Source organism: Bacillus sp. F56 (assembly GCF_001748205.1).
Taxonomy (GTDB): domain Bacteria; phylum Bacillota; class Bacilli; order Bacillales; family Bacillaceae; genus Bacillus; species Bacillus stercoris.
The window spans coordinates 456,173-513,843 of record NZ_BDFC01000006.1 but is presented as its reverse complement, the minus strand read 5'-3'; the positions used below and the strand labels follow the sequence as shown (position 1 = coordinate 513,843).

At 40.3% G+C, this 57,671-nt stretch carries 56 protein-coding genes and 6 pseudogenes (1 of these 62 cut by a window edge); 43 read left to right on the top strand and 19 right to left on the bottom strand.

Annotation, left to right across the window (positions count from 1 at the left end; all coding sequences use genetic code 11):
- The first annotated feature begins 179 nt into the window (after positions 1 to 179).
- The 11 genes from spoVS to BFW96_RS22150 all read left to right on the top strand — a co-directional run bounded on the left by spoVS (position 180) and on the right by BFW96_RS22150 (position 12,198).
- A complete protein-coding gene (gene spoVS / locus BFW96_RS11020; protein WP_003154135.1) occupies positions 180 to 440 on the top strand; it encodes a stage V sporulation protein SpoVS in 261 nt (86 codons plus the stop codon).
- A gap of 265 nt (positions 441 to 705) precedes the next feature.
- Entirely contained in the window at positions 706 to 1,749 is a 1,044-nt protein-coding gene (gene tdh / locus BFW96_RS11015; RefSeq protein ID WP_069839431.1) for an L-threonine 3-dehydrogenase, read from the top strand.
- A 13-nt stretch (positions 1,750 to 1,762) separates the two neighbouring features.
- Positions 1,763 to 2,941, top strand: coding sequence for a glycine C-acetyltransferase (locus BFW96_RS11010; RefSeq protein ID WP_069149616.1), 1,179 nt, complete (start codon positions 1,763 to 1,765; stop codon positions 2,939 to 2,941).
- A 144-nt stretch (positions 2,942 to 3,085) separates the two neighbouring features.
- Positions 3,086 to 4,615: a tRNA (N6-isopentenyl adenosine(37)-C2)-methylthiotransferase MiaB gene (miaB, locus tag BFW96_RS11005; RefSeq protein ID WP_069839430.1), complete on the top strand. Its 1,530-nt coding sequence runs from the start codon at positions 3,086 to 3,088 to the stop codon at positions 4,613 to 4,615.
- Between the two features lies 1 nt (position 4,616).
- Positions 4,617 to 5,048, top strand: a complete 432-nt coding sequence (gene ricA / locus BFW96_RS11000) for a regulatory iron-sulfur-containing complex subunit RicA (protein WP_014664027.1) — start codon at positions 4,617 to 4,619, stop codon at positions 5,046 to 5,048.
- 261 nt (positions 5,049 to 5,309) lie between these two features.
- Complete coding sequence (cotE, locus tag BFW96_RS10995) at positions 5,310 to 5,855, top strand: outer spore coat protein CotE (RefSeq protein ID WP_003221022.1); 546 nt, start codon at positions 5,310 to 5,312, stop codon at positions 5,853 to 5,855.
- Positions 5,856 to 5,987: 132 nt separating this feature from the next.
- Complete coding sequence (mutS, locus tag BFW96_RS10990) at positions 5,988 to 8,564, top strand: DNA mismatch repair protein MutS (protein WP_069839429.1); 2,577 nt, start codon at positions 5,988 to 5,990, stop codon at positions 8,562 to 8,564.
- Between the two features lie 15 nt (positions 8,565 to 8,579).
- Positions 8,580 to 10,463, top strand: a complete 1,884-nt coding sequence (mutL, locus tag BFW96_RS10985) for a DNA mismatch repair endonuclease MutL (protein WP_069839428.1) — start codon at positions 8,580 to 8,582, stop codon at positions 10,461 to 10,463.
- Between the two features lie 413 nt (positions 10,464 to 10,876).
- Entirely contained in the window at positions 10,877 to 11,188 is a 312-nt protein-coding gene (locus tag BFW96_RS10980) for a hypothetical protein (RefSeq protein WP_083252864.1), read from the top strand.
- Between the two features lie 517 nt (positions 11,189 to 11,705).
- The gene (locus tag BFW96_RS21880; RefSeq protein ID WP_069839427.1) at positions 11,706 to 11,903 is read left to right on the top strand and encodes a BA5345 family protein; all 198 of its coding nucleotides are present in this window, start codon (positions 11,706 to 11,708) and stop codon (positions 11,901 to 11,903) included.
- 118 nt (positions 11,904 to 12,021) lie between these two features.
- The gene (locus BFW96_RS22150) at positions 12,022 to 12,198 is read left to right on the top strand and encodes a hypothetical protein (protein ID WP_483294922.1); all 177 of its coding nucleotides are present in this window, start codon (positions 12,022 to 12,024) and stop codon (positions 12,196 to 12,198) included.
- 321 nt (positions 12,199 to 12,519) lie between these two features.
- Here BFW96_RS22150 and BFW96_RS10970 read toward each other — a convergent pair whose 3' ends face one another.
- From BFW96_RS10970 to BFW96_RS10955, 3 genes are all read right to left on the bottom strand, one after another.
- Positions 12,520 to 12,645 (bottom strand): YjcZ family sporulation protein, encoded by a 126-nt coding sequence (locus BFW96_RS10970; protein ID WP_014664033.1) that lies wholly within the window; start codon positions 12,643 to 12,645, stop codon positions 12,520 to 12,522.
- Between the two features lie 581 nt (positions 12,646 to 13,226).
- On the bottom strand, positions 13,227 to 13,682 hold the full coding sequence (locus tag BFW96_RS10965; RefSeq protein WP_083252863.1) for a regulatory YrvL family protein: 456 nt from the start codon (positions 13,680 to 13,682) through the stop codon (positions 13,227 to 13,229).
- A gap of 154 nt (positions 13,683 to 13,836) precedes the next feature.
- Entirely contained in the window at positions 13,837 to 14,394 is a 558-nt protein-coding gene (locus BFW96_RS10955) for a hypothetical protein (RefSeq protein WP_069839425.1), read from the bottom strand.
- A 120-nt stretch (positions 14,395 to 14,514) separates the two neighbouring features.
- Between BFW96_RS10955 and BFW96_RS10950 the strand changes: the two genes are divergently transcribed.
- Entirely contained in the window at positions 14,515 to 15,129 is a 615-nt protein-coding gene (locus BFW96_RS10950) for a TetR/AcrR family transcriptional regulator (protein ID WP_069839424.1), read from the top strand.
- A gap of 137 nt (positions 15,130 to 15,266) precedes the next feature.
- Here the strand turns inward: BFW96_RS10950 and ymzB are convergent, their stop codons facing one another.
- From ymzB to aprX, 3 genes are all read right to left on the bottom strand, one after another.
- A complete protein-coding gene (gene ymzB / locus BFW96_RS10945; RefSeq protein ID WP_014664051.1) occupies positions 15,267 to 15,623 on the bottom strand; it encodes a protein YmzB in 357 nt (118 codons plus the stop codon).
- A gap of 78 nt (positions 15,624 to 15,701) precedes the next feature.
- Positions 15,702 to 16,526, bottom strand: coding sequence for an MBL fold metallo-hydrolase (locus BFW96_RS10940; RefSeq protein WP_083252862.1), 825 nt, complete (start codon positions 16,524 to 16,526; stop codon positions 15,702 to 15,704).
- 110 nt (positions 16,527 to 16,636) lie between these two features.
- Positions 16,637 to 17,965, bottom strand: a complete 1,329-nt coding sequence (gene aprX, locus BFW96_RS10935) for a serine protease AprX (RefSeq protein WP_069839422.1) — start codon at positions 17,963 to 17,965, stop codon at positions 16,637 to 16,639.
- A 222-nt stretch (positions 17,966 to 18,187) separates the two neighbouring features.
- On the opposite strand from aprX, the gene BFW96_RS10930 reads away from it, so the two are divergent.
- The 3 genes from BFW96_RS10930 (at position 18,188) to BFW96_RS10920 (ending at position 19,930) form a co-directional block, all read left to right on the top strand.
- The gene (locus BFW96_RS10930) at positions 18,188 to 18,421 is read left to right on the top strand and encodes a hypothetical protein (RefSeq protein WP_014664054.1); all 234 of its coding nucleotides are present in this window, start codon (positions 18,188 to 18,190) and stop codon (positions 18,419 to 18,421) included.
- Between the two features lie 279 nt (positions 18,422 to 18,700).
- Positions 18,701 to 19,408 carry a poly-gamma-glutamate hydrolase family protein gene (locus BFW96_RS10925; RefSeq protein WP_014664055.1) on the top strand — a complete coding sequence of 236 codons (708 nt, stop codon included), beginning with the start codon at positions 18,701 to 18,703 and terminating at the stop codon, positions 19,406 to 19,408.
- A 69-nt stretch (positions 19,409 to 19,477) separates the two neighbouring features.
- Positions 19,478 to 19,930 carry an OsmC family protein gene (locus BFW96_RS10920; RefSeq protein WP_069839421.1) on the top strand — a complete coding sequence of 151 codons (453 nt, stop codon included), beginning with the start codon at positions 19,478 to 19,480 and terminating at the stop codon, positions 19,928 to 19,930.
- A gap of 13 nt (positions 19,931 to 19,943) precedes the next feature.
- On the opposite strand, the gene ebrB is transcribed toward BFW96_RS10920, so the two are convergent.
- The 3 genes from ebrB to BFW96_RS10905 all read right to left on the bottom strand — a co-directional run bounded on the left by ebrB (position 19,944) and on the right by BFW96_RS10905 (position 21,045).
- Positions 19,944 to 20,297: a multidrug efflux SMR transporter subunit EbrB gene (gene ebrB / locus BFW96_RS10915; protein WP_069149626.1), complete on the bottom strand. Its 354-nt coding sequence runs from the start codon at positions 20,295 to 20,297 to the stop codon at positions 19,944 to 19,946.
- A 13-nt stretch (positions 20,298 to 20,310) separates the two neighbouring features.
- Positions 20,311 to 20,628: a multidrug efflux SMR transporter subunit EbrA gene (ebrA, locus tag BFW96_RS10910; protein ID WP_083252861.1), complete on the bottom strand. Its 318-nt coding sequence runs from the start codon at positions 20,626 to 20,628 to the stop codon at positions 20,311 to 20,313.
- Positions 20,629 to 20,763: 135 nt separating this feature from the next.
- Positions 20,764 to 21,045: a hypothetical protein gene (locus BFW96_RS10905; RefSeq protein WP_014664059.1), complete on the bottom strand. Its 282-nt coding sequence runs from the start codon at positions 21,043 to 21,045 to the stop codon at positions 20,764 to 20,766.
- A gap of 89 nt (positions 21,046 to 21,134) precedes the next feature.
- Between BFW96_RS10905 and BFW96_RS10900 the strand changes: the two genes are divergently transcribed.
- The 9 genes from BFW96_RS10900 to BFW96_RS10860 all read left to right on the top strand — a co-directional run bounded on the left by BFW96_RS10900 (position 21,135) and on the right by BFW96_RS10860 (position 28,012).
- The gene (locus BFW96_RS10900) at positions 21,135 to 21,548 is read left to right on the top strand and encodes a YmaF family protein (RefSeq protein ID WP_083252860.1); all 414 of its coding nucleotides are present in this window, start codon (positions 21,135 to 21,137) and stop codon (positions 21,546 to 21,548) included.
- Between the two features lie 99 nt (positions 21,549 to 21,647).
- Entirely contained in the window at positions 21,648 to 22,592 is a 945-nt protein-coding gene (gene miaA / locus BFW96_RS10895; protein WP_069839419.1) for a tRNA (adenosine(37)-N6)-dimethylallyltransferase MiaA, read from the top strand.
- 39 nt (positions 22,593 to 22,631) lie between these two features.
- Complete coding sequence (gene hfq / locus BFW96_RS10890; protein ID WP_003221097.1) at positions 22,632 to 22,853, top strand: RNA chaperone Hfq; 222 nt, start codon at positions 22,632 to 22,634, stop codon at positions 22,851 to 22,853.
- 200 nt (positions 22,854 to 23,053) lie between these two features.
- On the top strand, positions 23,054 to 23,326 hold the full coding sequence (locus BFW96_RS10885; RefSeq protein WP_040083098.1) for a YmzC family protein: 273 nt from the start codon (positions 23,054 to 23,056) through the stop codon (positions 23,324 to 23,326).
- Positions 23,327 to 23,407: 81 nt separating this feature from the next.
- Positions 23,408 to 23,638, top strand: a complete 231-nt coding sequence (locus BFW96_RS10880) for a hypothetical protein (protein ID WP_003245262.1) — start codon at positions 23,408 to 23,410, stop codon at positions 23,636 to 23,638.
- A gap of 243 nt (positions 23,639 to 23,881) precedes the next feature.
- On the top strand, positions 23,882 to 24,274 hold the full coding sequence (nrdI, locus tag BFW96_RS10875) for a class Ib ribonucleoside-diphosphate reductase assembly flavoprotein NrdI (protein ID WP_040083097.1): 393 nt from the start codon (positions 23,882 to 23,884) through the stop codon (positions 24,272 to 24,274).
- Positions 24,234 to 26,336 carry a class 1b ribonucleoside-diphosphate reductase subunit alpha gene (gene nrdE / locus BFW96_RS10870; RefSeq protein ID WP_014664065.1) on the top strand — a complete coding sequence of 701 codons (2,103 nt, stop codon included), beginning with the start codon at positions 24,234 to 24,236 and terminating at the stop codon, positions 26,334 to 26,336. The genes nrdI and nrdE overlap by 41 nt, the downstream gene beginning before the upstream one ends.
- Before the next feature lie 17 nt (positions 26,337 to 26,353).
- Positions 26,354 to 27,343: a class 1b ribonucleoside-diphosphate reductase subunit beta gene (nrdF, locus tag BFW96_RS10865; RefSeq protein ID WP_014664066.1), complete on the top strand. Its 990-nt coding sequence runs from the start codon at positions 26,354 to 26,356 to the stop codon at positions 27,341 to 27,343.
- A 48-nt stretch (positions 27,344 to 27,391) separates the two neighbouring features.
- The gene (locus tag BFW96_RS10860; protein ID WP_069839418.1) at positions 27,392 to 28,012 is read left to right on the top strand and encodes a hypothetical protein; all 621 of its coding nucleotides are present in this window, start codon (positions 27,392 to 27,394) and stop codon (positions 28,010 to 28,012) included.
- Positions 28,013 to 28,075: 63 nt separating this feature from the next.
- Here the strand turns inward: BFW96_RS10860 and cwlC are convergent, their stop codons facing one another.
- Positions 28,076 to 28,843 carry a sporulation-specific N-acetylmuramoyl-L-alanine amidase gene (gene cwlC / locus BFW96_RS10855; protein WP_069839417.1) on the bottom strand — a complete coding sequence of 256 codons (768 nt, stop codon included), beginning with the start codon at positions 28,841 to 28,843 and terminating at the stop codon, positions 28,076 to 28,078.
- Positions 28,844 to 29,493: 650 nt separating this feature from the next.
- On the opposite strand from cwlC, the gene spoVK reads away from it, so the two are divergent.
- The 6 genes and pseudogenes from spoVK to BFW96_RS21080 all read left to right on the top strand — a co-directional run.
- Entirely contained in the window at positions 29,494 to 30,462 is a 969-nt protein-coding gene (spoVK, locus tag BFW96_RS10850) for a stage V sporulation protein K (protein WP_069839416.1), read from the top strand.
- Between the two features lie 132 nt (positions 30,463 to 30,594).
- Positions 30,595 to 31,857: a GTPase HflX gene (gene hflX, locus BFW96_RS10840; RefSeq protein ID WP_069839414.1), complete on the top strand. Its 1,263-nt coding sequence runs from the start codon at positions 30,595 to 30,597 to the stop codon at positions 31,855 to 31,857.
- A 17-nt stretch (positions 31,858 to 31,874) separates the two neighbouring features.
- Entirely contained in the window at positions 31,875 to 33,140 is a 1,266-nt protein-coding gene (locus BFW96_RS10835; protein WP_014664074.1) for a methionine gamma-lyase family protein, read from the top strand.
- A gap of 110 nt (positions 33,141 to 33,250) precedes the next feature.
- Positions 33,251 to 33,658, top strand: coding sequence for a transcriptional repressor GlnR (gene glnR, locus BFW96_RS10830; RefSeq protein WP_014664075.1), 408 nt, complete (start codon positions 33,251 to 33,253; stop codon positions 33,656 to 33,658).
- Between the two features lie 58 nt (positions 33,659 to 33,716).
- Positions 33,717 to 35,051 (top strand): type I glutamate--ammonia ligase, encoded by a 1,335-nt coding sequence (gene glnA / locus BFW96_RS10825; protein WP_014664076.1) that lies wholly within the window; start codon positions 33,717 to 33,719, stop codon positions 35,049 to 35,051.
- 84 nt (positions 35,052 to 35,135) lie between these two features.
- Positions 35,136 to 35,281 (top strand): annotated as a pseudogene (locus BFW96_RS21080) (peptidoglycan-binding domain-containing protein); the annotation flags it as partial.
- Positions 35,282 to 35,319: 38 nt separating this feature from the next.
- On the opposite strand, the gene BFW96_RS10820 reads toward BFW96_RS21080, so the two are convergent.
- From BFW96_RS10820 to BFW96_RS10810, 3 genes are read right to left on the bottom strand one after another with little or no spacing between them, the layout of a single operon-like run.
- Positions 35,320 to 35,619 (bottom strand): contact-dependent growth inhibition system immunity protein, encoded by a 300-nt coding sequence (locus BFW96_RS10820; RefSeq protein ID WP_069839413.1) that lies wholly within the window; start codon positions 35,617 to 35,619, stop codon positions 35,320 to 35,322.
- 3 nt (positions 35,620 to 35,622) lie between these two features.
- Positions 35,623 to 35,913 (bottom strand): contact-dependent growth inhibition system immunity protein, encoded by a 291-nt coding sequence (locus tag BFW96_RS10815; protein ID WP_069839412.1) that lies wholly within the window; start codon positions 35,911 to 35,913, stop codon positions 35,623 to 35,625.
- Between the two features lie 18 nt (positions 35,914 to 35,931).
- Complete coding sequence (locus BFW96_RS10810) at positions 35,932 to 37,791, bottom strand: ribonuclease YeeF family protein (protein WP_069839411.1); 1,860 nt, start codon at positions 37,789 to 37,791, stop codon at positions 35,932 to 35,934.
- A gap of 898 nt (positions 37,792 to 38,689) precedes the next feature.
- Here BFW96_RS10810 and BFW96_RS21875 point away from each other — a divergent pair.
- Both BFW96_RS21875 and BFW96_RS10800 read left to right on the top strand, forming a co-directional pair.
- A pseudogene (locus BFW96_RS21875) lies at positions 38,690 to 38,892 on the top strand (phage holin family protein); the annotation flags it as partial.
- Between the two features lie 43 nt (positions 38,893 to 38,935).
- A pseudogene (locus tag BFW96_RS10800) lies at positions 38,936 to 39,652 on the top strand (LysM peptidoglycan-binding domain-containing protein).
- Positions 39,653 to 40,375: 723 nt separating this feature from the next.
- Here BFW96_RS10800 and BFW96_RS10795 read toward each other — a convergent pair.
- Together BFW96_RS10795 and BFW96_RS10790 are read right to left on the bottom strand one after the other, a co-directional pair.
- Positions 40,376 to 40,834 carry an SMI1/KNR4 family protein gene (locus BFW96_RS10795; RefSeq protein WP_069839410.1) on the bottom strand — a complete coding sequence of 153 codons (459 nt, stop codon included), beginning with the start codon at positions 40,832 to 40,834 and terminating at the stop codon, positions 40,376 to 40,378.
- 14 nt (positions 40,835 to 40,848) lie between these two features.
- Positions 40,849 to 41,073 (bottom strand): annotated as a pseudogene (locus tag BFW96_RS10790) (HNH/ENDO VII family nuclease); the annotation flags it as partial.
- A 43-nt stretch (positions 41,074 to 41,116) separates the two neighbouring features.
- On the opposite strand from BFW96_RS10790, the pseudogene BFW96_RS10785 reads away from it, so the two are divergent.
- Positions 41,117 to 41,700, top strand: a pseudogene (locus BFW96_RS10785) (DinB/UmuC family translesion DNA polymerase); the annotation flags it as partial.
- A 28-nt stretch (positions 41,701 to 41,728) separates the two neighbouring features.
- On the opposite strand, the gene BFW96_RS21655 reads toward BFW96_RS10785, so the two are convergent.
- Both BFW96_RS21655 and BFW96_RS10780 read right to left on the bottom strand, forming a co-directional pair.
- Entirely contained in the window at positions 41,729 to 41,872 is a 144-nt protein-coding gene (locus BFW96_RS21655; RefSeq protein ID WP_153801665.1) for a hypothetical protein, read from the bottom strand.
- On the bottom strand, positions 41,862 to 42,992 hold the full coding sequence (locus BFW96_RS10780; protein WP_069839408.1) for a response regulator aspartate phosphatase: 1,131 nt from the start codon (positions 42,990 to 42,992) through the stop codon (positions 41,862 to 41,864). The genes BFW96_RS21655 and BFW96_RS10780 overlap by 11 nt, the downstream gene beginning before the upstream one ends.
- Before the next feature lie 288 nt (positions 42,993 to 43,280).
- On the opposite strand from BFW96_RS10780, the gene BFW96_RS10775 reads away from it, so the two are divergent.
- The 6 genes from BFW96_RS10775 to xynB all read left to right on the top strand — a co-directional run bounded on the left by BFW96_RS10775 (position 43,281) and on the right by xynB (position 49,616).
- Complete coding sequence (locus BFW96_RS10775) at positions 43,281 to 43,793, top strand: GNAT family N-acetyltransferase (RefSeq protein WP_069839407.1); 513 nt, start codon at positions 43,281 to 43,283, stop codon at positions 43,791 to 43,793.
- Between the two features lie 285 nt (positions 43,794 to 44,078).
- Positions 44,079 to 44,720, top strand: coding sequence for a DUF3885 domain-containing protein (locus tag BFW96_RS10770; RefSeq protein ID WP_069839406.1), 642 nt, complete (start codon positions 44,079 to 44,081; stop codon positions 44,718 to 44,720).
- A 266-nt stretch (positions 44,721 to 44,986) separates the two neighbouring features.
- Positions 44,987 to 45,151 (top strand): hypothetical protein, encoded by a 165-nt coding sequence (locus BFW96_RS10765; protein WP_003231681.1) that lies wholly within the window; start codon positions 44,987 to 44,989, stop codon positions 45,149 to 45,151.
- A gap of 129 nt (positions 45,152 to 45,280) precedes the next feature.
- On the top strand, positions 45,281 to 45,751 hold the full coding sequence (locus BFW96_RS10760) for a hypothetical protein (protein WP_069839405.1): 471 nt from the start codon (positions 45,281 to 45,283) through the stop codon (positions 45,749 to 45,751).
- Between the two features lie 841 nt (positions 45,752 to 46,592).
- On the top strand, positions 46,593 to 47,984 hold the full coding sequence (locus tag BFW96_RS10755) for an MFS transporter (protein ID WP_014664087.1): 1,392 nt from the start codon (positions 46,593 to 46,595) through the stop codon (positions 47,982 to 47,984).
- Positions 47,985 to 48,014: 30 nt separating this feature from the next.
- Positions 48,015 to 49,616, top strand: a complete 1,602-nt coding sequence (xynB, locus tag BFW96_RS10750; protein ID WP_069839404.1) for a xylan 1,4-beta-xylosidase — start codon at positions 48,015 to 48,017, stop codon at positions 49,614 to 49,616.
- A 103-nt stretch (positions 49,617 to 49,719) separates the two neighbouring features.
- Here xynB and xylR read toward each other — a convergent pair whose 3' ends face one another.
- Positions 49,720 to 50,874 carry a transcriptional repressor XylR gene (gene xylR / locus BFW96_RS10745; protein ID WP_069839403.1) on the bottom strand — a complete coding sequence of 385 codons (1,155 nt, stop codon included), beginning with the start codon at positions 50,872 to 50,874 and terminating at the stop codon, positions 49,720 to 49,722.
- 241 nt (positions 50,875 to 51,115) lie between these two features.
- Here xylR and xylA point away from each other — a divergent pair, with 241 nt between their 5' ends.
- The 3 genes from xylA to BFW96_RS10730 all read left to right on the top strand — a co-directional run bounded on the left by xylA (position 51,116) and on the right by BFW96_RS10730 (position 55,042).
- Positions 51,116 to 52,453 carry a xylose isomerase gene (gene xylA, locus BFW96_RS10740; protein WP_069839402.1) on the top strand — a complete coding sequence of 446 codons (1,338 nt, stop codon included), beginning with the start codon at positions 51,116 to 51,118 and terminating at the stop codon, positions 52,451 to 52,453.
- A 145-nt stretch (positions 52,454 to 52,598) separates the two neighbouring features.
- Positions 52,599 to 54,101: a xylulokinase gene (gene xylB, locus BFW96_RS10735; protein WP_069839401.1), complete on the top strand. Its 1,503-nt coding sequence runs from the start codon at positions 52,599 to 52,601 to the stop codon at positions 54,099 to 54,101.
- A 242-nt stretch (positions 54,102 to 54,343) separates the two neighbouring features.
- Positions 54,344 to 55,042 (top strand): glycoside hydrolase family 11 protein, encoded by a 699-nt coding sequence (locus tag BFW96_RS10730; RefSeq protein ID WP_040083068.1) that lies wholly within the window; start codon positions 54,344 to 54,346, stop codon positions 55,040 to 55,042.
- A gap of 211 nt (positions 55,043 to 55,253) precedes the next feature.
- Here the strand turns inward: BFW96_RS10730 and BFW96_RS10725 are convergent, their stop codons facing one another.
- On the bottom strand, positions 55,254 to 55,865 hold the full coding sequence (locus BFW96_RS10725) for a thermonuclease family protein (protein WP_069839400.1): 612 nt from the start codon (positions 55,863 to 55,865) through the stop codon (positions 55,254 to 55,256).
- A 409-nt stretch (positions 55,866 to 56,274) separates the two neighbouring features.
- On the opposite strand from BFW96_RS10725, the pseudogene BFW96_RS10720 reads away from it, so the two are divergent.
- A pseudogene (locus BFW96_RS10720) lies at positions 56,275 to 57,671 on the top strand (sugar porter family MFS transporter) (it continues 18 nt past the right edge of the window).

Genomic DNA, 57,671 nt, shown 5'->3' with positions numbered 1-57,671 from the left:
TAAAAATATTAAAAAGAAAAGCAGGAATATAGCAACTCCTTAGTGAATATAGTAAAAATGGAAGGTAGCCCGCTATTTTTGAAAAGCATTGTGGGGATGGCTTTTTGGATAGCAACATCTAATAATGATTGTTCTAATGAACACTCACTTATCCATTGTAAAACTAAGGGGGAGCAGAAATGGAAATCTTAAAAGTTTCAGCAAAATCGAGTCCAAATTCAGTGGCAGGTGCGCTTGCAGGCGTGTTGAGAGAGCGAGGAGCCGCCGAGATTCAAGCGATCGGAGCTGGTGCATTAAACCAGGCTGTAAAAGCTGTGGCGATTGCCAGGGGATTTGTGGCGCCTAGCGGCGTAGATTTGATTTGTATTCCGGCTTTTACAGATATTCAAATCGATGGGGAAGAAAGAACAGCGATTAAATTAATCGTGGAACCTCGCTAAAAACAAATAAAGTATTCTCAACCTGTTTGCGTAATGCAAACAGGTTGTTTTTCATTTATTGTGATATTTTCTCCCGATAGTATTTTTGGCATATAATGGGCGGATATGCAAAATCAGAAATGAGCTAAAACGTTTCAAAAAAAAAATTCCGCCCATTTTTCAAGACAGATACTTTTGTCCTTCTGGAAAAGACAGTGCTGTTTACGCTTATTCCATATCATGGTACAATCCGAATGTAACAAGAATTTTTCAAGGAGGATTGTACATGCAGAGTGGAAAGATGAAAGCTCTAATGAAAAAGGACGGGGCGTTCGGTGCTGTGCTGACTGAAGTTCCTATTCCTGAGATTGATAAACATGAAGTCCTCATAAAAGTGAAAGCTGCTTCCATATGCGGCACGGATGTGCACATTTATAATTGGGATCAATGGGCACGTCAGAGAATCAAAACACCCTATGTTTTCGGCCATGAGTTCAGCGGAATTGTTGAAGCTGTGGGAGAGAATGTCAGCGGTGTAAAAGTAGGAGAGTATGTGTCGGCGGAAACACACATTGTCTGCGGTGAATGTGTCCCTTGTGTAACAGGAAAATCTCATGTTTGTACCAATACTGCGATTATCGGAGTGGACACGGCAGGCTGTTTTGCGGAATATGTAAAAGTTCCCGCTGATAACATCTGGAGAAATCCTGCTGATATGGACCCGTCGATTGCTTCTATTCAAGAGCCTTTAGGAAATGCAGTTCATACCGTACTCGAGAGCCAGCCTGCAGGAGGAACGACAGCAGTGATTGGATGCGGGCCGATTGGTCTTATGGCTGTTGCGGTTGCAAAAGCAGCAGGAGCTTCTCAGGTGATAGCAATCGATAAGAATGAATACAGGCTGAGGCTTGCCAAACAAATGGGAGCGACTTGTACTGTTTCTATTGAAAAAGAAGATCCGCTCAAAATTGTAAGCGCTTTAACCAGTGGAGAAGGCGCAGATCTTGTTTGTGAGATGTCCGGCCATCCCTCAGCGATTGCCCAAGGTCTTGCGATGGCTGCGAATGGCGGAAGGTTTCATATTCTGAGCTTGCCGGAACATCCGGTGACAATTGATTTAACAAATAAAGTGGTATTTAAAGGGCTTACGATCCAAGGAATCACAGGAAGAAAAATGTTTTCAACCTGGCGCCAGGTGTCTCAACTGATCAGTTCAAACGTGCTAGATCTATCACCTGTTATTACCCATCAGTTTCCGTTAGAGGAGTTTGAAAAAGGGTTCGAACTGATGAGAAGCGGCCAGTGCGGAAAAGTAATTTTAATTCCATAAAAGGGGGATAAACATGACGAAGGAATTTGAGTTTTTAAAAGCAGAGCTTGATAGAATGAAAGAAAACCATACATGGCAAGACATAAAACAGCTTGAATCTATGCAAGGCCCATCTGTCACAGTCAATCATCAAAAAGTCATTCAGCTTTCTTCTAATAATTACCTCGGATTTACTTCACATCCTAGACTCATCAACGCCGCACAGGAGGCCGTACAGCAGTATGGAGCCGGCACCGGATCAGTGAGAACGATTGCCGGCACATTTACCATGCATCAAGAACTTGAGAAAAAGCTGGCAGCCTTTAAAAAAACGGAGGCAGCACTTGTATTCCAATCAGGCTTCACAACGAACCAAGGCGTACTTTCAAGTATTCTTACAAAAGAGGATATTGTCATCTCAGATGAGCTGAACCATGCCTCTATTATTGACGGAATTCGACTGACAAAGGCGGATAAAAAGGTGTATCAGCACGTCGATATGAGTGATTTAGAGCGGGTGCTGAGAAAGTCAATGAATTATCGGATGCGTCTGATTGTGACAGACGGCGTGTTTTCTATGGATGGCAACATAGCTCCTTTGCCTGATATTGTAGAGCTTGCTGAGAAATATGACGCATTTGTGATGGTGGATGACGCCCATGCATCCGGAGTGCTTGGCGAAAACGGCAGGGGAACGGTAAATCACTTCGGTCTTGATGGCAGAGTTCATATTCAGGTCGGAACACTAAGCAAGGCAATCGGAGTGCTTGGCGGCTATGCTGCAGGTTCAAAGGTGCTGATCGATTATTTGCGCCATAAAGGCCGTCCGTTTTTATTCAGTACATCCCATCCGCCTGCTGTCACTGCCGCTTGTATGGAAGCGATCGATGTCTTGCTGGAAGAGCCGGAGCATATGGAGCGCTTGTGGGAGAATACCGCTTATTTTAAAGCAATGCTTGTAAAAATGGGCCTGACTCTCACGAAGAGTGAAACGCCGATTCTTCCTATTTTAATAGGTGATGAAGGTGTGGCAAAGCAATTTTCTGATCAGCTCCTTTCTCGAGGCGTTTTTGCCCAAAGCATCGTTTTCCCGACTGTAGCAAAGGGTAAAGCCAGAATTCGCACGATTATAACAGCTGAGCATACCAAAGATGAACTGGATCAGGCGCTTGATGTCATCGAAAAGACGGCAAAGGAGCTCCAGCTATTGTAGGAGGAAGAGTTTGCTCTTCCTCTTTTGATTCCTTATTGATTATTATTCTCAATGAGTGTACAATGATAGGTTGCCAGTTGTGCAGAGCTTCAATAACCTTTATACTGAAGGGTGGAAGTTTGGTTTGAAAGGAGAAAATATGATATGAATGAAAAACAAAAATTAGAGAGCGGACAAGTAAATCCATCGGACAAAAAATCCGAGAAGGATTACAGCAAGTACTTTGAAGCTGTTTACATTCCGCCTTCCTTAAAAGACGCGAAAAAACGAGGCAAGGAAGCCGTTACTTATCATAATGACTTTAAAATTTCTGAACAATTTAAAGGCTTGGGAGACGGAAGAAAGTTTTATATCCGTACGTACGGCTGCCAAATGAATGAACACGATACAGAGGTTATGGCAGGGATCTTTATGGCGCTCGGTTACGAAGCGACAAACTCTGTTGACGATGCCAATGTCATTTTGTTAAACACATGCGCGATCCGTGAAAATGCCGAAAACAAGGTGTTTGGTGAGCTTGGGCACTTAAAAGCACTGAAAAAAAACAACCCCGATCTGATTTTAGGCGTGTGCGGCTGTATGTCTCAAGAGGAATCAGTCGTGAACCGGATTTTGAAAAAACATCCGTTTGTCGATATGATTTTCGGAACCCATAACATTCATCGCCTGCCGGAGCTTTTGTCAGAAGCATACCTTTCAAAAGAAATGGTCATAGAAGTTTGGTCCAAGGAAGGGGACGTTATTGAAAACCTTCCGAAAGTCCGGAACGGAAAAATTAAGGGCTGGGTCAATATTATGTACGGCTGTGACAAATTCTGTACGTATTGCATTGTGCCTTACACACGCGGAAAAGAAAGAAGCCGCCGCCCTGAGGAAATCATTCAGGAAGTGAGAAGGCTTGCGAGTGAAGGCTATAAGGAAATTACACTGTTAGGCCAAAACGTAAACGCGTATGGAAAAGACTTTGAAGATATGACGTACGGACTTGGTGATTTGATGGATGAACTGAGAAAAATCGATATCCCGAGAATCCGCTTTACAACAAGTCATCCGCGCGACTTTGACGATCGCCTCATTGAAGTGCTGGCGAAAGGCGGAAATCTGCTTGATCACATTCATCTTCCGGTTCAATCAGGAAGCTCAGAAGTTCTGAAGCTGATGGCCCGCAAATATGACAGAGAGCGTTACATGGAGCTGGTTCGAAAAATTAAAGAAGCAATGCCGAACGCTTCTTTGACAACGGACATTATCGTCGGATTTCCGAACGAAACGGACGAGCAGTTTGAAGAAACGCTTTCTCTATATCGTGAGGTGGAGTTTGACAGCGCCTATACGTTCATTTACTCTCCGCGTGAGGGCACTCCGGCTGCTAAGATGAAAGATAATGTACCGATGCGTGTGAAAAAAGAGCGTCTGCAGCGTCTAAACGCACTGGTGAATGAAATTTCTGCTAAAAAAATGAAGGAATACGAAGGCAAGGTTGTCGAAGTATTAGTTGAGGGTGAAAGCAAAAATAACCCTGATATTCTTGCCGGCTATACTGAAAAAAGCAAGCTTGTCAATTTCAAAGGGCCGAAGGAAGCCATAGGCAAAATCGTCCGCGTGAAAATCCAGCAAGCGAAAACATGGTCGCTTGATGGAGAAATGGTAGGAGAAGCAATCGAGGTGAAATAAGATGACGCTCTACTCAAAAAAAGACATTGTGCAGCAGGCACGGAACCTTGCAAAAATGATCTCTGAAACAGAAGAGGTTGATTTTTTCAAACGAGCTGAAGCGCAAATCAATGAGAATGACAAAGTGTCTGCAATCGTTAATCAGATTAAAGCCTTGCAAAAGCAGGCTGTCAATCTGAAGCATTATGAAAAGCATGAAGCGCTCAAACAAGTAGAAGCAAAAATTGACGCGCTGCAAGAAGAGCTTGAAGGGATTCCTGTTATCCAAGAATTCAGAGACTCGCAGATGGAGGTAAATGACCTACTGCAGCTCGTTGCACACACCATTTCCAACCAAGTCACAAATGAAATCATCACGTCAACCGGAGGCGACCTGCTGAAAGGGGAAACCGGTTCAAAGGTGAAGCATTCAAATAATAGCTGTTCTCTCTAAACACGGTGCCTTTACAGGCCCGTGTTTTTTTATCATTTATTTGGTTATAAATGAACTAAATTATCTATGTACTAAATGTTCAATTGGTTTTTCTGTGCTCAGCCGCGAGTAAACTTTATCGTACTTATAAGTAAAGTTTCTAGGCACACCTGCATACAATGGAACAGAAACTTTGTATTTTTATATTTTATTTATAAAAATGCACACTAGACAAATGCCCAGCATAAGATAACACGAAGAAGAACAAGGAGGCATGCCGGAATGTCTGAATACAGGGAAATTATCACGAAGGCAGTAGTAGCGAAAGGCCGAAAATTCACCCAATGCACCAACACTATCTCCCCTGAGAAAAAACCTAGCAGCATTTTGGGTGGTTGGATTATTAACCACAAGTACGACGCTGAAAAAATTGGAAAAACGGTAGAAATTGAAGGGTATTATGATATAAACGTATGGTACTCATACGCGGACAACACAAAGACAGAGGTTGTCACAGAACGGGTAAAATACGTAGATGTCATTAAACTCAGATACAGAGACAATAATTACTTAGATGATGAGCATGAAGTAATTGCCAAAGTGCTTCAGCAGCCAAACTGCCTTGAAGTGACTATTTCGCCAAATGGAAATAAAATCGTTGTGCAGGCAGAAAGAGAATTTTTGGCGGAAGTGGTAGGAGAAACAAAGGTAGTTGTTGAGGTCAATCCTGATTGGGAAGAGGAAGACGAGGAAGATTGGGAAGATGAGCTTGATGAAGAGCTTGAAGACATCAACCCGGAATTTTTAGTGGGAGATCCTGAAGAATAAAAAAGGGACTAGGGGAGACAGTACCCCCAAGTCTCTTTTTTATATTGATATATCATTCTTTTATCACTTTTTGTTTATGTTATAATGAAGGTTGGAAAATAGATACGTTGATACATAGTGAGGGATTAAACAATGGCCGGATATACGCCTATGATACAGCAATATTTAAAAATTAAGGCAGAGCACCAGGATGCCTTTTTATTTTTTCGACTGGGTGATTTTTACGAAATGTTTTTTGAGGACGCTAAAAAAGCGTCACAAGAGCTGGAAATTACGTTAACGAGCAGAGACGGCGGTGGGGCAGAAAAAATACCGATGTGCGGTGTGCCGTATCATTCTGCTTCCGCGTATATTGAACAGCTTATTAAAAAAGGATACAAAGTGGCGATCTGTGAACAGACGGAAGATCCGAAGGCCGCAAAGGGTGTTGTAAAAAGAGAAGTGGTTCAGCTTATTACGCCCGGAACTGTAATGGACGGCAAAGGCATCCATGAATCGGAAAATAACTTTATCGCATCTGTTTCAGCCTGCTCGAATGGATACGGGCTTGCGCTTTCCGATTTAACAACGGGAGAAAATTTGGCTGTTTTGATTGAACGGCTTGAAGACGTCATATCAGAAATTTATTCCGTCGGCGCACGTGAAATCGTGGTTTCAGGAAGCCTGGGTGCCGATACAGTCGCACAGCTGAAAGAGCGGTGCGGTGCAACGATTTCAATTGAAGACGGAGAAATAGACGAACACGTCACGATCATTGAGCACTTAAATAATGAAGATGTAACAAAAACGTTTATGCGCTTATATGCGTATCTGAAAAGAACCCAAAAGCGCAGCCTTGATCATCTTCAGCCTGTGCAGGTGTACGAGCTTGAGGAAGCGATGAAAATTGACTTGTACTCAAAGCGTAATCTGGAGCTGACTGAAACGATCCGTTCGAAAAATAAAAAAGGCTCCCTTTTGTGGCTGCTGGATGAAACAAAAACGGCAATGGGAGGCCGGCTTCTTAAACAGTGGATTGACCGGCCGCTTATCAGAGTCAATCAAATCGAAGAGCGTCAAGAAATGGTGGAAACATTGATGTCCCATTTCTTTGAACGGGAAGATCTGCGTGAACGGTTAAAAGAAGTATATGACTTAGAACGCCTTGCCGGCCGCGTGGCATTCGGAAATGTCAATGCCCGGGATTTGATTCAGCTGAAGGAATCGTTAAAGCAAGTGCCTGGCATCAAACAGCTGGTTGCTTCACTTGCTCATGACAAGGCCAAGGAACGTGCAGAGCGTATTGACCCTTGCGGAGATGTACTTAAACTGCTGGAAGAAGCGCTGTACGAAAACCCTCCTTTATCGTTAAAAGAAGGGAACCTGATAAAAGACGGTTACAATCAAAAGCTTGATGAATACCGTGATGCAAGCAGAAACGGAAAAGACTGGATTGCCCGCCTGGAACAGCAGGAGCGGGAATACACAGGCATTCGCTCTTTAAAGGTCGGCTTTAATAAAGTTTTCGGTTATTACATTGAAGTGACAAGAGCGAATTTGCATTTGCTTGAGGAAGGGCGTTATGAGCGGAAGCAGACGTTAACGAATGCAGAGCGCTACATTACACCAGAATTAAAAGAAAAAGAAGCGCTCATTTTAGAAGCGGAAAATAACATCTGTGAGCTGGAGTACGAGCTGTTTACCGAGCTGCGCGAGAAAGTGAAGCAGTATATTCCGCGGCTTCAGCAGCTTGCAAAACAGATGAGCGAGCTGGACGCACTGCAATGCTTTGCGACAATCAGTGAAAATCGTCACTACACGAAGCCGGAGTTCTCTAAAGATGAAGTCGAAGTGATTGAAGGCAGACACCCGGTTGTTGAAAAAGTCATGGACAGCCAGGAATATGTCCCGAACAACTGTATGATGGGCGATAACAGACAAATGCTTCTCATTACAGGTCCAAACATGTCAGGGAAAAGCACGTATATGAGACAAATCGCGCTCATTTCCATTATGGCGCAAATCGGCTGCTTTGTACCCGCGAAAAAAGCGGTGCTTCCGATTTTTGATCAAATTTTTACGCGAATCGGCGCTGCAGATGATTTGATTTCCGGACAAAGTACATTTATGGTAGAAATGCTTGAAGCGAAAAATGCGATTGTCAATGCGACGAAAAACAGCCTCATTCTGTTTGATGAAATTGGGCGGGGAACGTCCACTTATGACGGCATGGCGCTGGCACAGGCGATTATTGAATATGTTCACGATCATATCGGCGCCAAGACGCTGTTCAGCACACACTATCACGAGCTGACCGTTCTGGAGGACAAGTTGCCTCAGCTGAAAAACGTTCATGTTCGCGCTGAAGAATATAACGGAACGGTTGTCTTTCTTCATCAAATTAAAGAAGGTGCTGCTGATAAAAGCTATGGTATCCATGTAGCTCAGCTTGCTGAGCTGCCTGAAGATCTCATTGCGCGCGCTCAAGATATTTTAAAAGAGCTGGAGCAGTCAGGAAACAAACCAGAGGTGCCCGTGCAGAAACCCCAGGTGAAAGAAGAACCGGCACAGCTGTCCTTTTTTGACGCAGCGGAAAAGCCGGCTGAAACACCAAAGCTTTCAAAAAAAGAAAAGCAGGTGCTCGATGCCTTCAAATCACTTAATATACTTGATATGACACCGCTTGAAGCAATGAATGAAATGTACAAGCTGCAAAAGAAATTACATTAAAACGGGGTGATGAATGTGGCAAAAGTCATCCAGCTGTCAGATGAGCTTTCAAATAAAATAGCGGCGGGCGAGGTTGTGGAACGGCCCGCCTCAGTCGTCAAGGAATTGGTGGAAAATGCGATCGACGCTGACAGCACAGTCATTGAAATCGATATTGAGGAAGCAGGACTTGCATCCATTCGGGTTTTGGATAACGGCGAAGGAATGGAGAATGAAGATTGCAAGCGTGCTTTCCGCCGCCATGCAACAAGTAAAATAAAAGATGAAAATGATTTATTCAGGGTAAGAACGCTTGGTTTTAGGGGAGAAGCCCTGCCGAGTATCGCGTCAGTCTCTCATCTGGAGATTACGACAAGCACTGGTGAAGGAGCTGGGACGAAGCTCGTCCTTCAAGGAGGAAACATCATTTCCGAATCGCGGTCCTCAAGCAGGAAGGGAACTGAAATTGTCGTTTCGAACTTGTTTTTTAACACACCGGCCCGTTTGAAATATATGAAAACCGTTCATACAGAGCTTGGAAACATTACAGACGTGGTTAACCGTATTGCTCTGGCACATCCAGAGGTATCGATCCGTCTGCGCCATCATGGGAAAAACCTGCTTCAAACGAATGGAAACGGAGATGTACGCCATGTCCTGGCAGCGATTTATGGCACTGCTGTCGCCAAAAAAATGCTTCCGCTGCATGTAAGCTCTTTGGATTTTGAAGTGAAGGGATATATCGCTCTCCCAGAAATTACACGGGCGTCGAGAAACTATATGTCGTCTGTGGTCAATGGCCGTTACATTAAAAATTTCCCGCTCGTCAAAGCGGTTCATGAAGGATATCATACGCTTTTGCCGATCGGACGCCATCCCATTACCTTTATAGAAATTACGATGGACCCGATTTTAGTCGATGTCAACGTACATCCATCGAAGCTTGAGGTCCGGCTCAGCAAGGAAACAGAGCTTCATGACTTAATACGTGACGGAATTAAAGATGTATTTAAACAGCAGCAGCTGATTCCGAGTGCCCAGCTCCCGAAAAAATCAGCGCCTGCCATCAAAAATGAGCAGCAGTTTATAACCTTTGATGAAAAACCTGCGGAAAAAAAAGTTCCGGAAAAATCGACTGCGCCATCTTATTCACCAATGAAACTCAGCTCAGTCGTGAAAGAGCCGGTGGATGCGGAGGAAGAATTGCCTCCTCTCCAATTTGATGCTCCACCTATCGTTGATCAGGAACAAACCCTTGAGGTGTCCGATGTCTCAGAAGAACAGACTGAAACATATGAGCAGGAATGCCATGAGGAACAGCCGCAGGCAACGTCTGAGCGGGTTCCGATTATGTACCCGATCGGCCAGATGCACGGGACTTATATATTGGCACAAAATGAAAATGGCCTGTATATTATCGACCAGCACGCCGCCCAAGAACGTATTAAATACGAGTACTTCCGTGAAAAGGTGGGGGAGGTTGAGCCTGAGGTCCAGGATATGATTGTACCACTGACGTTCCACTACTCCACAAACGAGGCTTTGATTATCGAACAGCACAAACAAGAGCTCGAAAGTGTTGGTGTCTTTTTAGAGTCATTCGGCTCTAACAGTTACATCGTCCGCTGCCACCCGGCCTGGTTTCCAAAGGGAGAAGAAGCCGAGCTGATAGAAGAAATCATTCAGCAGGTGCTCGACTCCAAAAATATTGATATTAAAAAACTCCGTGAGGAAGCCGCGATTATGATGAGCTGCAAAGGCTCCATCAAAGCAAATCGCCACCTCAGAAACGACGAAATCAAAGCGCTTCTGGACGACCTCCGAAGCACATCAGACCCATTTACATGCCCGCACGGCCGCCCGATCATCATACACCATTCCACTTATGAGATGGAAAAGATGTTCAAACGCGTGATGTAGCGGGGGGGTGGTGAAGGGGAAAAGACCTTTTGCCCGTATTTTGTCCATACATTTTTCAAGCATTGAGATATTCTTCGGAATTGATCAATGCTTTTTTTATTGTGTTTTTTCAGTGATATGAATTTAAACATTTGAAGTCATCTTGACTGTAGAAAATAAAGACTTACGTCAGCATAGGGAAGTCATTACATGGATTATGACGGAAGAGGAGCGTTTGGAGTATATAAAAAACATCCAATCATCCCATTTATCCAGATGTATAATATTGGTAAATGAGACGAAAGTAACGAATGGTGCTATTGATTAAAGTATTAGGCTTTGAAGGAGCGGGAAGATTGAAAAGTAAATGAATGGTTTTACCCATTTAAACAACCTTATATCACGTGTATATTGGATTGTAGGGGAGGGATATCATGGTCAAGATCATATTGGCATTTGTTTATCTATTTGGCTTCGTTGTGTTGAGCAATTGGGCTTTCGACGGAATATTTTCCGAGAGCTATTTCTCGCCAATCGGTTTCCTTTGGTCTATTTTATTTACATTTTTCATAGGGGTTTATACCGGCTTGCCTTTAATCTACAAAAAGTTTTCTCAATCAAGCCGTTTGATTTTGAAAAGTAAAAAGCCGATTTATTTCACTATCGGTACAGCCGTTATTCTCTTTGGGCTTTATTTTCTTAAAAACGAAATCGTCCCTATTTTATGCTATGTGGCTATTTTTTAACTCTGGCATCAGGTATAGCCCTGACCATCTTATTACAGCCCAAAACCAACAACTGTAAAACAGTATAACCAACAAGAACTAATGAAAGCCCGTCTCATAAGGTGGGCTTTATATAATCAATATTTGCTTTTTTTCTCCATCTCCAATTTATTTCGTTGTCATCCTCGTAAATACCTGGCAATGAAATTCCTACTCTTTTTTGCTTGTCATCAACAATAAACCAATTATCTTCGTCTATTAATTAATTCATCGTCTAACTTTTCAATTGCAGAGGGATCATCTTCGTCCATCACGGCCCTAAAGAAGTTTTTGAATTTTTCCATCTTCTCATTAGGAATGATTTCCCTAATAAATTGAGGAGCGGCACTGCTAATGAGCGGGGGCGCTTTAAATTTTTGCTACTAATAGAACTATGTACTAAATTTTCAATCGTGAAAGTAATTTCGTGATTAAGGAAAGTAAGTTACGCCTTCTTTATCCTTTCCTTTTACTGATAATTAGGTGGAGGAGAGATGACATGAATTTTGAAACTAAATATCTGATCAGATGGGGTATACCAGGATGGGTTTTTTTACTGATGAGTTTATGGCTATTTGTTATATTTTCTAAAGGCGTACCCGTTAATGATCCAGTGAAAAGTATTAGCTTTATTTTTAGTGCAGCGGTAATTGGCTATCTCATCTATCAAATTTATTTTGTTATGATTGGTTGTTAGGTTTCTCGGAGAGGGAGTATATAAATGGTAAAGAACTGTCTCTTAGACCAGGGGAAAGTGGTATTATTTCAACAAACGAAGTGCGTATAGAAAATACAAGGCTAAACAATACTACAAGTTGGAATTCAAATGGCAAAATGAATTATTGAAAATTACTGACGAAAACAAACGTAACTATATTGCGACGCGGTTTTCACATTTATTATCGACAACTCATAGTTTAGGAGCTCTATGCTCGTTATTTATATCTTTATTAGTAAATTTGCTTTCAACTAAATTACCCAATTACTTATGAGAGTACATTGCTTCATACTGGAAAATTGCATTTACATTATTTTATTACCTTCTATCGCCAACCAAAAGTATTACTCGCGTAATGTTAATGAAGGTGTTTTTTTATATTCTCTGTAAACTGCTTCCGGTAAATCTTAAGATAGACTATTGGCGGTGTTAACGGCTTTAGTGCGGTGGCAGTTTAGAGTGAATATTTTCCTCGTTTAGAAACTTTGTCGGCATGTTTCGGCAATCACATGGCAAAACGCCATAAAAACTTCTTATGGCGTCTGCCGTACAGGGAGGTGAGTCAAAAAGACTTTGGATACTCTTAGATCTTAGATTAGTAAAGGAATGAAGCACCAACAATGATCAACAAGATGAACAACACTACGATCAATACGAAGCTGCTTCCGCCTGAATATCCGCCGCCAGAGTATCCACCAGAATATCCACCGTAGAATCCCATGATGTCACCTCCTTTAGTCGAGATAGAATAAGGTATGCGAAACAATAACTTTCGACATAGTTTTAAGTCTAAAAAAGAAGAAATGAATATTTTGTCTAAAGGTGGACCAGTGGATTTCAGCAGACTATTAACAGTTGTACCTCACATTCATCCGCAGCAGTTGCGATTGAACCAACCTTATTAAAATACATCTCTACATCAATCCCTGATGAAGTTTTGCGATATCAATGCTTTTTATGTATCCATTGGAGTGTCATATTAGGAAACGGTTGTAAACGTGTGATCCATCATACTTCGCGGATATATCCATCTACATAACAAAATTTACATTTACAGGTAATTTAAAATAATGTATATTTTGGGTGAGGGGGGTGGAAACACATGGCATGTGGTCCGAAGATCATTATCTTTTTGGATGAACTTGATGATCCGAATGTAAGAATCATTCTAGAATGCAGAATTTAAAATACTACATTGTGTTTGCTCCCTGTTCGTGTGAACAGGGAGTTTTTTTCGTTTATATAACTGGTGATGTCCAAATATAAGGTGTTATGAATTCTCCATATCTGCCATCGGCATTTTTAAGCGGCTTCTCTATTTGGCTGGTTATCAAAAGCAAGTTCAATGAAAGCCATCAAAGCTGATATCACAACAAGCAAGACATCTGGAATATAAATAGACTGCATAAAGTAATCTGCAAAACAGATCGTTATAAGATTGCTGATAAAATACAGTATAAAAGCAAAAAGTGCAGTCTTTTTCAAAGAAAGTGATTTTTCCAAAATGATAGAGATTATCTTTGTGAGTGGGTCTATGATTACGCCTACAGCAAAGCAGGCTAAAATAAATAAAGCTAATGTTTGATTGGAAGCGTATGTGATGCCAAGTATGGAGAATAATCCTTTCATCCCGAAGAAAAAGCCGCCGAAGATGACTGCAAGTGCAATAGCCACAATAAAAATGACAGATACAATTCCGATTAATTTTGATTTCAGGTTAAAATCCTTAGAGTGCTTGTTCTGTTCTTTTTGGCACAAGGATGACACTCCCTTCACCTGCTTACTCATACAAACCTTTATCCTTAAATGAACCCAAAATATCTATAAGTCTGTTTCTGACGAAAGTAGTATAACATATTTTAACAAAACCAAAAAAGGCCCTTTCCGCTGGGGAAAGGCCTTTTTCACCATGTTAATTTCTGAGATTCGCCGAAGTTTTCTCTTTTTTTGGCCAAATAAAATAGCTGGCTGTAATGAGAAAGTCAATGCCTATAATGACAGTCCACAGTTTAAGAATGCCGCTCAATGCCTCGGTTCGGGCAGAGTCTTTGATAAAATAAATCATCCCTGCCAATAGTCCCGCACCAATTAAGTAGGCCAGCACATGTCTTAGCCAGCCTTTCGCACCGTGCTTGGCATGATCCATTCCAAAACGTTTCAGAGGTTTTGCGCCTTTTTTTGTCACATAATATTGAAATTTCTCATCTGCCCATTGAATCATTTGTTTCCCATAAGCGATCGATATACCGATGTAAACAGCTGCAATTCCATGTGCTGCGGTCGCTGAGGCTCCGCGGTAAAGGTCCACACCAGTTGCCGCTAATAAGATCAAATCGATAACTGGAGTTAAGGCAAGGAATAGCAGTCCTAATGTATGTCGTTTGAATAGGTAGCGTACAGCAAGCCCCAAAACAATGACAACCCAAAACGCAATTTCACAGAAAACAATCATCCATGCGATACCGTTCAATCCATTCCCCTCTTTTCAATACAGTTGTATTATTTAAATAATATGTTACCACCTTTGTTTTTGTAACACAACTGTATTATAAAAATTGCTCTCTCATTTTTTTCTTGTTACAATAAAGCTATGCCAAAACAAATTGACCATGAGAAAAGAAGAAAACAAATTGCAGAAGCGACGTGGCGCGTTATTTTAGAACGGGGGATGGAGGGAGCATCAGCCAGGAACATTGCAAAGGAAGCAGGATTGTCATTAGGTGCGCTGCGCCATTATTTCACTACACAGGATGAACTGCTTGCTTTTGCAATGAAACTTGTTCAAGAAAAGGTGACGGCTCGAATTAAGGACATTGCCATGAAGGATTTACTCCCTAAGGAAAAAGTGTTGCACATTTTGCTTGAAATTGTCCCAACGAATGAAGAAACGATAAGAGAGATGGAGGTTTGGTTTGCTTTTACTGCTTATGCCAGACATAAAAAGGATATGTTTGATGCGAATCATGACGGGATTTTCAGCGGCATGCGGAATCTGATTGCCTATTTAGATGAATCCGGTTTACTGAAGCAGAATGCTGATAAAAACATTGAAGCTGAGAGGCTTTATGCGCTTGTTGACGGCTTGGCTTTACATGCGATGCTTGACCCTGTACGAGTGAATAAAGACAGAATCAAGCGGGTCATTATGCAACATGTAGAGTCAATTTGCGTGGAAGATACACGTGAGAAAGAAGAGAAGGAATAATGATAATGCTGTGCAAAAACGGTTCAATAAAGTGCCATCTATTTATCCTAAGCGTTACTGGATAGCTTGATGTAAAGCAGCGCCTTTGAGCGAATGCTCTAAGGCGCTAAGCTGCATTATTTCGATGAAAGTGAGAATCAGCTGTGCTGGATATCAATTGTATATACTGCACGATCTGTTACGACCTTCAATCCTTCGTTTTCTTGATGAATATGAATATCACCTAATAAAGGAATCTCATAGGCATTTTGCGGAAGCGGCACGTTTCCGTCCTCAGTGAAGGTTGTTCCTTCACCTTCTAAAACGAGCTCTTCTTTCGCTACATAGTCATCAGGGTGACTCGTGCTTCGTATAGCCACTTTTTGAAGGTGGAGAACAATCTGATCCAAGTCTGATATCTCTTCATCATGGGTCAATTCACCTTTTCTAATATCAAGTGTCTGGCCGACTTTTGATTCCAGCCATTGGGAAAGCTGTGTATTCGTGTGTGCCATCAATATTCCTCCTTTTGATCTACACGATACTATTCCCAATTGCTGCATCTTTTACACGGAAAAGAGCCGCCTCACCCCTTATGTATGAAACAATTCGCAGTTCAAAGCCTTGATATAATGTATGGCAGAACGCTGGACAGCTTCGCCGGCATTTTCTTTGACCACTTTAGAAAAAGCATTGTAAAGCCGGTTGAATTGAAGCGGTTTCACTTTGGCTGCTATTTCTTCAACTTTGGATGCGGGAAGGGGAATGAGATTTGGGTAGCTGTACATAAAGCTGACCCAGTTTTGATCCGCCGTAACCGTAATGATATCTCCAGTCAATAGACATCCTTTCCCTTTATTGCCGTTGCTCCAATGAAGAACAGCACCGCCTTTAAAATGTCCGCCCAGTCGGTAAAGGTCCAGCCCCGGCTTCATGCTGAGCGTTTCCCCTGACCAGAAGTGAATGTGATTGCTTGGTCTTGTCACCCATTTTTTGTCATCTTCATGGATATAGATCGGGGCCTGAAATGCTTCAGCCCACTCAACCTGAGTAGAGTAATAATGTGGATGAGACAAAGCGATGGCTTGAATACCGCCTAATTCGTTGATTTGGTCAATTGTCCTTTGGTCAAGATATGAAATGCAATCCCACAGCACATTAAAGCCCTTATGCTGGATCAGATGGGCTGTTTGTCCAATCGCAAACTCTGGTTCAGTTTTGATGCTGTAAAGATGGTCTTCTTCCTTTTTGAGAATGTTTTGAAGGTTTTCTTTCTCACGCATGTCTTCAAGAGTTGTCCAAGTTTGTCCATCAGGATGAATATACTGTCTCTCATCCTCGCAAATCAGACACGAGTTGGGCGGATCTACAGTCTGTGCATGCTGCACACCGCATGTGTTGCAGATATAATATGGCACTTTCTTCACTTCCTTCATCCATTTTCCATTATTTTACCTTATGGTTATGAATATTCAAACAAAAATCCGGCAGTTCTGCTGAGAGAAAATTGCCGGATTTTTGATGCTGTTTATTGGCCGGGAACGGAATTTTCCGCGTTGACAGCGCCCGCTCCGTACACATTCGGATCTTCATCTTTCCATTTGTCCGTGCCGTTTTTCAAAAGCTCTTTCACTTCATCGGGTGAAAGATCCGGGTTTTGCTGGAGAATTAAAGCTGCGATTCCTGCGCAAATTGGTGTTGCCATCGAGGTTCCTGACATTGTGAAGTACTGAGATCCTACACGGCTTGACTTTTGAAGCTTATCAATATAGGAATTCGGAGAGCGAAGGGAAATAATATTAACACCCGGCGCTAAAATATCGGGCTTTTCTTTCCCGTATACTGTCGGACCGCGGCTTGAGAAGGAAGCGACCGTATCATCATCGCTGCTTGCAGTATCGTTATCGTCAAGCGCACCTACTGTAATCACCTTTTCGCTCACGCCCGGGCTTGCAATGGTCTGCGAATCAGGGCCTGAGTTTCCGGCAGCGACACAGACGACAATCCCTGCGTTCCACGCTTCTTCAACCGCTCTGACTAACGGATCTTCCTGTTCATTATCATATCTAAGGGCATCGCCCCCGAGCGACATACTCATAATATCAATCGGTTCATCAGGGTTGTCCTCATTGTATTGAATACACCACTCAACACCCTCTATAATATCTGCTAACGTTCCTGAACCCTGCTTGTTTAATACCTTTACGCCGATGAGATTGGCTTCCGGTGCGGGTCCGCGGTATTTTCCGGAAGAGGATGCGCCGCTGCTTGCGACATCACCTGCACAATGTGTGCCATGACCATTATCATCGTATGGCTCTGTTTTTTGATTGACCATGTCCGCGAACCCGATAATTCTGCCTTCTAAATCAGGATGCGGGTAGATTCCTGTATCGACAACAGCGACAGTAACGCCTTTTCCTGTCAGGGTTTTCCCGTTTCGGACGACTTCCCTCGCATGGCTTGCTTCAGTTGCCGTGTCTAAAAGTGCTTTGACTTCGCGGTTTAAATACACTTTACGGATATTGCTGCATTCAGAAAGAAGAGAATGTAATGCTGAGGGGGTAACCTCCGCACTGCAGCAGTTGATTTTGTTGAAGCGGGTTTTTAGCTTACTCCGTTTTTCTTTTTGCAGTACCTCCCCAGCCATTTGAATGCCGGTCTCGTGACAGCCTTCCTCAAATTCAATAATGACTGACATTCTTTTTCTGTTTTTCAATTTGGTTTCGAAAAAATTATGCAAGAAGCAAGGAGTCCATTTGAAGGGCTTGTAAAGCTGCAATACGGTTTCCCGTAACGGCCAATCTAGCTTATGAGCATTTGCTCTCACCATTTGTACCATAGAGTACCCAAACATGTATTTTCCTCCTATTATAAGGTTCTCTGTATACTCTATGAACAGATGATAGGTTTGGTAAGTTTGTTTGTCCTTTATAAGAGGCGGATAAGAGTTTGTTTTTATGAATCTTTCGTATTAGATACGATGGATGAGAGGTTGAGGAAATCATTGGGGATTGAAAAGGAACATTTGTTCGTATTATAATGTGGTCATATCAAACTGGAAGGGGAGAGCGGCTGTATGAATTTCTACTTACATCGATCTTTGGAAAGCCAAATGCCAATCAGCATTATATATATGAAGAAAGACGGAACAATTAGTAAAAGAACGATTATTGTAAGGCAGAAAAGCAAAACGAAAATCAAAGCATTTTGTTTTTCGAAACAACAGATCAGAACATTTTTATTGGACTCTATCCTCTCCTGTGACTTTGTGAGAACAAATAAGAAAAATCTTTATTTTGCAGGCCAGTAACAGGCGTCCGTCTAAGCAAACGGACAGCCTGTTACGAAAACCCTCCTTAAACCTATATACATTTATTTGCCAAGTGAGGTTGTTCCTACCTTTTTTGGCTTTCCTCTCAACCTTTTTTCACTCTTATTTGAAATGAACCGCTAATAACCGTGACAATCAATTGATTTTTTGAAACCGGGAACTTTTTCACTGATGATATCGTGTATACAATGGTAAGATAAAACCTATTGGCTAAACCTCATATAATGAACCGTGCCATTCTTATGAAAGGAGTTAAACATGAGAAGATTTTTACTAAATGTCATATTAGTCTTAGCCATTGTCTTGTTCTTGAGATATGTTCATTACTCATTAGAACCTGAACCATCAAATCAGCCAGATACATATTCAAATTTCAGCAGCTTGGCAGAGAATGAGAGTCCAGCCGATTACGATATTTCATATAATGAGAAAAAAGGAAGCAAAGTCTTAATTATGTCTCCGCATGGCGGTAGAATTGAAGGCGGAGTAAGTGAGCTTGTTCGGTATTTCAATCATGAATACTCTACATACCTGTTTGAAGGGCTGAAGTCCCACGATAACCAAACGCTGCATATTACAAGCACCAATTTTGATGAGCCATTAGCTAAAAAGAAAATCAAGGAGCATCAATATGTGGTGGCTTTTCACGGATATAAAGGGGAGAACAAGAATACCCTTGTAGGGGGAACGGATCGAAAGCGGGCAAAAATGATTGTGAGAGCTCTTGAGCGGAGAGGGTTTTCCGCTGAATTAGCGTCGTCTAAAAGCGGTCTCGCTGGATTGAATGCCGAAAACATTAACAACCAAGGAGAAACGGGGCTAAGTATACAGCTGGAAATCAGCCGCGAGCAGAGAGAAGCATTTTTTGATGATTTTTATTATAAAAATAGAAAATACACAAAGAACAGTGAATTTTATGCTTATGTCAGTGCGATCAAAGGTGTCCTGGAAAAAGAGTATTCGTAACAAGCAGATCAGAAGACAAAATACGAGAAGATCAGTAGACTGAAATAGGATGAACAAGGAGGCAAAACAATGGCAGATCATCATTTTTATTTAAAAGCGAACTGGCCGGGTAAACGCAATGATGTGGGTACGATCGAAAGCGGTAACCTGATCACATCGATTTCCATCCCTAAAGAAATGGATGGACCGGGAGAAGGGACCAACCCTGATGAAATGCTTCTCGGTGCGGCAGCGACCTGTTACATTATTACACTTGCAGCGATGATGGATAGAAGCGGGCTGGAAAAAGAAGACTTGCAGATGGAGTCAGAAGGTATTGTCGACGTCACGAAAGGAGTCTTTACATACAAAAAGATTATTCACCGTCCCTCTGTTGTGCTTAAACATGATGCTTCACAAGACGACATCGCGTTGGCACACAAGCTTTGTGAAAAAGCGGAGTCGTCATGCATGATTTCGCGTGCGATTCAAGGGAATGTCGAGCTGCAGCTTAAAGCCTCTGTAAAAGCGGGGGGAGAATAATGAAAACAGACGGTTACTCACAGACCGTCTGTTTTTTATCTTCAGCGTGGGCTTTCGACTGATTTAGCACAACCACGCCCGCAATGACGAGCGTGAGACCGAATATTCCCTTTAAACTGATGGTTTCGCCAAAAAGCAAAAAACCGACAATGGCTGTAAGCGCGGTACCAACGCCCGACCATGTTGCGTACGCGCTTGATAAGTCAATTGTTTTTAAAGAAAAGCTTAGAAAAGTAAAAGCGGAAAGAAATCCGACTACGACTCCGGCAATGGGCCAGGCCTGTGTAAATCCTTCTGAAAGCTTCAGCATCGTGCTTCCAAACACTTCAGATAAAATGGCGAGAGCCAAATAAAGCAATCCTTTCATCATCCTCACTCCTTTACTGCCAGTTAAGTAATATGACCCCTGATATTAATAAAAGAATCCCGAAAAGCCCTTTCGCATTCAGTTCTTCCTTGAACCATTTCACTCCGATTACTGTCGTCAGCACCGTTCCCGCCCCGCTCCAAGTCGCATAGGAGAGGCTTAGGGGAATATGGTTTAACGTCAGTGACAGCATATAAAAGGCGAGGGAATAGCCAATGACGACCAAGGCACTCGGCTTCCACTTTTTGAAGCCATCAGATACTTTCAGCATGGCTGCCCCTATCGATTCCGAACATATGGCAATCGTGAGGAATATATATCCTATTAACATCTTAAATTCTCCTCACTATATTTTTAGATTAGAAAAGAGCTTCAGCTAGAAAAATATTAGTGTAAGCCTATGTATGAGTCAAGAGATTCATTTTTACACACTTAAAAAGACCCCTTTTTAAGGGGTCTTTTGCGATTAATAATAATAAGGGAACGGGGCATACGGATAATAGGGGTATCCGCCATACAAATAAGGATTAAATAAAGCGCTTCCTATAAGCCCGCCTGCAAGGCCGCCGATAAACGGGCCTCCAAAAAATCCGAATGGCCGGCCAAACCCAAATCCATAGCCAAATCCGGGTCTTCCAAACCCGTAACCGAATCCGAAAGGTCTTCCAAATCCAAATGGTCTCCCGAATCCAAAAGGTCTTCCAAATATTCTTGTATCTTCAGGACTGAAATTCTCTAACTCGTTCATGTTTTCTTTCCTCCTGTAATAAAGTGTAGATGATGCAGTGTATTCAGCCTGCCCGGATTTGATTGGGCGAATTAAGGAAAAAAGAGGATGTGAACACATTGGGCCTGTATCAGTCTGACTGGTCGAAAGCACCGCCCCACGCACATGCTTATCATGTCAAAACATCGAGGGAACAGGGCCATTATCATCTGATTGAAGGGTTTACTCAGCCCGCAAACGGATCAAATACCGATCAGCATACACATTACTATACAGGGATCACTTCATTTGAAAACGGCCATTTTCATCGGTATTACGGAATCTCAGGGCCGGCGATTCCTTTATCAGATGGCACACATTATCATGAAATCGAAGAAACGACGTATCTGGCCTATAACAAGCCGGTTGAGATCCAGTACGGAGGGGTTGTTTATGCTCCTGGAGATGACGAAAGAAAAACGCACCGTCATACCCTGAAAGGACAGACAAGGGAAATTGTCGGCAATGAGCCGCTCGGCTGGTAGAAGGATGTTTACCGATGCAAAAAAAGGGCAAAATGGATAGGTGGTTGTCCATGTTGAATGCTATAATGGGAGGAGATTTATAAAAGAGAGTGATACATATTGAATAATACGAAGCAGCCCGTTGTCATTTTAGTCGGACCGACGGCAGTGGGGAAAACCAATTTAAGTATTCAGCTAGCCAAATCCTTAAACGCGGAAATTATCAGCGGAGATTCAATGCAGATTTATAAAGGGATGGATATTGGAACAGCTAAAATTACCGAACAGGAGATGGAGGGAGTTCCTCATCATCTGATTGACATTTTAGAACCCCAAGACTCCTTCTCTACCGCCGATTATCAAAGCTTAGTAAGAAATAAAATCAGCGAGATTGCAAATAGAGGAAAGCTTCCGATGATTGTCGGCGGTACAGGGCTATATATACAATCTGTGCTATACGATTATACATTTACGGAAGAGGCAAATGATCCTGCGTTTCGAGAGAGCATGCAAATCGCTGCTGAACGGGAAGGCGCTGACTTTCTTCATGCCAAACTTGCTGCAGCAGATCCCGAGGCGGCAGCTGCGATTCATCCCAATAATACAAGAAGAGTCATTCGCGCGCTGGAAATTTTACATACATCCGGAAAAACGATGTCGCAGCATTTGAAGGAACAAAAACGAGAACTTCTGTACAATGCAGTGTTAATCGGGCTGACAATGGATAGAGACACGCTTTACGAAAGAATTAACCGGCGGGTCGATATGATGATGGAGGCAGGTCTGCTTCCGGAAGTGAAACACTTGTACGACAAGAACGTGAGAGACTGTCAATCGATACAGGCGATAGGCTATAAAGAGCTTTATGCATATTTTGACGGTTTTGTGACACTTTCCGATGCTGTTGAACAACTAAAGCAGAATTCAAGACGGTATGCGAAACGCCAGCTGACGTGGTTTCGCAATAAAATGCAAGTTACATGGTTCGATATGACACCGCCAGTTGATATGGAGCTGAAAAAAAAGGAAATTTTCACACATATAGCAGGAAAACTCGAACTTTAATCGAAACTGTATGATATAGAGAATCAAGGAGGACGAAACATGAAACCGATTAATATTCAGGATCAGTTTTTGAATCAAATCCGGAAAGAAAATACGTATGTCACTGTTTTTTTGCTGAACGGCTTTCAGTTGCGGGGCCAGGTGAAAGGCTTTGATAACTTTACCGTTTTGCTGGAATCGGAAGGTAAGCAGCAGCTTATATATAAACATGCGATCTCTACGTTTGCGCCGCAAAAAAACGTCCAGCTTGAACTCGAATAGATCAAAAAATGCCATGTCAAGACATAAGGAGGCTGCCGGGGGATTCTCGGCAGCCATTTTTAACATGTAAATCCACTTTTGATCCAAACTTTTTTGTGTAAGCTGACCATGCCAAGGCACGGTCTTTTTTTATGAGAACAACATACTAAAGAAAAAATGGTATATTATGTATAAATATGAACTTAGGGAGTGACGCGACCTTGTTTGAAAGTGAAGCAGAACTGAGACGAATCAGGATCGCCCTTGTGTGGATTGCTGTTTTTTTACTGTTCGGGGCGTGCGGGAGTCAAGATACCATCATTGAAACAGACAGCGGCAATTCAGACTATGAAACGCCTCAGCCAACCTCATTTCCGCTTGAACATAATCATTTTGGCGTGATGGAGGACGGCTATATCAAAATTTATGAGTATAATGAGTCCCGCAATGAGGTAAAGCTGAAGAAAGAGTACGCGGATGATGAGCTTGAATAAAATTCACAAGCATTCGAATTTACAAAGCGGATGCCAGCCGCTAAACTAAATACAGACACAGATCAAACAGAGGGTGAAAAAATGAAGCATAAAGTGATCGTGAATCATTGGGAAGAAATTTGCGAAGATGATTCTTGCTATGAATACGGAACAAGTATCATTGTGAACGGAAAAGAATTAATCAGAGAAGCGTCAATTATCACTGCTTTGAAGGCGGTTTTAGAAGAGATCGGCGCGGATGTTGAAATAGAAGAAACAGTAGAGAGCGAAAAATGCTGTGATAGCTTAAGAAAAAAAAATCTAGACTACTAAGCAGTTTTTTTTCATGTTATGATAAACATCGGCTAAAAAACGACACCCCGAGTAGGACGAGAGATGATTCTCGTTCTGCTCTCTTTTTTGGGCCCTAATGAGTCTGTCCATTTGCCTGATTTGATCAAAATATGAATTTTTCATAAAAACAAATCTATATATTGTGTTTTTGCTAGAGGGTAGTATACTATATATAGTGTTAGTGATGAGAGATTCATATTTTTTGATAGGTCGTGATAAAACGTGGTACAAATCATATTTGATTCGAAAACAGGGAATGTTCAGCGGTTTGTGAATAAAATAGGCTTTCAGCAGATACGCAAGGTGGACGAAATAGACCACGTGGACACTCCGTTTGTTTTGGTCACCTACACGACAAACTTCGGTCAGGTACCGGCATCAACACAATCATTTCTCGAAAAATACGCCCATCTCTTATTAGGAGTCGCTGCGAGCGGCAATAAAGTATGGGGCGATAACTTTGCAAAAAGCGCCGATACCATTTCTAGACAATATCAGGTGCCGATCTTGCACAAATTTGAACTCAGCGGCACATCTAAAGACGTTGAATTGTTTACTCAGGAGGTAGAAAGAGTTGTCACAAAATCAAGTGCCAAAATGGATCCAGTTAAATAACGAAATCATGATCCAAAAAGATGGAAAATTCCAGTTTGATAAGGATAAAGAGGCTGTACATAGCTATTTTGTAGACTATATCAATCAAAACACAGTTTTCTTTCACGATTTAAAAGAGAAGCTGGATTATTTGATTGAAAACCAATACTACGAAGAGGAATTCTTAAGCCTTTATTCTTTTGAAGACATTAAAGAAGTGTTTAAGACAGCTTACGCTAAGAAGTTTCGTTTTCCTTCCTTCATGAGTGCGTTTAAATTCTATAATGACTATGCTTTGAAAACGAATGACAAGAAAAAAATCCTCGAGCGTTATGAGGACCGGATCTCAATTGTTGCGCTGTTCTTCGCCAACGGCGACACTGAGAAAGCAAAAGAATATGTGAACCTGATGATCAATCAGGAATATCAACCGAGCACACCGACATTTTTGAATGCCGGCAGAAAACGCCGCGGAGAACTTGTCAGCTGCTTCTTGCTGGAAGTCAATGATTCCTTAAACGATATCTCAAGAGCGATCGATATCTCCATGCAGCTTTCTAAACTGGGCGGCGGGGTTTCTCTTAACCTGTCCAAGCTCCGTGCGAAAGGTGAAGCCATTAAAGATGTTGAAAATGCGACAAAAGGCGTTGTAGGCGTCATGAAGCTTCTTGATAACGCGTTCCGTTACGCTGACCAAATGGGGCAAAGACAAGGATCCGGCGCGGCGTACTTAAACATTTTCCACCGCGATATCAATGATTTTCTTGATACGAAAAAGATTTCTGCGGATGAAGATGTGCGTGTCAAAACGCTTTCTATCGGTGTTGTCATTCCGGATAAGTTCGTTGAGCTTGCACGTGAGGACAAAGCGGCTTATGTATTCTATCCGCACACGATTTATAAAGAATACGGCCAGCACATGGATGAGATGGACATGAACGAAATGTACGACAAATTTGTCGACAACCCTCGGGTCAAAAAGGAAAAAATTAATCCGCGGAAACTGCTTGAAAAACTGGCGATGCTTCGTTCTGAATCAGGCTATCCATACATCATGTTCCAAGATAACGTGAACAAAGTGCATGCGAATAACCATATTTCCAAGGTGAAATTTTCTAACCTTTGCTCTGAAGTGCTGCAGGCATCTCAAGTGTCTTCATACACAGACTATGATGTAGAAGATGAAATCGGTTTGGATATTTCCTGCAACCTGGGCTCACTTAACATTCTCAACGTTATGGAGCATAAATCTATCGAAAAAACAGTCAAGCTTGCGACAGACTCTTTAACACATGTGTCTGAAACGACTGACATCCGTAATGCGCCTGCTGTAAGACGTGCAAACAAAGCGATGAAATCAATTGGTCTCGGCGCTATGAACCTTCACGGTTACCTTGCGCAAAACGGCATTGCGTATGAAAGCCCGGAAGCGCGTGACTTTGCAAACACGTTCTTTATGATGGTGAACTTCTACTCCATCCAGCGTTCTGCGGAAATCGCAAAAGAGAAAGGCGAAACGTTTGATCAATATGAAGGCTCAACCTATGCGACGGGTGAATACTTCGATAAATACGTTTCCGCTGATTTCTCACCGAAATACGAAAAAATCGCCAATCTGTTTGAAGGTATGCATATCCCGACAACAGAGGACTGGAAACAGCTAAAAGCATTTGTCGCTGAACACGGTATGTATCACAGCTACAGATTATGCATTGCGCCGACAGGCTCTATCTCATACGTGCAATCAAGTACGGCGTCTGTTATGCCGATTATGGAACGAATTGAAGAAAGAACATACGGCAACTCAAAAACGTATTACCCAATGCCTGGGCTTGCATCTAATAACTGGTTCTTCTATAAAGAAGCCTACGATATGGACATGTTCAAGGTTGTAGATATGATCGCGACTATCCAACAGCACATTGATCAGGGCATCAGCTTCACATTGTTCTTAAAAGACACAATGACGACCCGTGATTTAAACCGAATCGATCTGTATGCACATCATAGAGGAATTAAAACCATTTACTATGCAAGAACGAAAGATACTGGGCAAGACAGCTGCCTTTCTTGTGTTGTTTGATTAAAGGAGAGTTTATAGTGACAAAAATTTATGACGCAGCAAACTGGTCAAAGCATGAAGACGATTTTACCCAAATGTTCTATAACCAAAACGTAAAACAGTTCTGGCTTCCGGAAGAGATTGCTTTAAACGGCGATCTCCTCACATGGAAGTACCTCGGAAAAAATGAGCAGGACACTTATATGAAGGTACTTGCCGGACTTACGCTTCTTGATACAGAGCAAGGGAATACGGGGATGCCGATCGTGGCTGAACACGTAGACGGCCATCAGCGGAAAGCTGTGCTGAACTTTATGGCGATGATGGAGAACGCTGTCCATGCGAAATCGTACTCTAATATCTTCATGACCCTTGCACCGACTGAAACGATCAACGAAGTATTCGAATGGGTTAAACAAAATAAATATTTGCAGAAAAAAGCGCAAATGATTGTCGGGCTTTACAAAGCCATTCAAAAAGATGATGAAATTTCACTGTTCAAAGCGATGGTTGCTTCCGTCTATCTGGAAAGCTTCCTTTTCTACAGCGGTTTCTATTATCCGTTATATTTCTACGGACAAGGAAAACTGATGCAAAGCGGTGAGATCATTAACCTGATTCTTCGTGATGAAGCGATTCACGGTGTGTATGTCGGTCTCCTTGCTCAGGAAATTTATAATAAACAGACAGAAGAGAAAAAAGCAGAGCTTCGTGAATTTGCGATCGACCTTCTGAATGAGTTATATGAAAATGAGCTTGAGTATACAGAGGACTTGTACGATCAAGTCGGACTCTCACACGATGTAAAGAAATTCATCCGCTATAATGCAAATAAAGCGCTCATGAACCTTGGATTTGATCCATACTTCGAAGAGGAAGACATTAATCCGATCGTTTTAAACGGATTAAATACAAAAACTAAATCGCATGACTTCTTCTCCATGAAGGGGAACGGTTATAAAAAAGCGACAGTTGAGCCGCTCAAAGATGATGACTTTTATTTTGAAGATGAAAAAGAGCAGATATAATATCTGCTCTTTTCGGCTTGAAGGTTAAATGAGGAGGACGCAGTACCCATGGGAAAAATGGACGAAATGATTTTAGTCGCCCCGCGTGATGATGTGTTTAAGAAAGAAAGCTTAACCTTCCAGGGCGTGTACAGTGAAGATAGCAGAGTAGCAGAAATCATGGCTCAGATTGAAGCTGCCTATCGTGAAATGAGAAGGGGAGACGCGGAAGAAGATCCGCGTTTCAAGCAGCCGATACCTTATGTCGTTATCAAGCGCGAAGATGAAGTCTTCCTTTACGAGCGGCTGGCTGGCGGCGGTGAATCACGCCTGCACAACAAACTTTCTCTCGGCTTTGGCGGCCATATGAACGCGATCGAAGAGGCAGCTTCATTTGCTGAAGTCTTAAAGCTGAACACAGACCGTGAGCTTGAGGAAGAACTGCAAATAAATGAAGAAGATAAACAGGCGATTGTCACACTGGGATTGATCAATGATGATGAAAACAGTGTCGGTAAAGTGCATATCGGTATTCTTTCTGCGCTTCAATTAAAGCCAGGCGCACAAGTGGAAGTGAAAGAGAGAGAACAAATTGCGGGTAAATGGATGAAAGTTTCTGAATTAAAACAGAGTGATATCTATAACCGTCTGGAAACATGGTCACAGTTTGTTGTTGATATTCTTGAATAAAAAAACCCGGTTTCTCGTGATGAGGAGCCGGGTTTTTTTATGAGACGCTCGTCCCCGTCTCGACTATGATTCCAGAATCACGATAGCGTCAAAGCCGGTATTTCTCGCTCTGGCAGCGAGAGTGTCCGCATTGTCTTTGGATGAAAATGCGCCAATCTGCACTTTGTATAATCCATCCTTTAAAAGGACAATCGAGTCAAACCCTTTAGCTTCGGCGCTCCTTGCCAGCGAGTCCGCATTCGCTTTTACTTTAAATGCACCGATTTGAACCTTATATAACCCTGTGCTGGAAGTCTTTTTAAGGTTAAAGGCTTGCTCCAGCCCGTTTGCATGCCCTCTTGCTAAGCTTTGAATAAAGCTGCTTGTTTTCAGTTTGTTTGCATCGGCAACGGTATCAAGGAAGCCGTTTTCGGTCAATAGGGCAGGCATGGCCGACTCCCTTAGGACGTGGAAGTTGGCTGTTTTTTTGCCGCGATCGGCAAAGTCGACTGATTGTATCACTTCAGAGTGAATTGTCGATTGATAAGACGTCGTTGGGGCACCTACACCTGGATAAATGTAGCTTTCAAAACCTGTGCCTCCACCGGAATTAACGTGAATGGATAAAAAGAAATCTGCTCCCCAGTTATTTGCGGCAGATGTGCGGTCATTTAAGCTGACATATTGGTCGCTTGTCCGGCTCAGCAGCAAAGAAATACCTTCATATTCATTAGTCAATATCGTACGTAAGGCAAAAGCGATTTGCAGAGTTAACGTTTTTTCTTGAAGGCCATTTCCTGTTGCGCCAGGATCAGACCCGCCATGGCCAGGATCAATAAAAATTTTAACCATTCTTCATCACCTCATTACAGGATATGAAAAAACACGGCTTCTGCTTGTACGATTATCATTTATCTGAAAAATGAGGAAATACCCCTTCAACATCCGGAAATTATTTCTCGGGAAAGCGCAAAATTCAACATGAAGCGACAACTGATACGGTCTGAAATGAAATATGTGCATATGTCAGATGTTAGTGAGTATTATGGGTTCGATTCTATCTGCACTGATTCCTGCTGATTTTAAGCTGTGCTTTCATTTTAAAAGCATGCATTTAGATATGAGAGCGCCGTTCATTTTGAAAAAAGGAAGGGATGGGTCATGAAAGATATCACTAGAAGAAAAAGAAAACACCTTCGCAGGGATCTTCGGGCGGATGATACGCTTTGCACAAAAAACAGCTCGTTTGAATGAAAAAAGGATTAACAATGTTTCTAACGTGAAGGGAGAAAAGTAGATATTACTCTAATAAAATGATTAAAAACAAAATCTCATGGTTTGTCCACCCAATGTTCGTGAATACAATAAGAAATAAAGTATTTCTCGGGAAAGCGCAGGATTCCTTATCGTTCCCGAAAAAAGCAACTGATTCGACACATGATAGGCGTTTGTCACAATCGGCATCCGCTTGAATATCATATAGAGAGAACAGAGAGGTGAAGATGTTGGAGCGCGCTGTGACTTATAAAAACAACGGACAGATCAACATTATTCTGAACGGGCAAAAGCAGGTGCTGACGAATGCTGAGGCAGAGGCGGAGTATCAGGCTGCATTGCAAAAAAACGAAGCAAAGCACGGCATTTTGAAGGAAATTGAAAAAGAGATGAGCGCATTAGTTGGGATGGAGGAAATGAAACGCAACATCAAGGAAATATACGCCTGGATTTTTGTGAACCAAAAACGCGCGGAGCAAGGCTTGAAGGTGGGAAAACAAGCACTGCACATGATGTTTAAAGGAAATCCGGGAACGGGAAAAACGACGGTTGCACGGCTGATCGGCAAGCTGTTCTTTGAAATGAATGTCCTGTCAAAAGGCCACTTAATCGAAGCGGAGCGAGCTGATCTGGTCGGGGAATATATTGGACACACCGCCCAAAAGACGAGAGATTTAATCAAAAAGTCATTAGGCGGCATTTTGTTTATAGACGAAGCCTATTCGCTGGCAAGAGGCGGCGAAAAGGACTTTGGGAAAGAAGCGATCGACACACTTGTAAAACATATGGAAGACAAACAGCATGAGTTTATTTTGATACTCGCCGGATATTCTCGGGAAATGGATCATTTTCTCTCGCTAAACCCGGGTCTCCAATCAAGATTTCCCATCTCCATTGATTTTCCGGATTATTCTGTGACCCAGCTCATGGAGATTGCGAAACGAATGATTGATGAAAGGGAATACCAGCTCAGTCAAGAAGCGGAATGGAAATTGAAAGATTACTTAATGACAGTGAAAAGCACGACAAGTCCCATTAAATTCAGCAATGGACGTTTTGTCAGAAATGTGATCGAAAAATCGATCAGAGCACAAGCCATGAGGCTTTTAATGGGAGACCAATACTTAAAAAGCGACTTGATGACAATCAAAAGCCAAGATCTTTCCATTAAAGAAGAAGCATCTGGATCTGTATAGACCTCTCAGTTTTTGAGAGGTCTGTTTTTTGATTGTATTTCTGCTTTTCAAAGCAATCGATTTGTGGTATACACATGCAGGGTTTGGTATGATAATACTACTGCCCAATATGCAAAAGAAAGGAACATCCATTTGAACGAACAAGAAACGATTCAGGAGAAAGCCATTTTAGTCGGATGTCAGCTGCCGCATATCACGGATGAGCATTTTGAAAATTCTATGGAAGAGCTAGCCTCTCTGACAAAAACAGCAGACGGAAAAGTATTGACCAGCGTCACGCAAAAACGGAACAGGGCTGACGCCGCTACATATATAGGAAAAGGGAAGGTAGAGGAGCTGAAGGCGCTGGTGGAAGAGCTTGAAGCTGATCTCCTCATTTTTAATGATGAACTGTCGCCAAGCCAGCTAAAGTCATTGGCAACAGCAATCGAAGTGAAGATGATTGACCGCACGCAATTGATATTAGATATTTTCGCAAAGCGGGCGAGAACAAGAGAAGGCAAACTTCAAATTGAGCTGGCTCAGCTGCAATATGCACTGCCGCGTTTGACGGGACAAGGGATCAACCTCTCCCGGCAAGGCGGAGGAATTGGTGCCAGAGGTCCCGGAGAAACGAAATTGGAGACCGACCGCCGCCATATCAGAAATCGCATTCATGAAATCAACACACAGCTTTCAACTGTCATTCGTCATAGAAGCCGATATCGAGAAAGAAGGAAGAAAAACGGTGTGCTTCAAATTGCGCTTGTCGGCTATACAAACGCGGGGAAATCAACATGGTTCAACCGCCTGACGAGTGCTGACAGCTATGAAGAAGACCTCCTGTTTGCCACGCTGGACCCGATGACGAGAAAGATGGTCCTGCCAAGCGGCTACAGTGTTCTTCTTTCAGATACAGTAGGATTTATTCAGGATCTTCCAACGACATTGATTGCTGCATTCCGGTCAACGCTTGAGGAAGTAAAAGAAGCAGATTTGATCCTGCATTTAATTGATTCTTCAAATGAGGATTATGTGGGACATGAAAAAACAGTCCTTCGTCTGCTTGAGGAACTTGAAGCAGACGATATCCCGATGCTCACGGCTTACAATAAACGTGATCAAAGACTGCCTGATTTTATACCGTCCGCCGGAAGGGATCATATTATGGTCAGTGCGAAATTTGAGGACGACGATGAAACCTTTAAAGAAGCGATTCAGCGCTATTTGCGCAAAGAGCTGTTAACGTCTTTTGAAGCACATGTGCCGGCAAGTGAAGGGAAGCTCCTTTCCAGAATCAAATCGGAAACGATGGTAGACCGCTTCTATTTTAATGAAGAAAATGAACGGTATGATATATCGGGCTATGTCCAAGAAGAGCAAAGTATCATCGGTGAATTAAAGAAGTATATGTAGGAAGGAAATATAAAGACATGTTTGACACATTAACACACGGAGAATTACTCAAAAAAACGGCAATGGAAGTGGAAGCGGACATTGCCGGGGTTCATAAACAAATAGAAGAAATCAGCGAGCGCAATGAATGGAGAGTGCTTCAAAGCTATAGAAAACACAAAGTAAGCGACACGCATTTCACGCCGTCTACTGGATACGGCTACGATGATATCGGAAGAGACACGCTTGAAAGCATATATGCGGATGTGTTTGGCGGAGAAGCGGGGCTTGTAAGGCCGCAAATCATTTCAGGCACACATGCCATCTCGATTGCTTTGTTTGGTGTCCTCAGACCGGGGGACGAGCTCCTTTATATAACGGGCAAGCCGTATGATACGTTAGAGGAAATTGTGGGCGTCAGAGGCGGAGAAAACGCTGGATCATTAAAGGATTTTCAAATCGGCTACAATGCGGTTGATCTGACGGAAGACGGAAGGATAGACTACGATGCAGTTGCCGCTGCGATTAATCCGAAAACCAAAGTAATCGGCATTCAGCGCTCAAAAGGGTATGCTAATCGCCCTTCTTTCTTAATTAGTGAAATAAAAGAAATGATCCGTTTTGTAAAAGAAATCAATGAAAACTTGATCGTCTTTGTGGACAACTGTTACGGAGAATTTGTGGAAGAGCTTGAGCCTTGCCATGTCGGAGCCGACCTGATGGCTGGATCTCTTATTAAAAATCCCGGCGGCGGTCTTGCGAAAACAGGCGGTTACCTTGTTGGAAAAGCGAAATGGATTGAAGCTTGCTCATACCGTATGACATCACCTGGCATCGGCAGAGAAGCAGGGGCGTCTCTTTACTCGCTCCAAGAAATGTATCAAGGATTCTTTTTGGCCCCTCACGTTGTGTCTCAAAGTCTAAAGGGAGCGGTGTTTACAGCGAGATTCCTTGAAAAGCTCGGCTTCACTTCAAACCCGAAATGGGATGCGAAAAGAACGGATTTAATACAATCCGTTGAGTTTTCTGACAGAGAAAAGATGATTGCTTTTTGCCAGGCTATTCAATTTGCATCGCCAATCAATGCCCATGTGACGCCTTATCCGGCCTATATGCCGGGATACGAGGATGATGTCATTATGGCAGCAGGCACATTTATTCAAGGAGCAAGCATCGAATTATCAGCTGATGGCCCTATTCGCCCGCCGTATGTAGCGTATGTTCAGGGAGGATTAACCTATTCGCATGTGAAGAATGCCATATGCAGTGCGGTAGACTCATTGATGGAAAAGCAATTAATTTAAATTTTTTTAAAATTTCTTTGGATTTTGATGTTAAGAATCCTTACATCGTATTGACACAAAATATAACATCACCTATAATGAAACTAAGTTAAGAAAAGGAGGAAATTGAGATGAGTGATAATATTCGCCGCTCAATGCCTTTATTTCCAATAGGAATTGTCATGCAGTTAACGGAGTTATCAGCAAGACAAATTCGATATTATGAGGAAAATGGACTGATATTTCCAGCCAGAAGTGAAGGGAATAGACGATTATTTTCATTTCATGATGTAGATAAACTGTTAGAAATCAAGCACCTGATAGAACAAGGTGTAAACATGGCAGGAATTAAACAGATTCTGGCGAAGGCGGAAGCCGAGCCGGAGAAGAAACAAAATGAGAAGACGAAAAAACCAATGAAACATGATCTGTCTGATGACGAACTGAGACAGCTCCTGAAAAACGAGCTTATGCAAGCCGGCCGTTTTCAAAGAGGGAATACATTCCGTCAAGGCGACATGTCCCGCTTCTTTCATTAATCCGTTAGCAACTGTTTTGCTATATACATTTACCTTTTAAGAGGAGGAATTTTACCAAATGGCAAAGTACACTAGAGAAGATATCGAAACATTAGTAAAAGAAGAAAACGTGAAGTATATCCGTCTTCAATTTACTGACATTCTTGGAACAATCAAGAATGTTGAGATTCCTGTAAGCCAGCTTGGAAAAGCGCTTGATAATAAAGTCATGTTTGACGGTTCTTCTATTGAGGGATTCGTTCGTATCGAAGAGTCAGACATGTACCTGTATCCAGATCTAAATACATTTGTTATCTTCCCATGGACAGCTGAAAAAGGTAAAGTAGCACGTTTCATCTGTGATATTTATAATCCGGATGGCACACCTTTCGAAGGTGACCCGCGAAACAACTTAAAACGGATTCTGAAAGAAATGGAAGACCTCGGCTTCAGCGATTTCAACCTTGGACCTGAGCCTGAATTCTTCTTATTCAAATTAGACGAAAAAGGCGAGCCAACGCTTGAACTAAACGACAAAGGCGGATATTTCGACTTAGCTCCAACTGACTTAGGAGAAAACTGCCGCCGCGATATCGTGCTTGAGCTTGAAGAGATGGGCTTTGAAATCGAAGCGTCTCACCACGAAGTAGCACCTGGTCAGCACGAAATCGACTTTAAATATGCTGGAGCAGTCCGCTCTTGTGATGACATCCAAACATTTAAACTAGTTGTTAAAACAATTGCCCGCAAACACGGCCTGCATGCGACATTTATGCCAAAACCATTGTTCGGTGTGAACGGTTCAGGTATGCACTGCAATCTATCACTCTTCAAAAATGGTGTTAATGCATTCTTTGACGAAAACGCAGATCTTCAGCTAAGTGAAACAGCGAAACACTTTATTGCAGGTATCGTGAAGCACGCAACAAGCTTTACAGCAGTAACAAACCCGACAGTAAACTCTTACAAACGTCTTGTTCCTGGCTATGAAGCACCTTGTTATGTAGCATGGAGCGCGCAAAACAGAAGCCCGCTTATCCGTATCCCGGCTTCCCGCGGCATCAGCACACGTGTTGAAGTACGCAGCGTAGACCCAGCTGCAAACCCATACCTTGCACTTAGCGTATTGCTTGCTGCAGGATTAGATGGAATCAAAAACAAACTGGAAGCGCCAGCTCCAATCGACCGCAACATCTATGTGATGAGCAAAGAAGAGCGCATGGAAAACGGAATCGTTGACCTTCCAGCAACACTTGCAGAAGCACTAGAAGAATTCAAATCAAACGAAGTCATGGTCAAAGCGCTGGGCGAGCACCTATTCGAACACTTCATCGAAGCAAAAGAAATCGAATGGGATATGTTCCGCACACAAGTTCACCCTTGGGAACGCGAACAGTATATGTCTCAGTATTAATCTCTCAATCCCTTGGCACTATTGGTGTCAGGGGATTTTTTGATTAGTTAAACAATTTAATAATTTAATATAGATCCTGTAACACCAGACAAAAGGACGAGGAATAACGGCATTGACGGCGTGTATGGTCTGAAAACAGCAAATGCAGTCAAACGGTTCCAGTCAGTATGTGGCCTGACTGCATTTATGGACCTAAGACTAAAGCGAAAATTGAAGCGAAATTGAATTAATAAAAGAAGCCCTTCTTAAAAGAGGGCTCTTTTTCTAACTATGTTGTTTTAAGGTGTTTTCTAATTTGTTCAGTGACTTGCTTAAGCCATTTTAAGGGTGTTATATCATCTTCAGGAAAGTATATACCATCCGCTGCTCCCTCTATAAATTCATTCTTGTCTTCTTCTGAATAATCACTATTTAAAAACTCAGTTAGTACTATTAAATCTCTTTCTTTTAGCTTTTGTGATGCTTCATTTAGATATTCATTAAGAGCATCTTCAGGAGATTCTATATCTTGGTGGAAATGTCCGCCGAGAAATCTAAATACAGGATCAGAAACTTTAATTTCAATCATTGCTTATATAGCCTCTTTTATTTCTATAATTACTTTTTTCAACCATTGTAAAGGAGTTAAATCGATTGCCGGAAAATAAATCTCCGTATATGATTTTATAAAACTTTCTTTCTCTTGATCAGATATGTTTTCATTTAAAAACTCTTCACAAAATTTTATTGTGAAAACTAAGCATTCTTTACTTGATTCAGCTATAAATTCTTTCAGAGCTTGTTCTGGTGAACCCATGTCCTGGTGAAATGTTCCTTCTAAAAAATCACTTAATTCTTCCAGAGTATCATAATTCTCGTACATTGTTATTCAGAACTCCTTTTATTTTGTAGGATAGCCAGTTAAAATAAATTCCCCATTTTTACTCTTTTTCAATACTATTGTAGCATTGGTAGCATCCTTAGCAACATTTGAACCTTTTTCTACTCTTCTGCCGAGAACTTCTCCATCACCTTTGTATCTTAAAGGAAGAGTACGTCTACTGTTAGGATTAGAGAGCCATTTTTTTATTTTAGTAATGTTTTTTGGATCACTTAGAACTGAACTGGCGACTTTTTCTGCAGTAGCTCTATCTTTAAATGAAGAAGACCCAGAGATTTTTGTATCTTTTATTAAACGTTGAAATAATTCGCCATCAGTCTTCCCGACATGTCTTTCTATAAGATGTCCGCCTTTTGCTTCATGAGCAGCTAATCCACCGCCAGGTGCGAGAGGGGTACTATCACCTTGTTTGACATTACCTGTACCCATGTTGTTAGAACTTTCAGATCTTCTGAGAACACTCTCTTTTTTATCTTCCACAATACTTTTTAGCAGCGGAGTATTTTTCACATTAATGGTATTCTCAGCATCTTGAAGGATTCCTTCTAATGCAGGAGTATACCGGTTAACAGGAGATTTGACAAACTGTTTTACAGACTTTCCACCTTTCTTAATTGTATCACTAGCTGTTTTCCCAACTTTAGCAAGATCCTTCGAGCCTGTTGAGACAGAGGACTTTCCACCTTTCAATAATAGAAGACTTCCGCCCAAATAAGTAACATAGTGCAGCCGTGTGTATGCATCCCCGTGAATCATTTTTGTATCCCAATTATCCTTCAATGTGTCGACCATACTTTGAAAGGCAGCTTGATAGTCGTATTCCAGAACTGTATCAAGCACTTTTTGAGGATCCTTGTTTAAGTTGTCAATTGTCCAACCGATATTCCATCCGAATTGAATGGCTCCTTTACCGGTATCCTTGGCAAGATCGTATAAACCAACAATCGCACCCTTGGCGCCATCACCTATGATTTGCAACACTTCTTTTCCGTTATCCATGAAAGCTTTACGCTGTTCAAGAAATGAAACAAATTCAAGCTGTTCAGGGGTAAGATTCTCATAGCCGACCTTCTTGGCAATTTCTAAGTATTCATCCGGATCTGTCACTCCATCAGCTAGCTTCTTCTTCAATTCTTTGATTTCTCGTTCTTTTTCTTCCTTCTTCTTAATCGTCAAATAAGCTTCAGTACGTTTTTCAATATCGGCCTTTTTTTTATGTATGTCACTTTCACGGTACGCCTTGGCGTTGTAGTGAATGGGTGTGGCGTTCTTCCCTTTGCCTGTGGATTCCTCAAGCTTTTGGAAGTCCTTCTTGATGAATTGCTCGTTTGGCTCTGACTGGGCATATTCAGTAACAAGTGCTTCGTCCACGCTACCTAGTTTGTCGACTGTTTTTTTGCGCTTGTCCTCCGCATTGGCGAGTTCGTCTTTGAAGTTTTCTGTCGAGAACAAATCAAGCGGAAGTATATCGTCAATATCATTTAAGATATCCTTCATGGCTTTCTTTTGTTCTGACATAATAGATTTTGATTTTGTGTAGGCGTTGGCCAGTTCGTGTTCTAAGAAGGATTCTTCTATATATGCATCAGATAAGCTGGCGTCCTCTAGAGTGCCTGAAATGCTTGTCAAGAAAGCAATTTTCATATCAAGTAAGTCAATCCAATTGTCAGCTACACCTGCGTGATCTTGGTAAAATGCTTTAATGTTGTCGGCGCCTTTGCCGGAAAACTCACTGTCATCCAAATCAGCTACAGCTTTAAAAGCCTTTTTTAGATTGACCATCTGACTTCTTAATTCCTTGTATTCTTTTGCACGTTTATCTGCTTCAGAAAGCAGTGATTTGGCTTCAAATACTTTCATGATCATATCCTTTCGTTTGAATAGCTCCAACAAGATTTTACCATGGGAAAATGAAGAAACAGACACGGATGTGATTCAAAAGTGAGAAATGATTAATTTGATCTGTGTCATTTTACCTATCTGAATTAATTGAAGACCGTTTACGCAGTCAGGCGGTTCCAGTCCGTGCATGGATATCGCATAACAAAAATAGCCCTTTAGCACCTTACTTTTTTTAAAAAATGATGAAAACAGCAAGGGGAGATAATATGGCATTACTACGCTTTATAAGTTTATATGGAATAGCCATCATTATACTGATGGTCATAGCGAATTTTGCTCCTTTTTTGGCGATGCCATTATACTATGTTGCCATGGCTACATTAGTCTTTCTGATTGTTTATCTGATATATCATTATTCCCAAAAGTTTAGAGGGAGGAAAAAGTAAACAAGCAAAAAGAATTCCAAATATATTTTTGCGCAAACTTTGCACAAAAATATTGTTATAAATCCTATTAAATCAATGATTTAATAGGGGTGATTAACTCCCTCCTAGGTAGTAAGCATATTATTCATAAAACATGCTTTTGACCAAAATTAAGACCAAAATTTGACCAAAAAAATTAACTAATCATACTTAATGTATTACAAATCTAAACGAATGAATTTGCTGAAACGCTTGATAAGTAAGGGTTTTGATTGTTATAGATTAGCTCTTTTATCTAAAGAATCATGTTCCGCACACAAGTTCACCCTTGGGAGCGCGAACAGTATATGTCTCAGTATTAATCTCTCAATCCCTTGGCACTATTGGCGTCAGGGGATTTTTAAATTTTGGTCATAAGATTAAAAGATCGATATTTTTGGTCCTTGACCAAAATAAGACCAAAAAAATTTGAAGTTATGAATCTAACTCCAATTGTGGCAAATATCGTAGATACAATCCTCAATCTGAACGGTGTCCTGACATTTGGAACCGTTCTTTTAATGAGGGACTTTCCATTACGAAGAGCCTTGCACAGATTGGCGTTAAGATTCCGCCTGCCATTACTGATCGTCTTCACGTAATCGAAAGTGACAACGAACAAACAAACGAAAAAGATGAACAGGCTGCTGGGTAACCCGGCGGCTTTTTCTATATCAAAAATAAAGGAGAGAACACTTATGACAATCAAAGTGAAAAAGAATATTGTATCAGAAGCTAAATACGGTTTGGAATGCCCGAATCACATGGGCGCTAAATACATCACCATTCACAACACGGCAAACGACGCGTCAGAAAAGCTGGCTATTAAATTTGTGGCGCAGCTGCTTAAAGAACGGATCGTGTCCGCAAATATCAAGACTGGAACGGCAAGTATTGTCCGCACCGTATTTTGTCAGAGGGAAGAGGGGACGAGGTTAAGGCTGCCATCGAAGCAGAATTGAAGGCTTTGGGAGGGAATACAACTTCTAAACTGTCATCATCTGCATCTAAAGCTTCCGGGGGCACTTACACAGTTAAAAAAGGCGATACTCTTTCCAAAATTGCAAAAGAGCATGGGGTAGGTGTGGCAAACCTTCAGAGCTGGAATAACATTAAAGACCCGAATAAAATCACAGTTGGACAAAAGTTAAAGCTCGCAGGCTCAACCACTTTAAGCACTAAACCAAGCAACAAAAAAAACGACATATGTGCTGCCTTCGGGCATCTATAAAGTCACAAGCCCTATGCGAAAAGGGGATGACGTAAGGCAGATTCAAAAAGCGCTGGCTGCTCTTTGTTTCTACCCGGATAAAGGGGCGAAGAATAACGGCATTGATGGCGTTTATGGTCCGAAAACAGCAAATGCAGTCAAGCGGTTTCGGTTAGTGAATGGTCTGACTGCTGATGGCATTTAGGGGCCGAAAACAAAAGCGGAAATTGAAAAGCTTTTAAAATAAGTTTGTAAATTGACGAGTTTAAAAAATCTCGTATTTTTGTACCAATAAGAATAAAAAGGATGATTTAAGCATAAAAATCAACCCTCGATGAATAAACCGGGAGTTTTTTTATGCAAAAAAAGAAAGCCTATTAGATCAGACTTTTGCAGTTTTCTAGTTAACATACTATAAGAAATTCTTAAAAAAATGTTATTTAAAAAAGTTTTTTATAGCCTCTAAACGTATGTTATGACTACATTCTTCACAAGTATATTTTCCTTTCATGTTTTCTTTAACTTGCTTATATTTCAATGTGCCTTCATATACTCTAAATCTTTTCCTGCAACTTATACAAATTACTTCATAATAAAAAATCACAAATCCCTCCTTTTGTCAAAATTAATATATACACAAAGGACTTAATTCGAGAATTTTCATTTGAACTTTGATCGAACTATTCAAGATGAACGTAATGCTTCTCCAAAGTAAAATTGACATTAAGTTGCACATACAGCCAGCAATAACTACTATATGTGTTCCATACTTTATTTTAAAACAAAATGAGTGCAGTTTTCTATTCTATACAGGGGCTTAGGCAGGACAATATTTATGGACCTAAGACTAAAGCGAAAATTGAAGAGAAATTGAAGTAATAAAAGAGCCTCTCATATAATGAAGGGCTCTAAATTGCAATCCTTTGACTTAATCGTCCCAGTCTTCATCATCAATCCAGTCGTCTTTCGCTTCTTCAAGCTCTTCTATTAAAAACTCTAGGAATGTGCTACCAACTTGTTTACCATATCCCTCTTGGTTATCCCAAAGGATGACAGGGCATTCTCCTTCTTTCATCTTGTTAGTGTCAAGACAATAAGAAAATTCATCAACATATTCGATCACTTCAAGACCATCGAAAAGGTTATAATATTTTTTATATTCATTGGTCTGTTCAACAACTTCAGCACCGTGAGAGTCATATCCGAGTATCATTGTCCCGTATGCTCCCCCTGAACCATACTCAGTTAAAAACCATTTATAGCTGTCTGGAAGGGGTACATTAAGATCCTCTTCTATTTCTCTAATCTGATCTTCAGTGACTCCCCCGGTGAGAATTGAATTTTCTTTATTTTCATCAAAGAAAGTTTTCACTTTTGAATAATCCATTAAACTTTCACCTCTTATTCTTGGTTCTCAAATTGCTGAGCTCTCCATCTCCAATACCTTCTCGTAAAGCTTTTATATTGTTTATCAAGTACTGGATCGTTTCTAAAATTTTGTCCATTCTCTTTTAATCCATGCAAAACATCACTGTACTTATTGTGCCAGCTTTCAGGTATCTCGAGCATATTGCCAGGCTCTTCTTGAATCAAATGATACAAATTAATTTGGGTTCCATCTTTTGCATTAGTCATATCTTTAACTTCATTTGAACCTTTACGAACTCCTCTACATAAAAAGTTCGGCATAATGGGAAACCAGTTGTATTATCATGCTCATGGAATCGATTTATCAGAAATAGGAGCTCCTTTGATGCAAGGGCAGATTAGTTTTGGTAAGAGTCAGATCTTGCTGAGGGATTATACAAGGAGAGAAGAGATTAAGGCTGTTCTTCTAGAGATATGTGAGGTCGCAAGAAGCGCACGTGCACATAATAAAGTTGGCTGAACAATAAGTCTAGGAATTGGCTACAGTAAAGATGAGCTTGGTGGTGGATTTCATCGAGCAAAAACAATTGATCTTCCTACAAATATCACAATGGATATTTATAGATGCTACTTGATGCTCTTTACTAAATTTCACTCGGGTAAAACAGTGAGAAGTATCTCAGTTACGTTATCGAATATTGAGGATGATGTTAATCAGCAACTGAGTTTATTTGAGGTGGATAATGAAAAGAGAAGGAAACTCGGGTTTGTCATGGATGGGATTAGAAGCAAATACGGATCGAAAGCAATTCTGAGAGCAGTTTCTTATACACCTGCAGGAACTGCGCTTTATCGAGCTGGATAACAGGTGGACATAAGAGTTAAAACCCTTCTCAATGAGAAGGGCTAAACATTAAACAAAAAACTTGGTCGGTTGAATAGAAGTAATATTCCTTTTAGCTTCATGGAACTCTTTGTCATTCGAGGATGAAAAGCCACTAAAAATTGCTAATCCAACGACAACTGACAAGGTGGCTAATGCAAGTTTAAATTTCATATAAACACTCTCCTCTTTGTATTTGGATTCGGGCGTCCACCATTACGTCAAAAAAGGTGGTTGAGTTTTCAAATTGCCCTATCTCCTTACAATAATTAGCCGTGTCGAGTGCTAATTCCTCTAAATCTGGATACATAACATTATCTTTTAGTACAGAAAAAGTTTGAAAAACTGTGCGTTTATCTATAGAGTCGATATATAAAGCTTTTAAGTAATTAAACTCAGCAACTAAGATATCATCGTTTATGGCTTGTGCTTTCTCGATGCCTTTTTTATAAAGAATAAAGCCTTTTTCAATATCCTTCATTTTGAAGTAAATTTGTGTCAGTGTAAATAACGTGTGAGGGAGAAGATCACTTTTATCGTTTTCGTACAATGAGACTGCTTGTTCAATATATTCAGCAGCTTTGTCATACTCTTTCATCTTATAATAACAGTTTCCCAAATTATATAATGATGCACCAATTAGCTTGTGTTTGTTTATGGCTTTTGAGTCTTTTAAGGCTCCCTGAAGATGCGGAACTGCTTTTTCATGACTTTCCAGATCATCAAAGTTGCCTGCTACAACAAAAGCACATTGTATTCGGCGAACAGTATAAGTTTTTTGGTCTTTATAAATGTTAAGGGCTGCTTCAGCATAGTGCATTGATACATGGGTTTGTTTCATGTGATAATACACTTCTGCCATTTTAAAATAGAACTCTGCTCGTTCAATTTCATCTGTTACTAAAGCGAGCTTTTTCTCAGCAATTTTATATGACCTTATTGCTTTTATATATTCCTTCTTATCAAATTCGTGCATTCCTCTAAAGAAATTGCAGTAGTATTCCAGGACACCTTTAAGTTTTGTTTGGTTACTTTCAATCTTTTCTAATAAGTCTGAAATTTTAGGGCGTTCTTCATTCAAGGACTTAGGTTCAAGGTAATCGAGCATTAGCTGATGACGAAAACACATTAGTGAATAATACAACAATAAGTCTTGGTCTTCCTTCATATGTTTTATTTCTTCTTCAACCTCTGCTTTTAATATCTCTGCATCTGGAACGGCGAACATCCGTATGTATTTATACCACTCATTGATTTTAACTCCAACTGCGGATGACGGAATTAATTGCTCCATTGAAATCCCTCCCTATATGTATCCAATAGACTAATATGTCATATTTTATCATATTTAAATGAATAAGGAAGATTAATGTTATCTTAAAAAACGAAAAAAAAAACCTTCTCAATTAAGAGAAGGGTAGAAGGTTTATCTCGGTGAATCATAATCCATTGCTTGTTCACTATCAGAATCAGTTGATTCAAGTAAGTGGCAATATTATTGAATAAGGATAGTCATTTAAAGAGGTTATTGTTGTCTTCATATCGAAATAAAGGTCAAGTAAGAATGAGGGGAGTTACTTTAATGCATATCACAACAAAAAGGTTATTGATACGTGAATTCGAATTCAAAGATTGGCAAGCTGTATATGCGTATACATCAGATATTAATGTGATGAAGTATATACCAGAAGGGGTTTTTACTGAAGAAGAAGCAAAAGCATTTGTAAATAAAAACAAAGGTGATGACGCTGAAAAATTTCCTGTCATACTAATAGATGAAGATTTACTTATCGGCCATATTGTTTTTCATAAGTATTTTGGTGAACATACATATGAGATTGGGTGGGTGTTTAATCCGAATTATCAAAATAAAGGGTATGCTTCTGAAGCAGCGCAGGCTATCTTGGAATACGGATTTAAAGAAATGAAATTACATAGGATTATAGCTACTTGTCAACCTGAGAATATTCCATCATACCGAGTTATGGAGAAGATTGGAATGAGACGAGAAGGCTTTTTTAAAAAGTGTATTCCAAAAGGCAATGAGTGGTGGGATGAATATTATTACGCTATTTTAGAGGATGAGTGGAATTGAACTATACTGATCTAGCGTTAATCATTTTATAACCGATCTTCTCACTTTTGCCTTAGTATGAATTGATCTATGTTGAATTGCTTAATATGTCATTGAACTCAGAGAATAAAGTGAACAAGCCACAGATGTTCATTATCTTTTAGGGGGTTCCAAAAAGACCATATTTCTATCGATCGCCCAGAGTGAAAATGGTATACTAAAGTTACAATCATAGGAAAGAATTACAATTTTTCTAGGTCTACATAAAATAAAATCATCTGATTAACCGAAAGTGAGAATGTGTGAATGAATGTAATAGGGTATATGGAGGAAAGATTTCAAAACCTCGAATTAATTCCTAGCATCTATAGACAATGGGGCACAGGAATCCATTTTTGTCTTGGGGAAAATATCTATCAACTCCAAGCAAATGAAGAATTGAATCTAAAGATGTTTCAGATTGTATATGAACAAACCTCAATCATTTTTAATGATTTATTTGAACAAAATGATGACATATTCCTTGTGGCGAATATGTATAAGCACAAAAAGAAAGTGAAATGTATAAGAAAATTAAAGGTGTATCAACCGTTTCTAAAGTGTAAAAATCATTTGAATCAAATGATGGTGAAGACTTATCCTTACCCTTTCGAAATCAATAAAGCTGAAGAATACGAGATGCAGCAATTTTCCCTGTTATGCAAACCTCGAGACTTACGTGTAACTGAATTACTTAAAGCAGCCAGTAACGAGGATTTTCCATTAAAACCGAAATTCGGAGGTTACTCTATTGATTACCCTGATGTTTTCTTTGTGAACATTACAAAAGACATTATTTTCTTTATCTATGATGACCGCGGATGTGAAGTCATAGCTCTTGATTTCAAACGAATACGTCATCTTTATGAAAAATATCACGACTGGGTAGAAGAGTATAAGTACATGTAATACTCTTTTTTATAGAAACTGAAAAAATCTAAGTTTTATATGGCTCTAGTTCAGTTCGACATGCCATGGGGCAACAGCTAAAATGGTTTTACGTAATTAGGGAAGGATTCTAAAGGTCGGGCTGAGAAATAAATGATTCAATTAGTTGTCCATTTCAAAAAACCATATGCTGATGATGAGGATCTGATTAAATTAAGTGTCACAGAAAGGGATGAAAAGTTTCAGAATTGCTTGACTTTACTTTATGTTGAAAGGGGTCGAGTAAGATGGATAAAAAAAAGGATGAAATACAAAGAAAGTATAGGGAGCAAATGAGGGAGAAGAAAGAACGAGAAAAAGAAGATGGCAGTTCACATACTTTTGAAATTGTTGTTGTGCTGGCCATTATCATATTGATGTTTTTCTTTAATTCAGTATTTAAGGCTTTTTAGATATTATACAGATGACTTTCAGGATTATTGAAAAAATAACCCTTTGAGGTATTAGTATTGAAGGACTTATGAAAATTCAAGAGGCAGTTGAATCTTAAATAATTAATTACCAAATATCGGGGATGGAAAATGAAATTGTATAATGAATTTATCAATATAGCTAAAATTTTTAATAAAGAGCTAGACATCATTCCATTATTATATGGCTCTTTAGGTCTTGAAAAGGTAACTGGGTTGGGCTTTTCCCCAGAAGATATTGATATCCTTATTCCTTTAATTTTTTTAGAGGAAAGGTGGGGAAAACTAAAAAAAGTGATGGAACTGCATGGATACAAAATGGTTGATTTACATGAGCATGAATTTAAGAAAACTAATACCAAAATAGGCATTGCTTACATTGAGGATTTAAAACCATTTGCAGATGTAGACTATAATAACCTAGAGGTTTTTGAAGATGACGGAGCGAAATATCATTTGCTAACGATTGATGATTACCTCAAGGTTTATAAAAAGTCTTTATTAGATGGCTATAGAAGAAGGAAGAAGAATCATAAAGACCAAAGTAAAATTAACATATTGAATAAATTAATACAGAATTAATTTCTGTATTCTCTTTTGTTTTCACCCTCAATTAAATTTTTAAGATTAAAATACGTTTGAAAGGAAAAATCATAGTGTTTAACAAAGCCATTAGTCCTCAGACAGTCAAATAGCCATTTCTACTCCTGTTGAAAGCTTCTCTGTTTTTGCTTCTTATTTATTCCTGTATTGATATATGTATGTATGTAGGGTTGGACTTATAACATAAACTACTCTGGCCATTCCTTTTCTTTCTACTCATGACCAGGCTTGCCATCAGCATAAATCTACGCTAACAGTCTACATACATCCTGTTATCACCTTTATCAAACTCTTAAATGCAGCTTACCACTAACCAATTCCTTATTTCGCATAGATCATATTTGTCATATGGTTACACAAGAATCTGTTTTCGGACTGATCGTTGTTAATTGATACATGACATTCGAAAATTTTTGAGACACTGAATATAACAAAAGAGTCAAAAATCAATATTAATTCCATTCCTGTTTAAACTTTCTGAAAAAGATGTTGAAAAAGTCAAAAGGATTTTATAATATTAAGTCAAGTTAGTTTGTTCGGTCAACAAACTAATGAGGTGAACTTTAATTGTCTATCGATAAAGCTCTTGTTAAATATGGATGGAAGGGGGGAACAAACAAAAGAAAGAAGCTTTTATCCTTTTTCAGCATATAAAGTATGACGAAAAAAGATGAGTTTACTGCTTGTTGATCACCATTTAGATGATGAAAATGCTCTGTTTTGAAAGCGCTTTTATAAACACGTCCAGTCCATAAGTTTGAGGGGATTTTTAAACCGTTTCACACTGTTCCATATTAAAGGATCGAAAAGGGGAGAAATCATGCTCAGTGAAAATGTAAAGAAGATTAGCATGGTTGAAAAAGTTGGATATGCGTCTGGAGATTTTGCGTGTAATTTAATTTATGCAACAGTGTCTACTTATCTTTTGTTCTTTTATACAGATGTATTTGGTTTATCGGCTGCAGCCGCCGGTACTATGTTCTTAGTGGTTAGAATAATCGACGCACTCGCTGATCCTTTTATTGGAACAATAGTTGACAGAACGAATAGCAAATTTGGACGCTTTAGACCGTATCTTTTATTCGGAGCTTTTCCATTTGTCATACTGGCCATACTCTGTTTTACAACTCCGGATTTTTCGGATATGGGGAAATTAATATATGCCTATATCACCTATGTCGGCTTGTCGCTTACATACACAATGATAAACGTGCCATATGGCGCGTTAACATCTGCAATGACCAGAAATAATCAAGAAGTGGTTAGTATAACGTCTGTCCGTATGTTATTTGCGAATCTTGGGGGACTTGTCGTTGCATTTTTTGTTCCCTTACTGGCTGCTTATTTAAGCGATACTTCCGGCAACGAATCTCTTGGCTGGCAACTAACCATGGGTATTTTGGGAATGATAGGCGGGTGCCTTTTAATCTTTTGTTTTAAAAGCACAAAAGAGCGTGTCACTCTTCAAAAATCCGAAGAAAAAATTAAATTTACGGATATATTTGAGCAGTTTCGTGTTAATCGTCCACTTGTTGTATTAAGTATTTTCTTTATCATTATTTTTGGAGTGAATTCCATCAGTAATTCGGTTGGCATTTATTACGTAACGTATAACCTAGAAAGAGAGGATTTGGTGAAGTGGTACGGTTTGATAGGAAGTTTGCCCGCTTTGGTTATTTTACCGTTTATTCCAAGGCTTCATCAATTTTTGGGAAAGAAGAAATTACTAAACTATGCATTATTACTGAATATAATCGGCCTCTTAGCTTTACTGTTTGTTCCGCCAAGTAATGTATACCTCATACTTTTCTGTCGCTTAATCGCTGCTGCTGGAAGTCTCACTGCCGGGGGATATATGTGGGCGCTTATTCCTGAAACAATAGAATATGGAGAGTACAGGACTGGGAAAAGAATGGGCGGTCTCATATACGCTATTATCGGATTTTTCTTTAAATTCGGCATGGCCTTAGGAGGAGTTGTTCCGGGTCTGGTTCTTGATAAGTTTGGATATGTGGCAAATCAGGCACAAACTCCGGCGGCATTAACGGGGATTTTAATTACAACCACCATTATTCCCGTGTTCTTGCTGGCTCTGGCTTTAATTGATATTAATTTCTATAACTTAGATGAGAAAAAATATAAAAACATGGTTCGAGAATTAGAGAATAGAGACAAAGTTTATTTGGATCATATTGATGATTTCAAAGCTTAAAAAAGAAAATAAACTGAGGAGGAGTCCCAAATGAAGATTACCAATCCAGTCCTTAAAGGATTCAATCCAGATCCAAGTATTTGCAGGGTAGGAGAGGATTATTATATCGCTGTATCTACATTTGAGTGGTTTCCGGGAGTCCAGATACATCATTCAAAAGATTTAGTCAATTGGCGCTTAGTTGCACACCCATTACAGAGAGTTTCACAATTAGACATGAAAGGAAACCCTAATTCAGGTGGGGTTTGGGCACCATGTTTAAGCTATAGTGATGGAAGGTTTTGGCTGATCTATACCGACGTTAAGGTAGTAGATGGCGCTTGGAAAGATTGTCACAATTATTTAGTGACTTGTGAAACGATTAATGGTGATTGGGGGGAGCCGATTACCTTAAACAGCTCGGGGTTTGATGCTTCTTTATTCCATGATACAGATGGAAAAAAATATTTATTAAATATGTTATGGGATCACCGTATTGACCGGCACTCATTTGGAGGAATTGTCATCCAGGAATATTCTGATAAGGAGCAAAAATTAATCGGTAAACCGAAAGTGATATTTAAAGGAACTGACAGAAAGCTAACAGAAGCTCCGCACCTTTATCATATCGGGAACTATTATTATTTACTAACTGCAGAAGGCGGAACACGGTTCGAACATGCTGCAACAATTGCCCGATCTGCAAATATTGAGGGACCATATGAAGTTCATCCCGATAATCCAATCTTAACGTCATGGCATGATCCAGGAAATCAATTGCAAAAATGCGGACATGCATCCATTGTTCAAACACATACAGGTGAGTGGTATTTAGCTCATTTAACGGGACGTCCCATACATCCAGACGATGAGTCAATTTTTCAGCAGAGAGGATATTGTCCTTTGGGCAGAGAAACAGCTATTCAAAAACTCTACTGGAAAGATGAATGGCCCTATGTAGCAGGCGGAAAAGAAGGAAGTTTGGAGGTGGAAGCGCCTTCTATACCCGAAACCGTGTTTGAAGCCACGTACCCCGAAGTTGATGAATTTGAGGATTCAACATTAAATATCAATTTTCAAACGTTAAGAATCCCGTTTACAGAAAAATTAGGTTCATTAATCCAGGTGCCAAATCATTTACGATTATACGGTCATGAATCATTAACCTCGACATTTACTCAGGCATTTGTAGCCAGGCGTTGGCAAAGCCTCCATTTTGAAGCGGAAACGGCTGTAGCGTTTTTCCCGGAAAATTTTCAACAAGCTGCTGGATTGGTGAACTACTACAATACAGAGAACTGGACGGCTCTTCAAATCACGCATGATGAAGAACTTGGCCGTATTCTTGAATTAACAATATGTGATAACTTTTCTTTTTCACAGCCATTACACAATAAAATTGTTATTCCTCGTGAAGTAAAGTATGTATATTTAAAAGTAAATATCGACAAGGAAAAATATTATTATTTCTATTCTTTTAACAAAGAAGATTGGCACAAAATTGATATTGCATTGGAATCGAAAAAATTATCAGATGATTACATCCGTGGGGGGGGATTCTTTACAGGAGCCTTTGTAGGGATGCAATGTCAAGATACCAGCGGTCATCATATTCCGGCCGACTTTAGATATTTTCGTTATACAGAAAAATAAAGTGTATGTGAAAAAGGAGGCTCTATTTTAGGACTCCTTTTTCAGAATGTGCCTATATATAACAAACAAAAAGCTCATCTTTAAAGATGAGCGGAGAGCGACATTACATTGTAACCATATCCAGAAAATGATCAATCACAATGGAGGACATTCCTAATGCCGGTGCATTTTTTCCTAAGGAAGATGGTAATAATTCATAGCTATTGCCTAATTGGGAATAAACCCTTGACGATACTTCGCTTCTAATTGAATTTAAAACCATAGGATGGGATTCAATTATGCTGTTTCTTAAAATGATGGCTTGTGGATTGAATGTATTTAGAATATTGGTAAGGCCTATTCCTAAATAGAATCCAAAATTCTGTAATGCATGTAAGGTGCTGATATCATTTGCATGGGCGAGCTCTATGATATCTTGATAGGACACTTTTTTCTCTTTCGTCTGAAGAGATGTTAATAAAGCCTTTTCTGAAGCATACAATTCCCAGCAACCTCGGTTTCCGCAACTGCATTTAGGACCATTAAAGTCAATTGTCATATGTCCCATTTCTCCAGAGAATCCGCTTACCCCTCTATATAAATGGTTGTTGATAATAATACCGATCCCTATCCCTGTACTGATACTTGCATAAATAATGTTATCGTGATTTTTTGCAGCACCAAATACTTTTTCTCCATATGCGCCAGCATTTGCCTCATTTTCAATAAAAACAGGCACATTGAATTTCTCATGTATAGAAGATTTTAAGTCGATATCTCTCCAGTTCGAGTTCGGAGTGAAAACAATTTTTTGATTTTTATCAATGAGTCCTGGCGCACAGATGCCTATACCAATAAGACCGTAAGGAGATTGGGGCATATGCGTAATAAAGTGATGAATCATATCAATTAAAATGTCTTTCGTTATTTCTGGAGAATTTGATTCTAAATGGTGGTGTTGATCAAGAACGATCGTCCCTTCAAGGTCTGTTAAAATGCCATTGATATAATCCACACCAACATCTATTCCTACGGAGTATCCTGCCTTTTTATTAAAAACAAGCATGACAGGCCTTCTTCCGCCACTTGATTGTCCTTGACCTATTTCAAATACAAGATTTTCTTTCATTAATGTGTTTACCTGTGATGAAACAGTTGATTTATTTAATCCAGTCATTTCAGATAATTTTGCTCTTGAAATCGGTGAATTTTTAAGTATTTCTTTTAATAATAACTTTTGATTTACTTTTTTAACAAAGGCTTGATCTGCGATATCCACTTCATCCACTCCATTTGTATAACCTTTAAATTAAGTATGAACATAGTACATATTGAATCTTCCCTTTATTATATCTAATGTGTTCATAAAAAACTAAAAAAAATATTGAAAATACTGATGAGGTTATATAAGATGAAAATAAGTTAGTTTGTTCAGGCAACAAACTAACAAGCAGCTATGAAATAAATGCAGCTGTATTTGAATGATCATGTTTTGAATTTATTTTTAAGGGGGAAATCACATGGCTCAATCTCATTCTAGTTCAGTCAACTATTTTGGAAGCGCAAACAAAGTGGTTTACGAAGGGAAAGATTCGACTAATCCTTTAGCATTTAAATATTATAATCCTCAAGAAGTAATCGGCGGAAAAACGATGAAAGAGCATTTGCGATTTTCTATTGCTTATTGGCATACATTTACTGCTGATGGCACAGACGTTTTTGGAGCGGCTACGATGCAAAGACCATGGGATCACTATAAAGGCATGGATCTAGCGAAGGTGAGAGTAGAAGCAGCATTTGAGATGTTTGAAAAACTAGATGCACCATATTTTGCTTTTCATGACCGGGATTTTGCACCAGAAGGAAGTACGCTAAAAGAGACTAACCAAAATTTGGATATGATCGTGAGCATGATTAAAGATTACATGAGAAATAGCAACGTTAAGCTATTATGGAATACTGCAAACATGTTTACAAATCCCCGTTTCGTCCATGGCGCTGCGACTTCTTGCAATGCAGATGTGTTTGCGTACGCTGCAGCCCAAGTGAAAAAAGGGTTAGAAACAGCAAAAGAGCTTGGCGCCGAGAACTATGTATTTTGGGGCGGCCGTGAAGGATATGAAACATTGTTAAATACCGATTTAAAATTTGAGCTTGATAATTTGGCAAGATTTTTGCATATGGCAGTGGATTACGCGAAGGAAATCGGGTACACAGGGCAGTTTTTGATTGAGCCAAAACCAAAAGAGCCGACCACCCATCAATACGATACAGATGCAGCAACAACCATTGCCTTTTTAAAGCAATATGGCTTAGACAATCATTTTAAATTAAATCTCGAAGCCAATCATGCCACATTAGCCGGGCATACATTCGAACACGAATTACGCATGGCAAGAGTGCATGGTCTGCTTGGCTCTGTTGACGCGAACCAGGGACACCCTCTGTTAGGCTGGGACACAGATGAATTTCCGACAGATTTATATTCTGCTACACTAGCAATGTACGAAATTCTGCAAAATGGCGGCCTTGGAAGCGGCGGATTAAACTTTGACGCGAAGGTCAGAAGATCTTCTTTTGAGCCTGATGATCTAATATATGCCCATATTGCAGGGATGGATGCATTTGCAAGAGGATTGAAAGTCGCCCATAAATTAATCGAAGATCGTGTGTTTGAAGATGTGATTCAACACCGTTACCGCAGCTTTACTGAAGGGATTGGTCTTGACATTATAGAAGGAAGAGCTAATTTCAATACACTTGAGCAATATGCGCTAAATAATCAATCAATTAAAAACGAATCTGGAAGACAGGAGCGATTAAAAGCGATATTGAACCAATACATTTTAGAAGTGTAACGGGATAAGCTTCAGATCCTGCGATACAAAGTCACCGAACTACCCGTCATAATTCCTTTACTCTTTCTGATTGTTATGACGGGTAATTTTTATAATTGGGATTTATTTAGAGTGAATGATTTTTTAAAGGGTAAGGAGTGGAAAAATGAAGTACGTCATTGGAATTGATCTAGGGACGAGTGCTGTTAAAACCATTTTAGTCAATCAAAACGGCAAGGTTTGTGCAGAAACGTCCAAACGTTATCCACTCATCCAAGAGAAGGCGGGATATAGTGAGCAAAATCCTGAAGACTGGGTGCAGCAAACAATTGAAGCATTGGCTGAATTGGTTTCTATATCTGAAATTCAAGCCAAGGATATTGATGGGATAAGCTATTCGGGACAAATGCATGGGTTGGTGCTGCTTGACCAAAATCGTCAGGTGTTGCGCCATGCAATTCTTTGGAATGATACCAGAACGACGCCTCAATGTATCAGGATTACCGAGACATTTGGCGATCATCTGCTTGACATCACAAAAAACCGCGTTCTTGAAGGGTTTACATTACCTAAAATGTTATGGGTGAAGGAAAATGAACCTGAACTTTTCAAAAAAACTGCTGTTTTTTTGCTTCCAAAAGACTATGTGAGATTTCGTATGACTGGTGCCATTCACACTGAATACTCCGATGCAGCAGGGACTTTACTTTTACATATTGCCCGCAAGGAGTGGAGCGATGATATTTGCAAACAATTTGGTATACCTGTAGATATTTGTCCTCCGCTTGTTGAATCTCATGATTGTGTAGGATCGCTGCTTCCGAACGTCGCGGCGGAGACAGGACTATTGGAAAAAACAAAAGTGTACGCTGGGGGAGCGGATAATGCTTGCGGTGCTATTGGAGCGGATATTCTTTCTTCCGGCAAAACATTATGCAGTATTGGGACCTCAGGGGTCATACTTTCCTATGAAAAAGACAATGAAAGAGACTTTAAAGGGAAAGTGCACTTTTTTAATCATGGAAAAAAGAATTCTTTTTATACGATGGGAGTCACGCTCGCTGCAGGATACAGCTTGGATTGGTTTAAAAATACGTTTGCGCCAAACGAATCGTTTGAGCAATTATTGCAGGGGGTGGAATCTATTCCGATAGGAGCCAATGGACTGCTATACACTCCTTATTTGGTGGGTGAAAGAACGCCGCATGCTGATTCTTCTATTCGGGGAAGCTTGATCGGAATGGATGGAGCCCACAAAAGAGAGCACTTTTTGAGGGCGATAATGGAAGGTATCACATTCTCTTTGCATGAATCAATTGAGCTATTCCGCGAAGCGGGAAAATCAGCTAATACTGTCGTTTCTATTGGTGGGGGTGCTAAAAATGAAACGTGGCTGCAAATGCAAGCTGATATTTTCAATGCGAGGGTGATTAAGTTAGAAAATGAACAAGGCCCAGCCATGGGAGCGGCTATGCTGGCTGCCTTTGGAAGTGGTTGGTTTGAGTCCCTTGAAGAATGTGCAAAGCAGTTCATTCGTAAGGCTGCTACATTTTATCCAATGGAACAAAATGTCCAAAAATATAAAACACTATTTGATTTGTATAAGAGCATTTACACTCACACAAAGGATCTCAATACAGCTTTGAAAAGCTTTCGAAAAAACGAATGACAATGGAACAATTAGCGACGAATCACCATCAAAGGCGTTATCTGTTAACAAAATTGAAAACGTTATCAAAAAATGATTTCATGCAATTCTATTTTCAAAAAAACAATAGGCTATTACATTATAAACTAAGCTTTTTAGGGGGATTGAGAGAATAATTCTAACTACCATGGCAGCCTCTTTTGAAAGGTGGTGAGCACAACGGTAAGACCAAATACACCCTCATCAAACAGGAGGAATACCAAATGAAGCAAAAAAGAATGAAGTTTTTGTTAGTAGTTTTATTTAGTCTAGCACTGACATTACCTGCATGGTCCGCACAGGCGGCAACTACAATCACCTCAAATCAAACTGGCTCCCAAGATGGCTATGATTATGAATTGTGGAAGGATTATGGGAACACTAGTATGACGCTAAATAGCGGTGGCGCGTTTAGCGCCCAGTGGAGTAACATTGGGAATGCTTTATTCCGAAAAGGCAAGAAATTCGATACAACCAAGACTCACTCACAACTTGGAAATATATCAATTCGTTACAACGCAACCTTCAATCCGGGAGGAAATTCATATCTGTGTGTTTATGGATGGACAAAAGATCCGCTCGTAGAATATTACATCGTCGATAATTGGGGCACCTATAGACCGACTGGAACGCCTAAAGGTACATTTACTGTTGATGGAGGGACATATGACATTTATGAGACCACTAGAATCAACCAACCTTCCATTATAGGTATCGCAACCTTTAAACAGTATTGGAGTGTCCGGCAGACAAAACGAACAAGCGGAACCGTATCTGTCAGCGAACACTTCAAAAAGTGGGAAAGCTTAGGAATGCCAATGGGTAAGATGTATGAAACCGCACTTACTGTAGAGGGATATCAAAGTAATGGCAGTGCTAATGTAACTACCAATGTATTGACTGTTGGGGGGAAAAGTCAATAATCCTTCCTCTTGGTTTACGATGAATATGGGCAGTATGTTCATGCACAAATAACCCCTCACATTAACGTGAAAGGGGTTTTTTATTATCTACACTTTTTATATTATTCAAAAAGATTCATGTTACAAAAGCTAGATCAACTCTAACTATTAGGAGTTGCGAAATCAGCTATCTCGTGTGCTATACACAGAAAATTTCACAGGCAGTGTTTTTCTATTTCACACAGCCATGAAAACCTCTATTGGTCACGTATCCATTCTTGCTCCAGATGGAAAGTTTTTCTGATTTTGCTTCTTGCTCATCTAGTCTGAATTTGTCTATGTATTTGGTGTTTGGCTCATATACATATGCTACTCTGGCCAATCCTTCTTTCAACAATGTTTCCTGAACAGATTTGCCGTCAGCATAAACGTAAGCTAACAGTCTTCCATACTTATCTCTGCGATCGCCTTTATCAAATTCCAGCTGCAGCTTACCGCTGTTGACCAATTCTTTATTTCGTTTTGACGCATCCTCACCGTATGGCTGAACACAAGAATGCGGTTTCTTCGTCTCAGGTGTATCAACGAGCAAGTAGCGGACTGTGTCTTTTTTTCCGTTGTAAATCACCTTAATCGTATCTCCATCAACTGTTCTATCTAATGTAACATCTACCAATTTCTTATGAGGCGTGCCAGCCTCTTGTTCTGGCTGTTTATATTCATTAGAGTGAGTATGCTCAGTCTCACTAGAACCTGACTGGTTTGTTGCTGTGCGATTTGATCCGCAAGCTCCCAAAGTAATACTTAAAACGGCTGCGATCATACTGACCAAAATCTTCTTCATATTCATTCCCTCTTTATCATTTTCTCTTTTCACGTTTAAACAACAACATTATAACGATATGGACATTTTTTGTGAATGGAAAATGCCTATAACTTCAGGGGAACTTCTTACACTGAAATTGCCAATGGTTAACTTTGTAATAAGGTGACCAAAATATTACCATCACAGAAGGAAGATAAACAATTCTGAAAATGATATTGACTGAAAATGTTTTTAGAATTATGATAATATCAGAAGTGACAATAATATGACAAAAACATCACTACAACATAACAATTAATGGCTTATGTTATTGATTAAAAATGCAAACGATTACAAACGCAGAAATCTAAGATCGAGATGACATTAGTTTTGTATCAATATCCACACTGAAAGAGCTTATTAAGTATTCTTAATAAAGGCAGGGGAGATGGATATGAATGAACATCGAAATCGAAGGTTGAAATTAATAATGATCTCAGCAACTTTTGGAGGACTTCTCTTTGGGTATGACACCGGAGTTATAAATGGAGCTTTGCCTTTTATGGCAAGACCAGATCAGCTTCATTTAACAGCGGTTACAGAAGGGCTTGTTACGAGTATTCTTTTATTAGGTGCGGCGTTTGGAGCGTTGTTATGCGGAAGATTAGCTGATCGATATGGCCGCCGTAAAATGATCCTTAATCTCTCTTTTTTATTTTTCTTGGCATCACTTGGGACAGCGTTTGCACCTAGTGTTTTCATCATGGCGGTCTTTCGTTTTTTATTGGGACTGGCTGTTGGGGGAGCTTCAGCGATGGTACCGGCTTTTTTAGCAGAAATGGCACCGCATGAGAAGAGAGGACGTATGGTAACCCAAAATGAGCTAATGATTGTTGGCGGGCAATTTTTAGCATATGTTTTTAATGCCATCCTTGGTGTAACAATGGCAAATACGGGACATGTTTGGAGATACATGCTAGTCATTTGTGCCGTTCCGGCTATCTTGTTATTTGCCAGTATGCTTAAGGTGCCAGAAAGCCCGAGATGGCTAATCTCCAAAGGCAAAAAAAATGAGGCGCTGCGTGTTCTTAAACAAATTCGTGAAGATAAACGTGCAGAAGCTGAATATCGAGAAATTCAAAAAGCGGTAGAAAAAGATACACAGCTTGAGAAGGAATCGCTCAAGGACTTTTCTACCCCATGGCTGCGCCGTCTTTTGCTGATTGGAATCGGTTTAGCCATCGTGAATCAAATTACAGGTGTGAACTCGATTATGTATTATGGCACACAAATCCTTAAAGAATCCGGTTTTGGCACAAAAGCGGCTTTAATCGCTAATATTGGGAATGGGCTGATATCCGTTATTGCAGTTATATTTGGGATTTGGCTGGTCGGAAAAGTAAGGCGGCGTCCAATATTGTTGATTGGTTTGGCGGGGACGACTACAGCGCTCCTATTGATTGCAATTTTCTCAATTGTGCTTGATGGATCTATGGCACTTCCTTATGTGGTGCTTTCTTTGACCGTTTTATTTCTTGCCTTTATGCAAGGGTGTGTAGGACCTGTGACTTGGCTGGTCATAGCGGAAATATTTCCTCAAAGATTGAGAGGACTTGGTTCTGGGATAAGTGTTTTTTTCTCTGGATATTAAACTTTGTGATTGGTTTTGCTTTCCCGATCTTGCTTAGCTCTGTAGGGTTGTCTTTTACATTCTTTATATTCGTGGCTTTAGGTGTATTGGCAATTGGTTTTGTGTACAAATTCATGCCGGAAACAAAGGGGCGTACACTTGAAGAACTAGAAGAGCATTTCCGTTTTCGACATGATCATAATACTCCTGAACAA

Coding starts and splice junctions, on each gene's coding strand:
- BFW96_RS10765 (WP_003231681.1), top strand. CDS start 44,987: ATGGATAAAAAAAAGGATGAAATACAAAGAAAGTATAGGGAGCAAATG.
- mutS (WP_069839429.1), top strand. CDS start 5,988: ATGGCCGGATATACGCCTATGATACAGCAATATTTAAAAATTAAGGCA.
- tdh (WP_069839431.1), top strand. CDS start 706: ATGCAGAGTGGAAAGATGAAAGCTCTAATGAAAAAGGACGGGGCGTTC.
- cotE (WP_003221022.1), top strand. CDS start 5,310: ATGTCTGAATACAGGGAAATTATCACGAAGGCAGTAGTAGCGAAAGGC.
- hfq (WP_003221097.1), top strand. CDS start 22,632: ATGAAACCGATTAATATTCAGGATCAGTTTTTGAATCAAATCCGGAAA.
- BFW96_RS10775 (WP_069839407.1), top strand. CDS start 43,281: ATGCATATCACAACAAAAAGGTTATTGATACGTGAATTCGAATTCAAA.
- ebrA (WP_083252861.1), bottom strand. CDS start 20,628: ATGTTAATAGGATATATATTCCTCACGATTGCCATATGTTCGGAATCG.
- xylA (WP_069839402.1), top strand. CDS start 51,116: ATGGCTCAATCTCATTCTAGTTCAGTCAACTATTTTGGAAGCGCAAAC.
- BFW96_RS10810 (WP_069839411.1), bottom strand. CDS start 37,791: ATGAAAGTATTTGAAGCCAAATCACTGCTTTCTGAAGCAGATAAACGT.
- ebrB (WP_069149626.1), bottom strand. CDS start 20,297: ATGAAAGGATTGCTTTATTTGGCTCTCGCCATTTTATCTGAAGTGTTT.
- BFW96_RS11010 (WP_069149616.1), top strand. CDS start 1,763: ATGACGAAGGAATTTGAGTTTTTAAAAGCAGAGCTTGATAGAATGAAA.
- BFW96_RS10835 (WP_014664074.1), top strand. CDS start 31,875: ATGTTTGACACATTAACACACGGAGAATTACTCAAAAAAACGGCAATG.
- BFW96_RS10860 (WP_069839418.1), top strand. CDS start 27,392: ATGGGAAAAATGGACGAAATGATTTTAGTCGCCCCGCGTGATGATGTG.
- BFW96_RS10980 (WP_083252864.1), top strand. CDS start 10,877: ATGGTCAAGATCATATTGGCATTTGTTTATCTATTTGGCTTCGTTGTG.
- spoVS (WP_003154135.1), top strand. CDS start 180: ATGGAAATCTTAAAAGTTTCAGCAAAATCGAGTCCAAATTCAGTGGCA.
- xynB (WP_069839404.1), top strand. CDS start 48,015: ATGAAGATTACCAATCCAGTCCTTAAAGGATTCAATCCAGATCCAAGT.
- glnR (WP_014664075.1), top strand. CDS start 33,251: ATGAGTGATAATATTCGCCGCTCAATGCCTTTATTTCCAATAGGAATT.
- spoVK (WP_069839416.1), top strand. CDS start 29,494: ATGTTGGAGCGCGCTGTGACTTATAAAAACAACGGACAGATCAACATT.
- xylB (WP_069839401.1), top strand. CDS start 52,599: ATGAAGTACGTCATTGGAATTGATCTAGGGACGAGTGCTGTTAAAACC.
- BFW96_RS21880 (WP_069839427.1), top strand. CDS start 11,706: ATGAATTTTGAAACTAAATATCTGATCAGATGGGGTATACCAGGATGG.
- BFW96_RS10815 (WP_069839412.1), bottom strand. CDS start 35,913: ATGTACGAGAATTATGATACTCTGGAAGAATTAAGTGATTTTTTAGAA.
- BFW96_RS10820 (WP_069839413.1), bottom strand. CDS start 35,619: ATGATTGAAATTAAAGTTTCTGATCCTGTATTTAGATTTCTCGGCGGA.
- BFW96_RS10880 (WP_003245262.1), top strand. CDS start 23,408: ATGAAGCATAAAGTGATCGTGAATCATTGGGAAGAAATTTGCGAAGAT.
- ricA (WP_014664027.1), top strand. CDS start 4,617: ATGACGCTCTACTCAAAAAAAGACATTGTGCAGCAGGCACGGAACCTT.
- aprX (WP_069839422.1), bottom strand. CDS start 17,965: ATGTTTGGGTACTCTATGGTACAAATGGTGAGAGCAAATGCTCATAAG.
- BFW96_RS10950 (WP_069839424.1), top strand. CDS start 14,515: ATGCCAAAACAAATTGACCATGAGAAAAGAAGAAAACAAATTGCAGAA.
- BFW96_RS10780 (WP_069839408.1), bottom strand. CDS start 42,992: ATGGAGCAATTAATTCCGTCATCCGCAGTTGGAGTTAAAATCAATGAG.
- BFW96_RS10725 (WP_069839400.1), bottom strand. CDS start 55,865: ATGAAGAAGATTTTGGTCAGTATGATCGCAGCCGTTTTAAGTATTACT.
- cwlC (WP_069839417.1), bottom strand. CDS start 28,843: ATGGTTAAAATTTTTATTGATCCTGGCCATGGCGGGTCTGATCCTGGC.
- glnA (WP_014664076.1), top strand. CDS start 33,717: ATGGCAAAGTACACTAGAGAAGATATCGAAACATTAGTAAAAGAAGAA.
- BFW96_RS10730 (WP_040083068.1), top strand. CDS start 54,344: ATGAAGCAAAAAAGAATGAAGTTTTTGTTAGTAGTTTTATTTAGTCTA.
- BFW96_RS10770 (WP_069839406.1), top strand. CDS start 44,079: ATGAATGTAATAGGGTATATGGAGGAAAGATTTCAAAACCTCGAATTA.
- BFW96_RS10755 (WP_014664087.1), top strand. CDS start 46,593: ATGCTCAGTGAAAATGTAAAGAAGATTAGCATGGTTGAAAAAGTTGGA.
- BFW96_RS10970 (WP_014664033.1), bottom strand. CDS start 12,645: ATGGGATTCTACGGTGGATATTCTGGTGGATACTCTGGCGGCGGATAT.
- BFW96_RS10920 (WP_069839421.1), top strand. CDS start 19,478: ATGGCAGATCATCATTTTTATTTAAAAGCGAACTGGCCGGGTAAACGC.
- BFW96_RS10925 (WP_014664055.1), top strand. CDS start 18,701: ATGAGAAGATTTTTACTAAATGTCATATTAGTCTTAGCCATTGTCTTG.
- BFW96_RS10795 (WP_069839410.1), bottom strand. CDS start 40,834: ATGGATTATTCAAAAGTGAAAACTTTCTTTGATGAAAATAAAGAAAAT.
- miaB (WP_069839430.1), top strand. CDS start 3,086: ATGAATGAAAAACAAAAATTAGAGAGCGGACAAGTAAATCCATCGGAC.
- BFW96_RS10930 (WP_014664054.1), top strand. CDS start 18,188: ATGAATTTCTACTTACATCGATCTTTGGAAAGCCAAATGCCAATCAGC.
- ymzB (WP_014664051.1), bottom strand. CDS start 15,623: ATGGCACACACGAATACACAGCTTTCCCAATGGCTGGAATCAAAAGTC.
- BFW96_RS21655 (WP_153801665.1), bottom strand. CDS start 41,872: ATGAAATTTAAACTTGCATTAGCCACCTTGTCAGTTGTCGTTGGATTA.
- BFW96_RS10905 (WP_014664059.1), bottom strand. CDS start 21,045: ATGAACGAGTTAGAGAATTTCAGTCCTGAAGATACAAGAATATTTGGA.
- BFW96_RS10760 (WP_069839405.1), top strand. CDS start 45,281: ATGAAATTGTATAATGAATTTATCAATATAGCTAAAATTTTTAATAAA.